At 54.8% G+C, this 57,671-nt stretch carries 52 protein-coding genes (2 of these 52 running past the window's edge); 18 read left to right on the top strand and 34 right to left on the bottom strand.

The features are described from left to right. The 4 genes from asmA to alkA form a co-directional block, all read right to left on the bottom strand. A protein-coding gene (asmA, locus tag FN082_RS17690; protein WP_142982011.1) for an outer membrane assembly protein AsmA crosses the window boundary here: on the bottom strand, positions 1-624 show its start. 1,224 nt of this gene lie to the left of the window's left edge; the window shows 624 of its 1,848 coding nt (coding positions 1-624); the start codon lies at positions 622-624; its stop codon lies beyond the left edge, outside the window. 27 nt (positions 625-651) lie between these two features. Then, a complete protein-coding gene (dcd, locus tag FN082_RS17685) occupies positions 652-1,233 on the bottom strand; it encodes a dCTP deaminase (RefSeq protein ID WP_048263999.1) in 582 nt (193 codons plus the stop codon). A gap of 91 nt (positions 1,234-1,324) precedes the next feature. After that, positions 1,325-1,966 (bottom strand): uridine kinase, encoded by a 642-nt coding sequence (gene udk, locus FN082_RS17680; protein ID WP_048264000.1) that lies wholly within the window; start codon positions 1,964-1,966, stop codon positions 1,325-1,327. Positions 1,967-2,080: 114 nt separating this feature from the next. Continuing rightward, a complete protein-coding gene (gene alkA / locus FN082_RS17675) occupies positions 2,081-2,929 on the bottom strand; it encodes a DNA-3-methyladenine glycosylase 2 (protein ID WP_142982036.1) in 849 nt (282 codons plus the stop codon). A 136-nt stretch (positions 2,930-3,065) separates the two neighbouring features. On the opposite strand from alkA, the gene yegD reads away from it, so the two are divergent. Beyond that, the gene (yegD, locus tag FN082_RS17670; protein WP_065809843.1) at positions 3,066-4,418 is read left to right on the top strand and encodes a molecular chaperone; all 1,353 of its coding nucleotides are present in this window, start codon (positions 3,066-3,068) and stop codon (positions 4,416-4,418) included. A 129-nt stretch (positions 4,419-4,547) separates the two neighbouring features. On the opposite strand, the gene FN082_RS17665 is transcribed toward yegD, so the two are convergent. After that, complete coding sequence (locus FN082_RS17665; protein ID WP_142462794.1) at positions 4,548-5,834, bottom strand: citrate synthase; 1,287 nt, start codon at positions 5,832-5,834, stop codon at positions 4,548-4,550. 863 nt (positions 5,835-6,697) lie between these two features. Here FN082_RS17665 and FN082_RS17660 point away from each other — a divergent pair. The 4 genes from FN082_RS17660 to FN082_RS17645 all read left to right on the top strand — a co-directional run bounded on the left by FN082_RS17660 (position 6,698) and on the right by FN082_RS17645 (position 10,507). Continuing rightward, entirely contained in the window at positions 6,698-8,578 is a 1,881-nt protein-coding gene (locus tag FN082_RS17660; protein WP_142982035.1) for a sensor histidine kinase, read from the top strand. After that, on the top strand, positions 8,575-9,273 hold the full coding sequence (locus FN082_RS17655; RefSeq protein WP_142982010.1) for a response regulator transcription factor: 699 nt from the start codon (positions 8,575-8,577) through the stop codon (positions 9,271-9,273). The genes FN082_RS17660 and FN082_RS17655 overlap by 4 nt, the downstream gene beginning before the upstream one ends. 368 nt (positions 9,274-9,641) lie before the next feature. Further along, positions 9,642-9,782 carry a small membrane protein gene (locus FN082_RS17650; RefSeq protein WP_142462796.1) on the top strand — a complete coding sequence of 47 codons (141 nt, stop codon included), beginning with the start codon at positions 9,642-9,644 and terminating at the stop codon, positions 9,780-9,782. A 107-nt stretch (positions 9,783-9,889) separates the two neighbouring features. Continuing rightward, complete coding sequence (locus tag FN082_RS17645; protein WP_139536513.1) at positions 9,890-10,507, top strand: helix-turn-helix domain-containing protein; 618 nt, start codon at positions 9,890-9,892, stop codon at positions 10,505-10,507. 305 nt (positions 10,508-10,812) lie between these two features. On the opposite strand, the gene FN082_RS17640 is transcribed toward FN082_RS17645, so the two are convergent. From FN082_RS17640 to FN082_RS17610, 7 genes are all read right to left on the bottom strand, one after another. Further along, positions 10,813-12,087, bottom strand: a complete 1,275-nt coding sequence (locus tag FN082_RS17640) for a dicarboxylate/amino acid:cation symporter (RefSeq protein ID WP_139536514.1) — start codon at positions 12,085-12,087, stop codon at positions 10,813-10,815. Positions 12,088-12,323: 236 nt separating this feature from the next. Then, positions 12,324-13,838 (bottom strand): ABC transporter substrate-binding protein, encoded by a 1,515-nt coding sequence (locus tag FN082_RS17635; protein ID WP_110275497.1) that lies wholly within the window; start codon positions 13,836-13,838, stop codon positions 12,324-12,326. Beyond that, the gene (locus FN082_RS17630; protein WP_142982009.1) at positions 13,819-14,853 is read right to left on the bottom strand and encodes an ABC transporter ATP-binding protein; all 1,035 of its coding nucleotides are present in this window, start codon (positions 14,851-14,853) and stop codon (positions 13,819-13,821) included. Before FN082_RS17630 ends, FN082_RS17635 begins: the two co-directional genes overlap by 20 nt. Next, a complete protein-coding gene (locus FN082_RS17625) occupies positions 14,853-15,833 on the bottom strand; it encodes an ABC transporter ATP-binding protein (RefSeq protein ID WP_142982008.1) in 981 nt (326 codons plus the stop codon). The genes FN082_RS17630 and FN082_RS17625 overlap by 1 nt, the downstream gene beginning before the upstream one ends. Further along, entirely contained in the window at positions 15,830-16,675 is an 846-nt protein-coding gene (locus FN082_RS17620; protein ID WP_110275500.1) for an ABC transporter permease, read from the bottom strand. The genes FN082_RS17625 and FN082_RS17620 overlap by 4 nt, the downstream gene beginning before the upstream one ends. Continuing rightward, complete coding sequence (locus FN082_RS17615; protein ID WP_139536516.1) at positions 16,672-17,610, bottom strand: ABC transporter permease; 939 nt, start codon at positions 17,608-17,610, stop codon at positions 16,672-16,674. Before FN082_RS17615 ends, FN082_RS17620 begins: the two co-directional genes overlap by 4 nt. Next, complete coding sequence (locus FN082_RS17610) at positions 17,610-18,509, bottom strand: proline iminopeptidase-family hydrolase (protein WP_142982007.1); 900 nt, start codon at positions 18,507-18,509, stop codon at positions 17,610-17,612. Before FN082_RS17610 ends, FN082_RS17615 begins: the two co-directional genes overlap by 1 nt. 200 nt (positions 18,510-18,709) lie before the next feature. Here FN082_RS17610 and FN082_RS17605 point away from each other — a divergent pair, with 200 nt between their 5' ends. Beyond that, on the top strand, positions 18,710-19,462 hold the full coding sequence (locus tag FN082_RS17605) for a helix-turn-helix transcriptional regulator (protein WP_139536518.1): 753 nt from the start codon (positions 18,710-18,712) through the stop codon (positions 19,460-19,462). An 84-nt stretch (positions 19,463-19,546) separates the two neighbouring features. Then, positions 19,547-20,449, top strand: coding sequence for a proline iminopeptidase-family hydrolase (locus FN082_RS17600; protein ID WP_139536519.1), 903 nt, complete (start codon positions 19,547-19,549; stop codon positions 20,447-20,449). 58 nt (positions 20,450-20,507) lie between these two features. Here FN082_RS17600 and FN082_RS17595 read toward each other — a convergent pair whose 3' ends face one another. From FN082_RS17595 to FN082_RS17555, 9 genes are all read right to left on the bottom strand, one after another. After that, positions 20,508-21,953, bottom strand: coding sequence for an N-acyl-D-amino-acid deacylase family protein (locus tag FN082_RS17595; protein WP_139536520.1), 1,446 nt, complete (start codon positions 21,951-21,953; stop codon positions 20,508-20,510). A gap of 14 nt (positions 21,954-21,967) precedes the next feature. Further along, positions 21,968-22,753 carry an SDR family oxidoreductase gene (locus FN082_RS17590; RefSeq protein WP_112213176.1) on the bottom strand — a complete coding sequence of 262 codons (786 nt, stop codon included), beginning with the start codon at positions 22,751-22,753 and terminating at the stop codon, positions 21,968-21,970. Further along, positions 22,753-23,691 carry a dihydrodipicolinate synthase family protein gene (locus tag FN082_RS17585; protein ID WP_139536521.1) on the bottom strand — a complete coding sequence of 313 codons (939 nt, stop codon included), beginning with the start codon at positions 23,689-23,691 and terminating at the stop codon, positions 22,753-22,755. Before FN082_RS17585 ends, FN082_RS17590 begins: the two co-directional genes overlap by 1 nt. 16 nt (positions 23,692-23,707) lie before the next feature. Further along, on the bottom strand, positions 23,708-24,385 hold the full coding sequence (locus FN082_RS17580; RefSeq protein ID WP_110275508.1) for a GntR family transcriptional regulator: 678 nt from the start codon (positions 24,383-24,385) through the stop codon (positions 23,708-23,710). Continuing rightward, complete coding sequence (locus FN082_RS17575) at positions 24,382-25,341, bottom strand: 5-oxoprolinase subunit C family protein (protein ID WP_112213175.1); 960 nt, start codon at positions 25,339-25,341, stop codon at positions 24,382-24,384. Before FN082_RS17575 ends, FN082_RS17580 begins: the two co-directional genes overlap by 4 nt. Beyond that, positions 25,341-26,057 (bottom strand): 5-oxoprolinase subunit PxpB, encoded by a 717-nt coding sequence (gene pxpB, locus FN082_RS17570; RefSeq protein WP_142462800.1) that lies wholly within the window; start codon positions 26,055-26,057, stop codon positions 25,341-25,343. The genes FN082_RS17575 and pxpB overlap by 1 nt, the downstream gene beginning before the upstream one ends. After that, a complete protein-coding gene (locus FN082_RS17565; protein WP_139536523.1) occupies positions 26,054-27,055 on the bottom strand; it encodes an ABC transporter ATP-binding protein in 1,002 nt (333 codons plus the stop codon). Before FN082_RS17565 ends, pxpB begins: the two co-directional genes overlap by 4 nt. Next, positions 27,036-28,745, bottom strand: coding sequence for an ABC transporter permease subunit (locus tag FN082_RS17560; protein ID WP_142512933.1), 1,710 nt, complete (start codon positions 28,743-28,745; stop codon positions 27,036-27,038). The genes FN082_RS17565 and FN082_RS17560 overlap by 20 nt, the downstream gene beginning before the upstream one ends. Before the next feature lie 85 nt (positions 28,746-28,830). Beyond that, the gene (locus FN082_RS17555; protein ID WP_112213171.1) at positions 28,831-29,880 is read right to left on the bottom strand and encodes an ABC transporter substrate-binding protein; all 1,050 of its coding nucleotides are present in this window, start codon (positions 29,878-29,880) and stop codon (positions 28,831-28,833) included. Between the two features lie 125 nt (positions 29,881-30,005). Here FN082_RS17555 and FN082_RS17550 point away from each other — a divergent pair, with 125 nt between their 5' ends. The 3 genes from FN082_RS17550 (at position 30,006) to FN082_RS17540 (ending at position 33,108) form a co-directional block, all read left to right on the top strand. Continuing rightward, entirely contained in the window at positions 30,006-30,782 is a 777-nt protein-coding gene (locus FN082_RS17550) for a LamB/YcsF family protein (RefSeq protein ID WP_142982006.1), read from the top strand. A gap of 131 nt (positions 30,783-30,913) precedes the next feature. After that, complete coding sequence (locus tag FN082_RS17545) at positions 30,914-31,837, top strand: dihydrodipicolinate synthase family protein (RefSeq protein ID WP_139536526.1); 924 nt, start codon at positions 30,914-30,916, stop codon at positions 31,835-31,837. A 62-nt stretch (positions 31,838-31,899) separates the two neighbouring features. Further along, positions 31,900-33,108, top strand: coding sequence for a pyridoxal phosphate-dependent aminotransferase (locus tag FN082_RS17540; RefSeq protein WP_110275516.1), 1,209 nt, complete (start codon positions 31,900-31,902; stop codon positions 33,106-33,108). Between the two features lie 4 nt (positions 33,109-33,112). Here the strand turns inward: FN082_RS17540 and FN082_RS17535 are convergent, their stop codons facing one another. The 9 genes from FN082_RS17535 to FN082_RS17495 all read right to left on the bottom strand — a co-directional run bounded on the left by FN082_RS17535 (position 33,113) and on the right by FN082_RS17495 (position 42,127). Continuing rightward, positions 33,113-33,532, bottom strand: coding sequence for a cupin domain-containing protein (locus tag FN082_RS17535; protein WP_110275517.1), 420 nt, complete (start codon positions 33,530-33,532; stop codon positions 33,113-33,115). Positions 33,533-33,632: 100 nt separating this feature from the next. Next, on the bottom strand, positions 33,633-34,484 hold the full coding sequence (locus tag FN082_RS17530) for a class II fructose-bisphosphate aldolase (RefSeq protein WP_208431170.1): 852 nt from the start codon (positions 34,482-34,484) through the stop codon (positions 33,633-33,635). Positions 34,485-34,590: 106 nt separating this feature from the next. Beyond that, positions 34,591-36,315 carry a phosphoenolpyruvate--protein phosphotransferase gene (gene ptsP / locus FN082_RS17525; RefSeq protein WP_139536528.1) on the bottom strand — a complete coding sequence of 575 codons (1,725 nt, stop codon included), beginning with the start codon at positions 36,313-36,315 and terminating at the stop codon, positions 34,591-34,593. A gap of 42 nt (positions 36,316-36,357) precedes the next feature. After that, complete coding sequence (locus tag FN082_RS17520; protein WP_139536529.1) at positions 36,358-37,431, bottom strand: PTS fructose transporter subunit IIC; 1,074 nt, start codon at positions 37,429-37,431, stop codon at positions 36,358-36,360. A 26-nt stretch (positions 37,432-37,457) separates the two neighbouring features. Further along, the gene (locus tag FN082_RS17515; protein WP_142982034.1) at positions 37,458-37,769 is read right to left on the bottom strand and encodes a PTS fructose transporter subunit IIB; all 312 of its coding nucleotides are present in this window, start codon (positions 37,767-37,769) and stop codon (positions 37,458-37,460) included. 13 nt (positions 37,770-37,782) lie between these two features. Further along, entirely contained in the window at positions 37,783-38,229 is a 447-nt protein-coding gene (locus FN082_RS17510; protein ID WP_110275522.1) for a PTS sugar transporter subunit IIA, read from the bottom strand. 50 nt (positions 38,230-38,279) lie between these two features. Then, on the bottom strand, positions 38,280-38,537 hold the full coding sequence (locus tag FN082_RS17505) for an HPr family phosphocarrier protein (protein WP_110275523.1): 258 nt from the start codon (positions 38,535-38,537) through the stop codon (positions 38,280-38,282). Then, the gene (locus FN082_RS17500; RefSeq protein ID WP_142982005.1) at positions 38,534-40,651 is read right to left on the bottom strand and encodes a BglG family transcription antiterminator; all 2,118 of its coding nucleotides are present in this window, start codon (positions 40,649-40,651) and stop codon (positions 38,534-38,536) included. Before FN082_RS17500 ends, FN082_RS17505 begins: the two co-directional genes overlap by 4 nt. A gap of 357 nt (positions 40,652-41,008) precedes the next feature. Further along, the gene (locus FN082_RS17495; protein ID WP_139536531.1) at positions 41,009-42,127 is read right to left on the bottom strand and encodes a succinylglutamate desuccinylase/aspartoacylase family protein; all 1,119 of its coding nucleotides are present in this window, start codon (positions 42,125-42,127) and stop codon (positions 41,009-41,011) included. A 14-nt stretch (positions 42,128-42,141) separates the two neighbouring features. On the opposite strand from FN082_RS17495, the gene FN082_RS17490 reads away from it, so the two are divergent. Next, positions 42,142-42,597 carry an Lrp/AsnC family transcriptional regulator gene (locus FN082_RS17490; protein ID WP_110275571.1) on the top strand — a complete coding sequence of 152 codons (456 nt, stop codon included), beginning with the start codon at positions 42,142-42,144 and terminating at the stop codon, positions 42,595-42,597. Here the strand turns inward: FN082_RS17490 and FN082_RS17485 are convergent, their stop codons facing one another. The 4 genes from FN082_RS17485 to FN082_RS17470 all read right to left on the bottom strand — a co-directional run bounded on the left by FN082_RS17485 (position 42,598) and on the right by FN082_RS17470 (position 45,640). Further along, the gene (locus FN082_RS17485; RefSeq protein ID WP_139536532.1) at positions 42,598-43,323 is read right to left on the bottom strand and encodes an ABC transporter permease; all 726 of its coding nucleotides are present in this window, start codon (positions 43,321-43,323) and stop codon (positions 42,598-42,600) included. Beyond that, a complete protein-coding gene (locus FN082_RS17480; RefSeq protein ID WP_139536533.1) occupies positions 43,320-44,012 on the bottom strand; it encodes an ABC transporter permease in 693 nt (230 codons plus the stop codon). The genes FN082_RS17485 and FN082_RS17480 overlap by 4 nt, the downstream gene beginning before the upstream one ends. A gap of 64 nt (positions 44,013-44,076) precedes the next feature. Beyond that, positions 44,077-44,850: an ABC transporter substrate-binding protein gene (locus FN082_RS17475; RefSeq protein WP_110275528.1), complete on the bottom strand. Its 774-nt coding sequence runs from the start codon at positions 44,848-44,850 to the stop codon at positions 44,077-44,079. Positions 44,851-44,878: 28 nt separating this feature from the next. After that, positions 44,879-45,640 carry a dimethylarginine dimethylaminohydrolase family protein gene (locus FN082_RS17470; protein ID WP_112213163.1) on the bottom strand — a complete coding sequence of 254 codons (762 nt, stop codon included), beginning with the start codon at positions 45,638-45,640 and terminating at the stop codon, positions 44,879-44,881. A 384-nt stretch (positions 45,641-46,024) separates the two neighbouring features. Here FN082_RS17470 and FN082_RS17465 point away from each other — a divergent pair, with 384 nt between their 5' ends. The 7 genes from FN082_RS17465 to FN082_RS17435 form a co-directional block, all read left to right on the top strand. Further along, entirely contained in the window at positions 46,025-47,284 is a 1,260-nt protein-coding gene (locus FN082_RS17465) for an MdtA/MuxA family multidrug efflux RND transporter periplasmic adaptor subunit (protein WP_142462807.1), read from the top strand. Next, positions 47,284-50,406: an MdtB/MuxB family multidrug efflux RND transporter permease subunit gene (locus FN082_RS17460; RefSeq protein WP_142982004.1), complete on the top strand. Its 3,123-nt coding sequence runs from the start codon at positions 47,284-47,286 to the stop codon at positions 50,404-50,406. The genes FN082_RS17465 and FN082_RS17460 overlap by 1 nt, the downstream gene beginning before the upstream one ends. Then, a complete protein-coding gene (gene mdtC, locus FN082_RS17455) occupies positions 50,407-53,484 on the top strand; it encodes a multidrug efflux RND transporter permease subunit MdtC (RefSeq protein WP_142462809.1) in 3,078 nt (1,025 codons plus the stop codon). Position 53,485: 1 nt separating this feature from the next. Beyond that, positions 53,486-54,901 carry an MFS transporter gene (mdtD, locus tag FN082_RS17450; protein WP_142982003.1) on the top strand — a complete coding sequence of 472 codons (1,416 nt, stop codon included), beginning with the start codon at positions 53,486-53,488 and terminating at the stop codon, positions 54,899-54,901. Next, on the top strand, positions 54,898-56,424 hold the full coding sequence (gene baeS / locus FN082_RS17445; RefSeq protein WP_142982002.1) for an envelope stress sensor histidine kinase BaeS: 1,527 nt from the start codon (positions 54,898-54,900) through the stop codon (positions 56,422-56,424). The genes mdtD and baeS overlap by 4 nt, the downstream gene beginning before the upstream one ends. Then, a complete protein-coding gene (gene baeR / locus FN082_RS17440; RefSeq protein WP_112213159.1) occupies positions 56,421-57,143 on the top strand; it encodes an envelope stress response regulator BaeR in 723 nt (240 codons plus the stop codon). The genes baeS and baeR overlap by 4 nt, the downstream gene beginning before the upstream one ends. A 417-nt stretch (positions 57,144-57,560) precedes the next feature. Further along, a protein-coding gene (locus tag FN082_RS17435) for a DUF3290 domain-containing protein (protein ID WP_139536539.1) crosses the window boundary here: on the top strand, positions 57,561-57,671 show its 5' portion. The gene runs 336 nt beyond the window's last position; 111 of the gene's 447 nt are visible here — the first part of the coding sequence; its start codon is at positions 57,561-57,563; its stop codon lies beyond the right edge, outside the window.

The following is a 57,671-nucleotide window of genomic DNA, read 5'->3' as shown; positions in this document are numbered from 1 at the left end:
TTGCACCTGCGCAGATAAAGAGAGCGCCAGATCCCGCTGATCGCGGTTTACCCGGCCTGAAAAATCAAGCGTGGCGTGATGATTTTCATCCTGTTCCATCTGCAGACGAATATCGCGTACCGTAACCTGTTCGCCATCTTCATGCTGGAAGAAGAGTACGCTATCAACAACCTGAAGCTGCCGAACGTCATATGACCAGCCGCGGTCCTCAGGCACCTGAGGCAGCGTGTTATCGTGCGGAACCACCGGCGCATTCTGGCTACGCACGGCTTCAGTTTTAGAGGTTAGCTGGATAACCGCACCTTTTAGCATCACCTGCTTGACCTGCAGCTGATGGGAAATCAGCGGCATCAGCGCGACGTCAAGGCGCATATTATCAGCGCGAATGACCGGTTCATCTGCGCCAGGCGCGGTCAAAGTCATACGGCCTGAGAGAATACTGAGCTGCGGCCAAACGTGCCAGCGCAGCGGGCCATCGAGTTCAAGCTGATAGCCGCTGCGCTCCGCCACCTCTTTGACCATATAGGCGCGAAAGTCGTTGGGATTGACCAGCAATACCAGCGCGGTAAGACCGGCGACAACTACCGCCAGTAAGATCATCAGCGTGGTCAGAATTCGTCTCATGGCATCCTCAGCAAACCGCTAAAATTATCAGTCCTTGTCGATTCGACTCGCTACCGCGCCCTGCTGGTCGCGATATTTTGCATCTTCGCGACGGTTATAAGGGCGCACCGCCGGGCCGGATAAGGGTTCAAAACTTAACGCGCCGATAAGCATCCCCGGACGCAGCGCCAGCGGCAGCTTACCTGAATTATAGAACTCCAACACGATACAGCCGGACCAGCCTGGATCGATGCGGTGCGCGGTAACGTGCACCATCAAACCCAGACGCGCCAGCGAAGAACGCCCGTCAAGCCAGCCGACCAGATCCGGCGGCAGGGTGACGGATTCAAACGTCACCGCCAGCGCCAGCTCGCCCGGATGCAGGAAAAACGCCTCGCCATCCGGCAGAACAATCTCTTCGCTCATCACGCGATCCAGCGCCGCGCTCACTTCCGCTTTAGGCCCGCTCAGGTCAATAAAGCCCGCAGTATGCCCGCGAAAAGTACGGAATTTATTCCCCAGACGTACATCGACCGTCGCGCCATTAATGCGCTCAATGGGCGGGCGCGGGTTAATGCCCAGCCGTCCCTCATCCAACCAGGCTTCTATATCTCGGTCGCACAAACGCATCAACGTTCTCCTTTAAGGCATTGCGCCCTTACGCCTTCCGGGGATAAGGGCAAATTGGCTTCTTCTTTGCACGTTACACAATTCGTTCGTGTTATTCAAAGAACTGACTGATTTTGGCCTTCAGAATATCGATGGCGATACGGTTCTTACCGCCGCGAGGCACAATAATATCGGCATACTGTTTGGAAGGGTCGATAAACTGCAGGAACATCGGACGCACCGTTTTCTGGTACTGCGCCATCACCGAGTCCATTGAACGCCCGCGCTCGTTGACATCGCGCTTAATGCGGCGCATCAGGCAGATATCCAGCGGAGTATCGACGAAAATAGAGAAACTGAGCTCGTTACGCAGGCGGGCGTCGGTCAGCAGCAGGATCCCTTCAAGGATGATGACTTTTTTCGGTTCAATATGAATGGTTTCCGGCATACGAGTATGTTCAACGTAGCTGTACACCGGTAGCTCAATCGGCTGGCCGCTTCTCAGCATCTGTAAATGCTGAAACAACAGGCTATGATCCATGGAACTCGGATGGTCGTAGTTGGTTTTTACACGCTCTTCCATCGACAGATGACTTTGATCCTTGTAATAGCTGTCTTCCGGAATAACGCCGATATGTTCATCGCCGACCTGTTCACGTAATTCACGATAAAGCGTACTGGCGATAAGGCTTTTGCCCGAAGCCGATGCGCCGGCGATGCCTATAATGACGCACTGATGAGACGTATCAGTCATAAATTTTTGCGACCTGATTAACCTGGGAATGTAGGAAGGGTGGCGGTTGACCGCCAAACGCCGCAATTATAGGGATTTCAGCGCGTCGATACTAGTGCTAAGCGCCCTGCGCGTCTATTCCTCATCCGGCGACCAGCCTTCCGTATACCATATATGCAGTAACGCGTACGATCGCCACGGCTGCCAGCGGCTGGCATAGCGCGCAATACGAGCAGGCGTCATTCCGGGAAAGCGCTGTTTAATCAGGTAGTCATCCGGCAGAAAGATGTCCTGCGCCTGCCAGCCGCGCAGCGCGAAATAGCTCGCCGTCCAGCGGCCAATGCCGGGCAGGGTCTGCAACTGCTTCATACCCGCTTCTATATTATCCGGCGCAACGAGGGGGAGCTCGTCGCTGATGGCCGCTTGCGCCAGATGAATCAGCGCCTGGGCGCGCCGCAGCGGCATGCCCAGAGCCTTAATCGCCAGCGGATCGGCCTGCGCCAGCCGTTGCGCACCTGGAAACAGGTAAAACCCCGGGGCGTCGACCAGCGGCTCTCCGAAGGCCGCCACCACTTTCCCGGTCAGCTTTGCCGCCATCGCTACGCTGACCAACTGCCCCAGCACCGCGCGCACCGCCTGCTCAAACGCGTCGAGGGAGCCCGGCAGCCGAAGCCCCGGCCTCGGCTGAGCGAGGTTTCCCAAGGTCAGGGCGACCTGCTGCGGGTCGCAGGATAAATCAAACAAGCGCGCAATTCTCACCAGGCACTCGTCCGCAACCGGCTGCAGCCCGGCGGAAAGCGTCACCCGCATGCCCTGCGCGGCATCGTCCGGCGTCACCGTAATCAGTCCTGAGTGGCCCTTTAGCGCAAAGCTGCGGCTATAGCTCCCGTCGGCAAAGGTCTCAATCCCCTGCACCGCACGCGCACCAAGAAAACTAAACATCCATTGCCAGTCGTAGGGGGGATGCCAGGGTAACAGCGTCATCATTTCTCCTTTTTCAGCGCTTCAATCATAGCGGCTCTGCGCCGGACGTGCCTTGCTTTTAAATTCCAGTTGTCGCAGTGCCGTCAATCCGCTAAAGTCGCCCCCCTTCTTCACCGGCATGGGGATTTTGCAGGCTATGTTTATTGGTTTTGACTACGGTACCGCTAACTGTTCGGTAGCGGTCATGCGTGAGAATACTCCGCAGTTGCTGACGCTGGAAAACGGCAGTTCGCTGCTGCCTTCAATGCTTTGCGCACCTACCCGCGAGGCGGTCAGCGAGTGGCTCTACCGCCATCATGATGTTCCTACCAACGGTGATGAAAACCAGGCGCTGCTGCGTCGCGCCATTAGCTTCAACCGCGAGGAAGATATCGACGTACTCAGCAACAGCGTGCAGTTTGGTCTTGCCTCGCTGCATCAGTACGTCGAAGATCCGGAAGAAGTGTACTTTGTGAAGTCGCCGAAATCGTTCCTCGGCGCCAGCGGGCTCAAGCCGCAGCAGGTTGCGCTGTTTGAAGATTTAGTTTGCGCCATGATGCTGCATATCAAATTACAGGCGCAAACGCAGCTGCCGGAAACTATCGACCAGGCGGTTATCGGGCGGCCGATTAACTTTCAGGGCCTCGGCGGCGATGAAGCCAACGCCCAGGCGCAGGGTATTCTGGAGCGAGCGGCAAAGCGCGCGGGCTTCCGTGACGTGGTATTTCAGTTTGAACCGGTCGCCGCCGGTCTGGATTTCGAAGCAACCCTGACTGAAGAAAAACGCGTTCTGGTCGTCGATATCGGCGGCGGTACTACCGACTGTTCGCTGCTGCTGATGGGCCCGCAGTGGCGAGAAAAAGCCGATCGTCAGCAGAGCCTGCTTGGCCATAGCGGCTGTCGCGTTGGTGGTAACGACCTGGATATCGCCCTGGCCTTTAAGTGCCTGATGCCGCTGCTGGGCATGGGCGGCGACACCGAGAAAGGTATCGCGCTGCCGATTCTACCGTGGTGGAATGCGGTAGCGATTAACGACGTTCCAGCGCAGACCGATTTTTACAGCACTGCCAACGGCCGCCTGCTGAACGATTTACTGCGCAGCGCTCGCGACAGCGAGAAAGTCGCCCTATTACTGAAGGTCTGGCGTCAGCGTCTGAGCTACCGCCTGGTGCGTAGTGCGGAGGAGAGCAAAATCGCCCTTTCCGCACAGCCGAGCGTGATGACCGGACTGCCGTTTATCAGCGACGAGCTGGCAACAGCTATCAGCCAGCAGGGACTCGAAGCCGCGCTGGATCAGCCGTTGGCCCGCATTATGGAGCAGGTGCAGTTGGCGCTGGATAACAGCAATGACAAACCTGATGTGATTTACCTGACCGGCGGTAGCGCTCGCTCTCCGCTGATAAAAAAAGCGCTGGCGGCTCACCTGCCGGGTATTCCCGTTGCCGGTGGCGATGATTTTGGCTCGGTAACGGCCGGATTAGCCCGCTGGGCGCAGGTGGTATTTCGTTAGCGATCCTTTGCGATCCCGGATTGCGGCGCACGCGCCTTATCCGGGCTACCGACCTGGGTTTCGTAGGCCGGGCAAGGCGTCAGCCGCCGCCCGGCAACAATACCAGCACAATAGCAAAATCGCGCTCTGCTATTTCCCTTCACGGCGCGAAACGTAATCCCGCATCCCTTCCCCGGTATAAATCTGCCGCGGGCGATAAATATTCAGCGGCGCTTCGTGCATTTCATTCCAGTGCGCCACCCAGCCGAGCGTTCTGCCCACAGCGGTAATCACCACAAACATCGACGCAGGTAGCCCCATCGCTTTGAGGATCACCGCCGTATAGAAGTCCACGCTTGGCGACAGGCCATTTTCGATAAAGTACGGGTCGGTCAGCGCCACCTCTTCAAGCGCCATCGCCACCTGCAGCGGCATATCAGACATCCCCAATTCCTTCAGTACCCGATGACAGGTCTCGCGCAAAATAGCGGCTCTTGGGTCAAGGTTACGGTAGCGGGAGTTACCGAAGCCGAGACGACGAAACGCCTGCGGATCGCGTTTTGCTTTACTCAAAAACGCAGGGATCTGATCAACAGTCTGAATCTCTTCCAGCATCCGCATACTGGCTTCGTTGGCTCCGCCGTGGGTCGGCCCCCACAAAGAAGCGAGCCCAGCGGCAATACAGGCAAAAAGATTCGCGCCGGAAGAGCCCGCAGCCCGAACGGTTGTGGTCGATGCGCACTGGCCGTGATCGGCGTGCAGCACCAGGATTTGGTTCATCGCCTGCTCTATCACCGGATTCAGTTGATACTGTTCCGCCGGGATGGCAAACAGCATATGCAAGAAATTACCCGCATAAGAGAGATCGTTCCGTGGATACTGCGCCGGTTGCTCAATAGAAAACTTGTAGCTCATCGCCGCAAGCGTCGGCATTTTCGACAGCAAGCGGGTAGCGGCCAGCGCGCGATGCTCCGGATTTTCGACGTCCAGCACATCGTGATAGAACGCCGCCAGAGTTCCTACCAGCGCGCACATTAAGGCCATCGGATGAGAGTCGCGACGAAAGCTACTGCACATACGGGCAATCTGCTCGTGCACCAGGCTGTGACGGGTAATATTGTTTTTAAAGATCTGATAGCTGGCTTCATCAGGCGCGTTACCTTGCAGCAGAATATAAGCCACTTCAAGGAAGTCACACTGGCGAGCCAGTTGATCGACCGGGTAACCGCGGTGCAGCAGAATACTTTTTTCGGTATCAATCCAGGAGATGGCCGACGTACAGCCTGCGGTATTAGTAAAACCGGGGTCAAAGCTGCATAGCCCTGCAGACGCCAGCGGACGGATATCCATGCCGACGTGGCCCAGCGTCCCCGAGACCGTACTCAAAGGAATTGACTGTTGTTCATCCAAAGCAAGCGTTAGCGATTTTGTCGTCATCCTGTAAGGTCCCCTTCCACAACGAGTGAATAATTAACCTGGTCATTTCTTCAGGCGGAATTGTCAACATAACCAGTGTGGCTCGTTGGTTCTTTGATGTGAATAGCCAAAACATTCATAAAACGGCGCTATTATTCATCGTTTGAATCAGACAACGGAGGGCCGCCGACCAAATAAAATCATGCTAAAAAAGCAGCGCCATCATTTTACCCCTGGCAAATAACGCAGAAATTAAAATTTTACTCTGATTTTTTAACGATAAAAAACATATTTAAAAAAAATAAAATCCTAATCATATAGCCAGAAGTGCCTCGACCTTAGCTGTTACGTTTTCTAACCTGACACACTTCTGGTGACGGCGTTTTTTTTATGCACCGCTGTTAAAGAGCAATAATTAAAAAATTAATCAAAGCTTAATATAACCACCTGGTTTTATGTGCAATAAACAAATAACCTATTGCGCATTTTGTATATTAAAAACGCGAACCACTGGTATAACATCATAAATTCCTATGACCAAACTGAGCTTCCAGGTTGTGTATTACTCACTATCCCCATACGTTAATCACCATTAAGGATTTACTCACAACAGGTCTGTCCAGTAACCCCGCACGCAGATAACGCTGGAATAATACCTTCGACACTAGCAGAATGCTGCGTCGTCCAACCCTACACGTTTATTTCCCGGATTCCGGGGGGTTGCCTGTGCCGGCAGGCCACCAGACTATATCTATCGTACTGATTTTATTAATCCATGCCGCAAGGGGACGTGATTGAATCGTTTGTGCGCTTTTTTTGATATTTTTTGCCGAAGCCGCAGACTGCATTTCTGGGCATGGTCCGGCATCCTGATTTTTCTACAGATGTGGACTCCAGCGCGAGCGGAAGTCCGCCAGTTAGGTATTGATATTCCCGTATACTGGTATGCGGACGCCAGCGACAAGATGACGCTAGACGAATTTCTTTCGTTACCGAAAGATACGCTAAAAACGGCGCCGCTTATCCCGTCATTTGGCTACTCGCCAAAGACCTTCTGGCTACGCGCTTCACTACCGGCAAATTACTTTTCCGGTGAGCAGCGCTGGTTACAGCTTGGCCCATCATTTGTTGACCATTTAACGGTTTTTTATCGCCCTTACGCCAGCCATAGTCCATGGATACAGAAAGAGTTTGGCGACCATGCTCCAGCCCGGGATAACGACCTCGACTATCGTGAAAGCGTGCTGATTTTACCGCCTCCGCCCACGGCGGCAGGCTACGAGATTGCATTCCGTATCCAGAGCAGCAGCACGCTGATCCTGCTGGCGACGCTCTCTTCACCGCAGGAATTCGTGCGTACAGCAACTCTCGATACCGCTTTCTGGAGCTTTTACTTCGGCCTCGCGGCGATCGCCAGCGGTATCGCCCTGTGGCTGGCCGTTGTACTGCGCCGACGTTTGCTGTGGGGGATCTGCCTCTTTTCTCTGAACTATCCGCTGGTCGCAGCGCTGCATGGCTACCCGGAATGGCTTTTTGGCGATGCCCTTCTGCCGATTCAGGATTACATGATCAGCTGCCTGTCGCTGGTGAGCTACGCCACCGCGCTGTGGCTACATAGCGAGGTTTTCGACCTTAAGAAAAATATGCCACGGCTGCATCAATTGCTGCTGTCGGCGATAGGTTTAAATATTGTTCTGCAAATCAGCATTCCACTAGGCTTTTACGGCCTGGCGATGCAGATTGAAGCAGGGATTTTCTTTATCGCCGCCCCCATTCTGCTGATCACCTCATGGACGCTGTGGCGACGCAAGGCGATTGATCTGAACACACTGCTACTGGGGTTGCTGCCGCCGGTATACGTCGTTTCCGCTGCGCTGGTGCTGCTCTCCATTCACGGCGTCATCCCCTTTCACAACATGATTTATTCCACCTGGCAGTACGCGCTGATTATTCATATTGTCACCGTACTGATTATCGCCGTACTGCGCGTGCGGGCGGAAAACCGTGCGCTGGTGCGCAAGCAACAGCTGGCGCGGGAGCTACAGATTGAGCGCGACGCCAGTTTTCACCAGCGCCAGTTTATGGGGATGGTGGCGCATGAGTTCAGAACGCCGCTGGCGGTTATTCAGGCCGCGCTGGAGAACCTGCGCCTGTGCACCTCATCCGCGAGCCAGGGCTCACGTCTCGATCGTATGCAGCGGGCAACTACCCGCCTTGTACAGCTAACCGATAATTGCCTGGCCGATGCCCGTCTCTCCTCCTACGACCTGCACGCAGATAAACAAAATGCCGAACTGCTGCCGGTTATCCATACGGCCGCCACGGTGGTGGATCTGTCGCTGAACCATTATTTAAATGTCACCCTGGAGGGGCAAAATGTTGGCCCTGAATCCTCTTCGCCGATGCTGTTCATTGATAGCGGGATGCTGTGTATTGCTATCGCTAACCTGCTTGATAACTCGGTCAAATATTCAGAATCGGGTGAGATAAGAATCGAGATTTTTCAGCAGGAAAAACATTTTGAAATCCGCATTGGCGATCGCGGTCCCGGCATTCCACCTGAACAGGTCGAACATATTTTCGAGCGCTATCGCCGCGGCGAAACGCATACGACAACACCGGCCGGGACCGGTCTTGGACTGTATGTCGCCCGACAAATCGTACAGGCCCACGGCGGGGACCTGTGGCTGGCAAAAAATACCGCTGCCGGATGCGAATTTGCGCTTACTCTCCCGCTGGATGGACAGCAGAAGGACAAATCATGACATTACGCGTGGCTATTATCGAAGATAGCGCTGATTTACTGGATGAACTATTGGCTTTTTTGCGCCATCGCGGCTTTGATGCCTGGGGCGTACGCAGTGCCGAAGCATTCTGGCGGCAGCTGCATCGCGACCCCGTCGATATCGTGCTCATCGATATCGGCCTGCCGGGGGAAGACGGATTTAGCGTACTGGACTATCTGCATGAAATTGGCCAGTTCGGGCTGGTGGTCATTACCGCCAGAGGGCATGAGCAGGACCGGCTACAGGCGTTAAACTCCGGTGCCGACCTCTATCTCATCAAGCCGGTAAACTTTTCCGATCTCGCGGAAAAGATTCATGCGCTAGGTTCCCGGCTCCGCCAGCAAAAACCGCCGGAACAGCCCACTCCGGTGGAATCAGCAGAACGGCCTGCCCCTTCTCCCTGGATACTGCAGGCCGAGCAGTTGGTTGCGCCATCGGGGCTGAACCTCCCCCTGACGCAGCAAGAGTATCGGCTGCTGGAAGTCTTAATGCGTAATCGCAATGAAGTGTGCAGCAAAGTTGACCTGCACACCTCTTTGTTCACCGATGAAGGGGAACCAGAGCTGCACCGAATTGACGTCGTGATTAGCCGCCTGCGGCACAAGGCCCGCCTTCACGGTATAACCCTGCCGATTCGCGCCATATTTGGTAAAGGGCTGGCGTTCCTTTCCTGACCTCTCCCGACCCGGCGGCCGCTGCGCCGCCGGTTAATGTTTATCCTTGCGCAGTACATCATTACCAATACGTTATACATTTTGCTTTTCTTGTTAACTTTTTTTCAGTTTTTGAGAGGAATGAGAGAAATGAGACTGACAGCACATTAAGAATTTTCCTACATTGACATGGTGTCGTGAGCGAACCACGTCAAAGCGTCATTAAGATAATGGACTGTCGATAAATTCAGCAACCTCTGAATTCCGGCCGTTTGCCGCACGCTTTTCGCCCACGATCGCCAGTACGATTTTGAAGATGAGTATAAAAATATTCTCGTGCGTACGATGTACTGTTTTAACACCTAAAATTAAGTTAAAGGATATCAATCATGGCCATGCAAACATGGTTAGCCTTATTGCTGTGCATATTTTGCCTTTGCGTTTCCGTCTATAGTCTTGTTTCTTATATCAGAGACAGGAGAAAACAGAAGTTTCCGTTTTCAACGAAGAACTCTTCGCGCAGAAGATAATTAAAGCCACAGCAATAATAAAAAATCTGCACAGCAACAATCACCGCATACGCCCGGAGGATTGATCACAACATGGCGTTATGTTGATTTATCAGGGAAATAACGCCATGAAAACAATAAACATCGCAATCAATACTAAAAATACGTTCCTCAGAGAATCATTGGTTTCAATGGTCAATGAACTTATCCGCAGCAATGCTAATCTGGACGTTAATTTTTCTTATAAGCATAATGATTTTTTAGATAAGGATATCATTATCGCTGAAGTTCTCCCCGGCGAGATCTACCTGTGCAATACCAGCATAAAAAATCGTAAAAAAAATAGTTCAGTGATTATATTGCACAGCTATGACAAACTCCCGGAAAAAGAGCTCATTGTTAACTGCCTGAAAGGCGTTATCTTCGTTTCAATCAAATCCGTTAATATTGATAAAATGTTTGAAATCATTGCCCATGAGCTGAGAAAGAGTGAGAATCGCCCTCTGGCGCAAACGCTGGACTCAGCGCTAACCTGCACCAACTGCCCGCATAAAATGCTTTCCCGATCGCAGGTCGCCGTCGCCACCGGCATTATTCATGGCTTTGACATTAGCAAGATATCTGCCCTCAACAAGGTGAGTATCAAAACCACCACATGGCACAAAAGTAAAATTATGGAAAAATTCAGCCTTAATAATAATTATGATTTTTTCCAGTTTATGAATTTGTTAAAAGAGCGCTGGTAAACCCTCGCTTATGCTGATCATTGATAACACTATGCACGGTAAAATTAGGAATTTGACGGCTTGTATAGGAAGAGATTCCGAAAAATATCAACAAGATGAAAAACATCTACTCAGGTGCGACAAGCAGCAGGTAACATTACTTGGTTCCTTGGTATGAAGATACCGTAGCGTATTTTTATACAATAAGAAAAACGTCTTTATCGAGGAATGAGTCACTTCGTCACATTGCCCCTTGCGTGCCTGTTAGGGGCCTCTTTTTCGCCGTGATGAGTAAACGCGCCCCCGTTAACAAGGGCGCGTGACGATCAGGCTTCGACCTGCTGAGGTTCAGCTTCAGCTTCCGGTACTTCTTCCTGCAATAAACCTTCATTTTTTGACAGCATTGCCGTCGCGATCCCGTTACCCAGTACGTTTATCGCCGAACGCCCCATATCCAGGAAGTGATCAATGCCCATCAGCAGCAAGATACCGGCAACAGGAATATTGAAGCTGGGGATTGTGGCGGCCAGCACCACCAGCGCCGAACGCGGCACCCCGGCAATCCCTTTCGATGCCAGCATCAGCGTCAGCATCATCACGGTAATCTCACTAAAGCTCAGCTGAATATTGTAGGCCTGAGCGATAAACATGGCGGCAAAAGAGCAGTACACCATCGAGCCAACCAGATTAAACGAGTAACCAATGGGCAGCACAAACGAAGCGATGTTACGCGAGCAGCCAAATTTCACCAGCCGCTCCAGGGTCTTCGGATAAGCGGCTTCCGAGCTGCTGGTGGTAAACGCCACCAGTACCGGGTCTTTCAGCATATTGAGCAGGCGAAAAACCTCTTTTTTCAACACCATATAGCCTACCGCCAACAGCACGACGCTGGTCAGCAGAATCGCCACATAGTAACCGCCGATAAAAGAGGCATAGTTAAGCAGGATCCCCAGCCCCTGAGAGGCGATAACCGATGAAATCGCCGCGAAAATCGCCAGCGGTGCCACATACATGACGTACCCGGTCACCTTCAGCATAATGTGGGAAACCACGTTGAGCGCAGCCACCAGCGGGGCATTAAACTTTTCGCCCAAAGACGCCCCGGCAATGCCAAAGAACATTGAGAACACCACGATTTGCAGAATCTCGTTGTTGGCCATCGCCTCGGTAATGCTGGTCGGAATAGTATGCGTCAGAAAGCCTTTTAAGCTCATTCCGCTTACCGCCAGCCCGGTATCCACGGACTCTTTAGGAATAGCGAGGTTCAAACCGGCGCCGGGATGTTCGAGAGTCACGATCACCAGCCCGACCAGAATGGAGAGAATTGACGAGGTGATAAACCACACCATCGCTTTACCGCCGACCCGCCCGATGGTTGCCGTTTCGCCAAGACGCATAATACCAACCGTCAGGGTACTGAAGACTAATGGCGCAATCACCATCTTAATCAGACGCAGGAAGACGTCGGTTAGCAGCGTAATGTTTTCAGACCATGCGGTAATGGTCGTTTGCGCGGCATATGCATGGATGGCCGCGCCGGAGAGGATCCCCAAGAGCATGAAAATGACGATGAACAGCGTGAGTTTGTTTGCACTTGCCACAAAAATTAACCCCTGATTTATTTAACGTGTTGTTTTCAATGCGTATGTATTTTTTTTATTGAAACGCACCAAACATTCACCACATAAATTGAATAAAAGCAGACGGGGTTACAACTCTTTTTTTAGTTTTTATAGTAAAAGTTGATGTGCTCGTTGACGTGCATCAAGCCGCAGCGGGTTGTCCGAAAAGATCAAAAAAAGCGCCGGTGGTCGAGGCCAGCCGGCGCAAAGAGGCATTAGTTTTTGACGGTATCCTCCAGGAAGAAGCGCCCCAGCGGATTCTGGTAAAAACCGTCGATATTCTTGCGGCTGACGTTGCGGTACGGGCTGTAATACAGATCAACCCAGTTCACGTCGGCTTTGGCCATTTTTTGCAGGTCAATATACATCTGCTCGCGCTTTTTACTGTCCATTTCTACGCGCGCAGCGGCCACCAGAGCTTTAACCTGCTCATTATGATAGCGGGTCATATAGTTCATATTGGCATCATGACCAAGCACAAAGGTGGTTTTCTGGTCAGGGTCAAGAATATCGTTCGTCCAGTACATTACCGAAATATCATAATCCCCGGCGACCAGCATATCCCAACTCTGGCTCGGATCGACTTTTTGTAAATTCACCGTCACCCCGGCTTTTGCCAGCTGCTGCTGGAGCAAAATCGCGATTTGCTCGTCCACTTCATCCCCGGCGTTAACCACGTAGTTCAGCTTCAGGTCGGCGGCCCCCGCCGCCTTCAGCATCTCTTTGGCCTTTTGCGGATCGTATGGCCTGCGAAGATTGTCCGCGTAATGGTAAAGCGCCCCGGCAGGAATGTAGGAGTTCGCCACCTGACCATAGCCAAAGGTCACGGTCTTCACGATAGCGTCTTTATCAATCGCAAAGTCCAGCGCCTGACGCACCTCCACCTTACCCAGCGCGCCGTGAGAATGGTTGATCAGCAGATGGTCTTCACGAGTGGAAGGATCCAGCTCAACCTTCAGATTGGCGTCTTTTTGTAACGAGGCAATGCGCGAGAAAGGCACGGTCAGCGCGGCGTCAAGCTCACCAGCCTGCACTTTCAGCATTCGGGTATTATCATCCGGAATGGTTAACCACTCCACGCCGTCCAGGCTGACGTTTTTCGCCTGCCAGAAGTTCGGGTTCTTAACCAGCACGATTTTTTCGCCGCGCAGCCACTCTTTAACACTGAACGCGCCGGAACCTATCGGTTTTTCGGCAAACGCCTCTTCACCTTCCGCCTTCATCGCCTGCTGTGAAACCACCGAGGCGTTCGGCAGCGCCAGCTGCGATAAGAATGGCGCGGAGGGCGATTTCAGCGTGACCACCAGGGTGCGCGGGTCCGTGGCCTCCGCTTTGGCGATAATGCTATAGGAATCACGCCATAGCGAACCTTCATCATCGCGGATACGCAACAGGCTAAACGCCGCATCGCTGGCGGTCAGCGCTGTACCATCAGAGAATTTGGTATCACGAATTTTAAAGGTATAGACCTTACCATCCGGGGAAATCGTCCAGCTTTCTGCCACGCCAGGCTCCAGCTTAGTCCCGGTTTTATCCACTCGTACCAGCGGATCGAAGACGTTGGAAAAAACCCAGTTGTCGGCATTTTGCGCCGATTTTATCGGGTCAAAAGTGGTGCTGTCCTCGCGACGACCAATGGTCAATACCCCTGCCGCCTGCGCTATTTCGCTCACCACGCTGAGCGCCAGAAAAACGCTCGCCGCCAGTAATTTAACTTGCCTGTGCTTCATCAAAAGATCCCCCTGTCAAAGGATAAACGGTCTCATCGCCCGCATGGTTCAATACGCAGGCATAAGCGCGGTCGGCAATCTGCCGGGTTGATGGTGGTTCGCCGGTGCGGCACTGCACCTGCGCATAAGGGCAGCGCGGATGGAATGCACAGCCTTGTGGAACAGCGACGGGGCTGGGCGGCTCGCCCCCCAGCAAATTCTTTGGCAGCGGTTTATCCGGGTCAATTTCCGGGATCGCAGATACCAGTGCGGCGGTATAAGGATGCAGGGGGCGGGTAAAGACCGCTTCCGCAGGCCCCTCCTCTACAATTCGCCCGAGATACATCACCGCGACGCGATCGCAGAGCCGACGCACAATCGCCAGATCGTGAGCAATAAACAGAATCGCCAGCCCCATTTTCTCCCGCAGATCCATCAATAAATTCACGATCTGCCCCTGAATAGAGACGTCCAGCGCCGCAACGCACTCATCCGCCACAATCAGCCGCGGTTCAATAGCCAGCGCTCTGGCAATACCGGCACGCTGGCACTGACCACCGCTAAGCTGAGAAGGTTTCGCGCTGGCCTGCTGCGCACGCAGGCCAACCTGGGTGAGCAGTTCCGCTACCCGCTGAGCAACTTGCGCGCGCGGCACCTTCTGATGAACGCGCAGTACCTCCGCAATACTTTCTCCCACGGTCTGGCGCGGGTTTAATGACCCAAAAGGATCCTGGAAAATCATCGCGCTTTGCTGGCGTAGACGGGCGATATCGCTGGTTAAGCCATGAGTAATACGCTGACCATCGAACCGGACCTCTCCGCCAGCAACCCGTTCGAGCTGCAGCAGCGCCCGTCCAAGGGTGCTTTTACCGCTACCGGACTCGCCGACCAGGCCCAGCGTCTCGCCGGGATAAATTTGCACCGTGACCTGGTTAACCGCATGCACCACTTTTTTCGCTTGCCAAAGCCCGCCGGACACCGGAAAGGTGACGGAAAGATTATCGGCCTCAAGCAGCGGCCAGTTAGGGTAAGCCATTATCCCTCCCACCGGGTAAGCGTCGGCAATATATGATGGCAGGCTACCGCATGGCTATGGCTAGCCTGCCCGTCGCGCAGCAACGGCTGGTGCAGGCAGGACGCATCGGCGCGTCGACAGCGCGGATGAAAACGGCAGCCCGATGGAAAGTGGTCGGCAACCGGCGGCTGGCCGTCGATGGTCGTCAACCTCCCCAGCCCGCCTTCACTGACCGGCTGGCAATCAATGAGTCCGCGAGTGTATGGGTGCAGTGGCCCGGCCAGTACTTCTCGCTTGTCGCCCACCTCACACAGTCGGCCGCCGTACATCACTGCAATTCGATCGCAGGTTTGCGCCACCACGCCGAGATCGTGAGTGATCATAATGACCGCCAGCCCCAGCTCAGCACGCAGGTCGCTCAGCAGGCGCAAAATCTGCATCTGTACGGTCACATCCAGCGCGGTTGTCGGTTCGTCGGCAATCAGCAGCGCAGGCTCCGGGGCGAGGGCAACGGCAATCATCGCCCGCTGGCGCATGCCGCCGGAAAATTCATGCGGATAGTTATTAAGCCGATTCTGTGGGTCCGGGATCCCCACCTGGCGCAGCAGCGCCAGCGCATCCTCTCGCGCCTGACGACGGTTAGCGCCAAAATGGAGGCGGCGGCTTTCCGCAATGTGTTCCCCGATGGTCATCACCGGATTTAAGTGGCTGGTGGGGTTCTGGAAAATCATGCCGATTTCCCGCCCGCGCACCGCCGACATTTGTCCTTCGCTCAGGGACAAGATATCGCGCCCTCCCAGCAGAACCTCGCCGCCAGTAATCCGCAGTCCGGCCCCCGGCAGCAGGCGCATCAGCGCCCGGCAGGTTACGGTTTTTCCCGACCCGCTCTCGCCGACCAGCCCAAGCATCTCACCGGCTTCGAGACTTAACGAGACGTTATCCACCAGCGCGATATCTTCACCACGCGTGACCGTCAGGTGATTCACCTTAAGCAAACTCATACGCGCTCCCCTAACTTATCCCCTAGCCCATCGGCCAGCAGGCTGAACCCCATGGCCAACAGCACGATGGCGATCCCCGGAAAGGTCGTTATCCACCACGCGGTGGTGATAAAGCTCTGCCCTTCGGCAACCATCACGCCCCATTCAGCGGTTGGCGGCTGCACGCCGAGCCCGAGATAGCTCACCGAGGCTCCGTTTAGCAGCACCAGAACGCAGTCGGACATCGAAAAAACGATCGCGCCGGTCAGCGCATTCGGCAACAGATGGCGAAACAAAATGCGCAGGTGCCCATAGCCCAGGCTGCGGGCCGCCAGAATAAAATCGCGCTGTTTCAGCGTGAGTACCTGAGCGCGCACCAGCCGGGCATAGGAGACCCAGCCCACCATTGCCATGGCAATATAAAAGCTGCTCAGCCCCGGCCCAAGGATGGCAATAATTGCCAACATCAATACCAGAAACGGAAAGGCCAGCACGATATCGATCACCCGCATCACCAGCGCATCCACGACGCCGCCGAGATAGCCGGAGAGCGCACCCAGCGTGGTGCCGAGCATAAAGGGGAACAGTACTCCCAGCAGGCAAATTTGCAGATCAACCCGCGCGCCCCATAGCACCCGGGAAAAGACATCGCGACCAAAGTTGTCGGTACCGAACGGGTGCGCGCCGCCCGGCGACAGCAGGCTGGAGGACACGTCCTGAGCAATCGGATCGAACGGCGCTATCCACGGCGCCAGGCAGGCCACCAACAGCCACAGTCCGACAATTGCCAGCCCGGCATATAGCGCCTGCTGACGCGGAATAACCCGCTGACGCAGACGGGAAAACGTCGCTGTCGCCTTCATAGTTTTATCCTCGGGTCGAGAGCCACGGTCAGAATATCCGCCAGCAGGCTGACCGCCACGGTGGCAAGGGCAAAGACCATGACCACGCCCTGAACCACCATGTAATCACGGCTAAAAATCGCCTTTACCAGAAGTTGCCCGAGACCAGGGATGGCAAATACGCTTTCGATAACTACCGTACTGCCGATTAACCAGCCAATATTCACCGCCAGCAGATTGATGGTCGGCACCAGCGAATTGGGCAGTACATGCCGCCAGAAGATGCGTCTTTCCCGCTGCCCGCGCGCCCGCGCCGCCACGACGTAGTCGCTATTCATCTCCATCAGCAGGCTGGCGCGCAGGTTACGAATCAATACCGCTGAAAGCGCCAGCGCCACGGTCAGGCACGGCAGAACCATATGGTGTAGCTGGTCTAAAAAATCGCTGCCGTAGCCGGAAACCGGGAACCAGCCAAGCACGATGCTGAACAGCAAAATCAGCATGATGCCGAGCCAGAATGCCGGAAACCCCAGCCCGGCGGTGGTAAAAAGGCGAATCAGCCGATCGGCGAGACATCCGCGCTGGCGTGCGGCGATCGCCGCCAGCGGCACCGTCAAAGCAATAGCCAGCAGAACGCTACCCAGTACCAACCACAGCGTCGGTTCAAGACGCGAACCAATCAGCTTCAGGGTATCCACTCGATACACAATCGACTTTCCCAGCTCCCCTTGCAGCAGGTTGCGCAGAAAATAGCCGTACTGCACCCATAGCGGCTCATCAAGACCAAACTGCGCGCGAATGCGGGCCAGCGCAGCCGGAGTGCTGCGAACCCCCAGCAGAATGCGCGCCGGATCGCCGGGGATCGCCCGCACCATCATGAACGTGATCAAGCTGATGCCGAGCAGAACCGGCAGCAGCTGCAGCGGGCGAAAAAGCAGGAAGCGGTAACGATGCATCAACGGCCTCCCGCATCACGCTGGCGCGCCAGAAAATCGAGCAGTACCGGGTAGTAAGCCTGCGGCTCTTCGTAAAACGGCATATGGCTGCTATTGGCAAAAATGGCTATTTCGGCGTTCGCCAGTCCCTGCTTCATCTTCAGGGCGCAGGCGGGGGTAAGTTCATCATGCTGCCCGCTGGTTATCAGGCACGGCAAGCGGATCGAACCCAGTTCAGCACTGCGGCTCCACGTTTTTAAATTACCGGTATAGAGAAATTCGTTCGGCCCCTGCATCGTGATATACGGCCCCATATTCCAGTCCTCAAGCGATCGCTTAACCGGTTCGGGCCACACATCAAGGCGGCAAACGTGGCGATAATTAAGCAGCGTAATCGCCGCCTGATAGGCCGGGTGCTCCAGCCAGCCCAGCGCCTCATAGCGCTGCATCATGGCGACGGTTTCGGGTCCCAGCGCACCGCGCAGGCGGTTCAGTTCCTGCACCAGATGCGGCATATCGGCGACGGTATTTTCGAGAATCAGCGAGCGAATTGCGCCAGGATGGTGCAATGCCACTTCAATCGCCAGCCATCCGCCCCACGAATGACCAAGCAGGTGCACTTTACCGAGCCCCAGCGCCTGGCGGACGGTTTCCACTTCACGTACGTAGCGCGCCATGGTCCACAGGCTGGCGTCATCCGGTCGGTCGGATTTCCCGGTTCCCAGTTGATCAAAGGCTATCACCCGGTAGCCGTGCTGCTTCAGGCAGGAGTGAGCCTCTCGCAAATAGTCGCAGGGCAGCCCCGGTCCGCCGTTGAGGCAGAGAACGGTCTCATCGCCGTCGCCAAATTGATAAGCCACGACGTTATAACCATCCACGGCAATGTTATGGCACTGATCGGGCGCTATTTCGCTCCACATGGTGTGTTCCTCGTCGTCGATGCTGCTGGTGTGGCGTTGCCTTAACGCTAACGGCAACGTCAGAAGCTGAACAGTTAGCAAAAATACTAGTTTTGCGCTGCGCCGGGACGGCATCGGAATTGCATACCTCAGAGCGAGCTATTGACGGGTTTGCACAAATCGTGCCCGTCGCAGGTCTCGTTTAACGTAAAGGGGGTTATATGCGACTGGAGTTTGAACACCCCGGCAGCACCCGGGCAGCCAGCCTGGATGACGCATTCATAGGGCTTTTCCAGCACACCCGAACGCTGGGATTTGACGCAGTCATTTACGACTACACGCCGGTCCCGCGTTCGCTGGAGGGAGAGCTGATTACGCCATCGCTGCTGAAAACGTGCAATGTGCCGGAGGATATGCGCCAGCTATGGTGCGAGCGAGGATATTACCAGGTTGATCCAGTACAGCACTGTGCGCTGGAGAGCTGCGCGCCCTTTGTCTGGTCCTATCAACGACCAGACAGTAGCATGCTGCGCGGCAGGCTGGACGATCATGCTACCGCCGTCACCGACTATATGCGTGAACACAATATGCCCTGTGGAGCAACGGTTCCCCTGCATCTCCCCAACGGCGGATTTGTGACCCTCACCGGCATCCATACCGGCCAGCGTCAGGAACGGGAAATCAGCGCGACCCTGGCGCAGCTGATGCTGATAGCCCACCAGTTCCAGGAGTCGGCCTTTCCGCTATTCGACAGCACCATGCTGACCTGCCGCCACGTGAAGCTAAGCAATCGTGAGCGCGAATGTCTGGCGTGGTCTGCTGAAGGGCTCACCGCCAAAGAGATCGCCCGCAAACTGCATCGCTCGGTAGCAACGGTGACGTTGCACCTAAATACCGCAGCCAGAAAACTCGGCGCCAGCAATCGCGTACAGGCGGTGGTTCGCGCCCTGCATTACCGTCTGCTCGACAGCTAAGAACTAGCATTTTTGCTAGTGTTCAGCGTTGGTTGCGACCCTTTACCCTGAAAGCCGGTCCACTTATCAGGGTAAAGATCATTCATGTACACCATTAGCGAAGGCTACGCCCCGTTTCGGGAATACCAAACCTGGTTTCGTATTTGCGGCGATACCCATAGTGGACTGACGCCGCTGGTTATTGCCCACGGCGGGCCGGGATGTACGCACGATTATGTCGATGCGTTCCGTGATATCGCCCTCGGCGGGCGAGCGGTGATCCACTACGATCAGCTTGGCAACGGCCGTTCAACTCATCTGCCGCAGCATCCTGCCGATTTCTGGCAACCAGCGCTGTTCCTCGACGAACTGGATAACCTGCTGCGATATCTCGATATTGCCGATAATTACGCCCTGCTCGGTCAATCGTGGGGCGGTATGCTAGGCGCGGAACACGCCGTGACGCAACCAACGGGCTTAAAAGCGCTGATTATCGCCAACTCTCCGGCCTCAATGGCGCTGTGGCTACAGGGCGCAGCAGAACTCCGGGCGCAGCTCCCTGCCGACGTCCAGCAGACGCTGCTCGAACATGAGGCTGCGGGTACCCTGGACAGTGCAGAATATAAGGCAGCAAGCGCAGTATTTTATCAACGCCACGTCTGTCGGCTTGATCCCTGGCCGCCGGAAGTACGGCGCACCTTTGATGCGATGGATGCCGACCCAACGGTGTATCACGCGATGAATGGCCCCACCGAATTCCACGTCATTGGCAGTATGAAAGAGTGGACAATTATCGACCGCCTCGCGCAGATTCAGATTCCGGTGCTGCTGATTTCCGGGCGCTACGATGAAGCCACACCGGAAGTGGTACAGCCCTTTATGGACCACATCCCCGGCGCGCAGTGGACCATTTTTGAATCCTCAAGCCATATGCCGCACGTGGAAGAGCGCGAGCTATGCATGAAGACGGTGAGCGATTTTTTAAGCCACGTGCTCTCCTCAACATAATTCCTGCCGTTCACCGAAGCCAGCCATCAACGCTGGCCGAGCGGTGAACGGTACTTTTTTAGCGTCGAATAACCCGCCCCGCCGTCTGATGGCGGATTTCACCGTCATCCCAGGCCAGCTGGCCATTGACCCACACCTTCTCAATACCCTCAGCCCGGGTACGTGGTTGCGCAAAAGTGGCGCTGTCCTGCACCGTCTGTGGGTTAAAAAGCACCATATCGGCATAATACCCGGCGGCAATCCGCCCGCGACGGTCAATACCCAGTTCAGCAGCGGGAAGGCCGCTCATCTTATTAATCGCCGTGTGCAGCGGGAACAGCCCCAGTTCGCGACTGTAATGACCCAGTACGCGGGGGAAAGTACTCCATAAGCGCGGGTGCGGATGCTCATCGTGCGGCATGCCGTCAGAACCAATCATCGTTGGCGGGAAAGCCAGAATACGCTGGACATCATCCTCATCCATCATGAAATAGATAGCTCCGGCGGGCATCAGCCGCTGCGCGGCCGCTTCATCGCTAATGCCCCATTCGACCGCAATCTCAGCCAGCAGCCGTCCGGCATGCTGGGGATACGGCGTCGACCAGCTCACCAGCACCCTGGCCGCTCTGGCGATAAAGTCCGGATTTAAGGTCGTGGATGAGGCGTTATAGGGGTAACAATCCAGCGATACCGGCTGGCGAGCGCGGGCGGCCTGAATACTGGCCAGCGTTTCCCGCGAACGACCATGGTTTTTCACCCCGGCTAATTTATGGTGAGAGATCAGTACCCTTACCCCCAACCGACGGCCAATCTCATAGGTTTCATCAAGCGAGTCCAGCACCGCTTCAGCCTCGTTACGCATATGGGTCGCGTAGAACGCTCCATAGCGCGCCAAGGGTTCAGCCACCGCGACAATCTCATCGATAGTGGCAGCCCGCGCCGGCGGATAAAAAGTCCCGGTCGAGAAACCAAACGCACCGGCGGCAAGAGATGCTTCAAGCAGTTCCCGCATCCGGCAACACTCCTCTTCGCTGGCGCGACGATCCAGAGAATCCCCCATCACGCTGGCGCGAAGCGTAGTATGCCCTACCATGCAGGCGGCGTTGACGGCAATACCGCTACTGACCAGCTCCGCCAGATAGTCGGCAAAATGGGGAAAGCGTAACCATTCGGGAGTCGCTATCAGATCCAGCGGTGCGGGAACGTTCGCCATTCGCGCCGGCGCCAGGCTCAGACCACAGTTGCCGGTCATCACCGTCGTCACGCCCTGGGACAATTTTGCGGTCATCATCCCCGGCATTAACAGCGCCCGGTCGTCATGGGTATGAACATCAATAAACCCCGGCGCCAGCGCCAGGCCGTGCGCCTCAACGATATGTCCCCCGGCCAGCGAACCCGGTGCGCCGATGGTCGTAATAAATTCGCCAGTAATCGCCACATCCGCGGGTATCGGCGGCTCACCGCCGCCATCAAACAGCAGCACGTTACGAATCACCAGGGTCGGACTACGTATAGCCTCATTCATCGGCATTTTCCACGTTAAAGAGAGGGGATCATGCCGCCATCAACCCGCAGCACGCTGCCGGTGATAAACGACGCCTGCTGGCTGGCGAGGAACGCCGCCGCCGCGCCATATTCATCCGGGCGACCGTAGCGCCCGACCGGGATGGTCTGCTGGCTGCTGCTGCGCACCGTCTCAACGCTGATCCCTTCACGCCCGGCGCGCGCGGCGTCAAGCTGACCAACGCGCTCGGTGGCAATGCGTCCCGGCACCAACACGTTCGCCGTAATTCCGCTGGCGGCAACCTCCGCAGCCAGCGTTTTCGACCATCCCACCAGCGCCATGCGCAGGGTATTTGATACCCCTAACCTGGCAATCGGCGCGACTACGCCGGAAGAGGTGCTGGTAATGATGCGCCCCCAGCCCTCCGCACGCATATCGGGAAGCACCTTATCGGTTAACTGAATGAGCGAGCTGACCATGGCGCTAAACTGCTGCTGCCAGACCTCCGCGTCAACGCCAGAAGCGGTGGAAGGCGCGGGACCGCCCGAGTTATTTACCAGAATGGTTATCGCACCGAAGCGTCGACGGATCTCGTCAAGGACCGTATCGAAGGTCTGAGGAGTTGTCAGATCCAGCCGCCAGGCCCGGGCTTCCCCTCCGGCCTGAGTAATCAGCGCCACCGTTTCCGCCAGCTTTTCTTCATTGCGTCCGGTTACCGCAACCTTTACGCCTTCAGCGGCCAGCGCCTGGGCCATCGCGCGCCCTAAACCGCTTCCCGCTCCGCAAACCAGCGCCGTTTTTCCGCTAATCATAAAATCCATCAGTTCAGCCCCTTGTCGGCAAGTTTGCGTTCCAGGCGAGCCATCAGCCCGCTCAGTTCCTGGAGATCGGTACGGTCAAGAGTCGGCCCCGGCTGGCGGACCGCTGCACTTTTTATCGCCCCGCGCCGATGTAGCGCCTCTTTGCGCAGCCCCAGCCCAATGCCGTACTGAAACTCATGGCGCAGCAGCGGCAGGTAGCAATCGAAAATATCCTCACCGCGTCCCGGATTACCCTCGGCATAGGCCTGGCACACCTGCACTAGCATTTCCGGCCAGGCAAAGCCGGTCATCGCCCCGTCGGCTCCGCGCGCCAGCTCCTGCGGCAAAAAGAGCCCGCCGTTACCCACCAGCACGCTGATGCGGCGCAGCCCCTGCGCCTCGCTCTGACTGCGCAGCTGACTAAGTTTGCGCATTCCCGGTAGATCCTCATGCTTAAGCATCACGATTTGCGGCAGCGCTTCGATCAGCCGCAACATCACCGGAACAGAGGTATGAACTTTGGTCGATTGCGGGAAGTCCTGCAGGCAAATGGGCACCTCGTTGCCCAGCAGCTTCGCAACGCTAAGAAAATAGTTTTCCACCTGCGGGTCGGTTGCCAGATTCGGACCCGGCGCCAGCATGACCCCGGCAGCGCCTTTATCCATCGCCGTTTTCGCCAGACGCTCCACATGACGGTGGGAAGCATGGCTGACGCCAACCACCACCGGCACTTGCCCGTTCACCCGCGCCAGCACCCGCTGCATAAAGCTCAACGCTTCTTCTTCGGTAAGCTTATGCGCCTCGCCCATCATGCCGAGAATAGTGATCCCACTGACGCCTTTTTCGAGATAGAAATCGGTCAGGCTATCCGCGCTGGCTAAATCCAGCTCGCCGCTGTCGGTAAACGGCGTCGCGGAAATAATGTAAACCCCATTGGCTTGTTCGTTCAGTTTGTTCATTACCCTTCTTCCCTACTCAGATTGCCGTAAATCGGGCGACGATACCGGCCCGCGCCTGGGTCAGATGAAAGACCATCGCCTCTCTGGCCCCCGGCGCATCACCGGCGAGAATGCGTTCCATTAGCGCGATATGCTCCTGGCAGCCGGGCTCGAAGCGGGCGACGGTGCCGTTCTGGTCAAAAGTGCGCGCTTTAATACGTAAATCAAAAATCATGCTTTCAAGCATGGCGTTGCCGCAGTGGGCGGCAATCGTCTGGTGGACCAGGTTATCGATACGATGATTCTCAGAAGCGGAAAAGTCCCGCGCCTGACGGTGGGCAGCCAACACGCTAATCACCGATTGCGCCTGCTCCGTCGGCATGCGGGACGCGGCGGCAAACGCCGCCTCCCCCTCAAGCAGAATCCGCAGTTGCAGAATCTCCAGATATTCGCGGAGTGTGGGCTCTTTCACGATGAGCTGCCCACGACCAACCCGCGTCGCGAAGCCGCCGCCAACCAGACGGCTGAAGGCTTCACGCAGCGGCGTGCGCGAGACCCCCAGCGCGGCCGCCAGCGCCCGTTCCTGCAATGGCATATTGGTGGGGATCCGTCCCTGCTGGATCATTTCCAGTAGCTGTCGATAGGTTGTTTCTGTCAGATCCTCGCTACCTGGATTGAGGAAAATATTGTCTACATCGGTCTGTGTTTCACTCATAGCCAGCTCACTTCCGTTGATTGAATATGCTGTAAACAGGCGGCGATGCCCTCTTGCAAACGCCGCCAGCGCGCAACGCCTTCCGATACGGTAATCGCACGAAACGCCACGCTCTGCCCCGGCCGCAGTTGCCCAACGCGCGGCAGATCTGCCCCAATTAAGGTGGCAATTTTTGGATACCCTCCCGTGGTCTGACGATCGTGCAACGCAATAATCGGCTGACCATTACCAGGAACCTGAATGCTCCCGGGCACCACCGCATCGGAAACCATATCGGCCCCGTACAAATGCGCCAGCGCCGGGCCCACCATCCGGTACCCCATCCGGTCCGCATGGGCGCTAACTCGATAGCGCCCATGCAAAAACGTGAGCAGCGAGGCTTCGGTAAAAGCCTCCTGCTGCGGCCCCATGACCACCGATAGCGGGCCGCTGCTGTACAACGATGTCAGATACGCGTGCAAACAGCGGCGACGTCCGACAACGGTTTTTTCCGCCAGAGGCAAGCGATCGCCTTTTGCCACCGCTCGCCCATTCAGACCACCAAGCGACGCCCGGGTCAGCGTAGCGCGGCTGCCCAAAATAGGCTCCACATCGATACCGCCAGCCAAAGCCAGATAGGCGCGCAGCCCGCGCTGTATGCGCCCAACGACCAGTTCGCTGCCCTCCGCCAGCCGATGACCAACCCAGGGCTCCAGCACCCGACCATCAGCCTGTGCATCGACTGCCCCGCCGAGGCACAGGATGCATTCGCCACCCATCACCCGGTATCGCCCACCAAGCGCGGTTAATTCCAGCGCCGCGCATTCCGGTCCGTTTCCAACGACGGCATTCGCTAATCGAAACGCAATCATGTCCATCGGCCCGGATGCCGGTACGCCCAAATGCGCAAAACCACGACGCCCCTCATCCTGCACGGTGGTCAATAATCCTGGAGAGATAACTTCCAGCCAGCGCATCACGCTACCTCCGGCTCAGGGTACCAATCCGCTGCTCGGCACTTGTCGCTCAGACGGGCGAACTCCGCCGGAGTAATGGGCATAAAGCCAACTTCATCCCCGGCCTGAAACAAAAATGGTCTTTGCCGCAGCGGATCAAATGAACGCCAGGGTGTCCGGCCAATAAGGTGCCAACCGCTGGGGCCTGCTACCGAGCTGATTGCCGTCTGCTGGCCGCCGATATTGATACTGGACGCCGGCGTCATCGCACGCGGCGATGAACGACGCGGGGTATGCAGCAATTCAGGCAGACCACCGAGATAGGCAAATCCCGGCATAAAGCCCACCATATAAACCCGATAACGCGCGCTGCTGTGTATATCAATCACCTGCTCCGGGCTGAGCCCATGTCCCTGCGCCAGCGCAGGCAAATCTTCGCCATACTCGCCGCCATAGCACACCGGCACGCGCCAGCGGCGACGCGCTAAATGTGTAGCAGGAAGCTGATTAAGCAGAAGCGTCACGCGTTCACAAAGCTCAATACAGGTCACCGTTAATGGGTCAAACACCACGGTCAGGGAGCGATAGGTGGGAATAATTTCGCTCACGCCGGTCGTACCGTTCAACGCTGCCGCCAGCGCCAGTACCCGGGCATTCAGTTGGTTGTCGATACGGTCGCCGAATTCAACTAATAGGGCCAGTTCGCCCACCGCGATAAAACGTGGATAACCGTTCACGCGGACTCCCTGAAGGTCATCGCCAGTTCCGGCTGAAAGCCAAAGCTGATGGTCTGGCCAGAATGGCGCTCCTCAGGCGGGAGATCGACCGGCGCGTAGGCCACCACCATCTGCCCCTGATACTCAATCAATAGCTTCCAGTGCAGACCGCAAAAGGTGGCCATCACAATGTTGCCCTGATAGCGTCGGGGCGCCCTCTCGCTGGCGCGGCCAACCAGCATATGCTCGGGCCGGATGCCCAGCGTCCCGTCGCGCTCGCCGGGAATGAAATTACACTCACCGAGAAAACCGGCGACAAAGCGGCTATCAGGCTGGCGATAAAGGGTCTGCGGAGAACCATCGCCAACAATCTCCCCTTTATCCATAATGATTATCCGATCGGAGAGATTCATCGCTTCTTCCTGATCGTGAGTGACAAAGACCACCGTCAGGCCCAGTTCCTGATGCAACTGCTTAATCTGAATCTGAATCGACTGACGTAAATTTTTATCCAGCGCGCCAAGCGGTTCATCCATGAGCAAAATATCCGGATTGAACACCAGCGCCCTGGCCAACGCGGCGCGCTGCTGCTGGCCACCGGAGAGCTCTCCGGGCAGGCGTTTACGAAACGTGTCAAGACTGACCAGCGCCAGTGCCTCACCAACCCGCCGTTCAATATCGACCTTCGCCAGGCGGCGCATACGTAATGGAAAGGCGACGTTCTCAAATACGGACATATGCGGAAAAAGCGCATAGTTCTGGAACACCATGCCGATGTTGCGGTCGGAAATTGGCTCGCGAGTCACATCCTTACCGGCAATCTGAACGCTGCCGCTATCAGGGCGTTCAAACCCGGCAATCACTTTCAGCAGCGTCGTTTTCCCGGAGCCGGAAGCACCCAGCAGCGTACAGAACTCGCCGCGCGCCACCTGAAGATCGATACGCGGCAGCGCGACCGTGGAACCGTAGGTTTTGCGAATGGCGTTAAGAGTGACATCTTTACCCTGCATTTGACGCATGTTTGCCTCCATTACGTTTTACCAGGCTCTGCAAAATCAGGATCCCCGCCGTCGCCGCGATCAGTACGCAGGAAGCCGAGATCACCGTCGGGTCAAAATCGAACGCCAGTCCTTCATACATCAGTTTCGGCAAGGTTCGATTACGGATAGTGGTGAGAAATAGCGACATCACAACGTCGTCAAATGAGGTTACGAAGGCAAACACTGCCCCGCCAATCATGCCGGGGAGCAGAAGCGGCAACATCACGCGGCGAAACATCTGCCAGGGTTTGGCCCCGAGGCTATAGGCCGCCAACTCAAGGCTGGGATCAAATCCTTTGAGCGCTGCACGTAACGTAATAAAGGTATAAGGGGTAGCCAGAACGGTATGGCCGAGGATCAGCGCCACCGAGTTGTTGATCAGTCCTAATGGTCCGCACAAATAATAAAGCGAGACGGCAGTAATAATGGCTGGCACCGACATGGGAACGATAAACAACGTTTCCAACCAGCTTTTGCGCGGCGAACGGAGCTTATGGATCCCCATCGCGGCGGTCGCCCCCAGCACCATCGATAAAATGGTGACAATCAGCCCAATCCGCACGCTCTCGCCCAGCGCCAGCATCCATTTACGGTCGGTAAAAAAGTTCACGTACCAGCGTACGCCGTATTCAGCAGGGGGAAACGTAGGGAAGCTGGCGGTACCGAAACTCATTGGAATAACGACAACAATCGGCAGGATAAGAAATAGCGCCACCAGCACGCCTGCGCCTGCGCTAATACGCCCACCGCCGCTGCGCTGCGTCACGACAACTGACTGGCTCCCTTTACCGCTGGAACCCCCCATCAGCTTATCGAGACCAAACAGGCGATTAAACAGCCATAGCGCGACCAGCGTGGTGATCAGCAATACGCAGGCCAGCGCGGCGGCGATCCCCCAGTTCAGCTCGTCGGTAATATTATGCGAAATAAGCTCCGCAACCATGCGCTGTGCCGGTCCGCCCATCAGCGACGGCGTGATGTAGTAACCGACGGCGTTCATAAATACGATGACCGCACCCGCGACAACGCCAGGACGCGTCAGCGGCAGGATGATGCGGGTAAATACGCTTAGCGAATCCGCGCCTAAACTTTGCGCCGCCTGCAGCAATGAGCTGTCCAGCGAACGGAATGAGGCGTAAAGCGGCAGCACCACGAAGGGCATCAGAACATGAACCATACCAATCAGCACGCCGGTAAAGTTATAGAGAAATGCCACCGGCTGTGAAGTAATTTGCAGGGTCATCAACAGATTATTCAGCGGGCCGTTTTGCTGCAACAATGCTATCCACGCCGAGGTGCGCACCAGAGCGCTGGACCAGAACGGAAGCAGAACGGCGAAGAACAGCAGCTTCGCCATCGCCGGACGCACCGAGGCCATCAGCCAGGCCAGCGGGTAGCTCATCACAATGCAGCCGATCGTCACCGCCATGGCGATCACAAAGGTATTTTCCAGCACGATGCGATAAATGGGCGTATCCCACAGGTGGAGATAGTTTTCGAGACTAAAGTGCCCCTGTGCCAGGAAACCTTGTTTAAGCAGTCCGGCAATCGGCCAGACAAAAAACAGGAGTAAAAAAAGCAGCAACGGTAGCGTCGCCACGAGGGCCAGCCCGGGCCATCGGATCCGCCGGGATGGGGTAAGGTTGTCGGTCAATATCGTTGCCACCATAACACACTCCGTTCTGGACGAGGCACCGTCAGAGGTACCCCGTCCGCCCAGTGACTCACTGAATCAACTTATGTTTCGCGCGCCGTTATTGCGCACGCACCTGGTTGTAGCGCTCAATGATGGCGGGGCCATTTTTGTCCCACCATCCGGCATCCATAAACAGAGTGTGCTGCAATCGTTCCGGGGTGGACGGCAAACGTTCCTGACGCGCTTTGTCGATGTATTGCATCGCCTCGCTGGTGGTCGGGCCATAGGCGATGTACTTACTGAACTCAGCCTGATGCTGCGGCGAAATAATATAGTTGAGTAGCTTCAGCGCCGCGTCGCGGTTGTGGGCCCCTTTGACCAGTGCAAAGTAGCCAACCTGCGCGACAGAATCATCCCATGACATTTTGATCGGCACGCCAGAGTCAATACCCGACTGGAAGCGGCCGTTCCAGCCTAAAGCCATCACCACTTCACCGCTGGAGAGCGCCTGCACCGGTTCCGCGCCGCTCTTCCACCATTTCGCCACATAGGGTTTGATTTTCTTAATCTGGTTCATCGCCCGATCGACCCCCTCCGGGGTGCTGAGCGTTTTATAGACATCTTCCGGCTTGACGCCATCGGCAATGAGCGCGGCTTCGATAACCGTAGCCGGTTCATCCTGCAAGGTGCGTTTACCGGGGAATTTCTTCACATCCCAAAAATCAGCGAAGGTTTTCGGCTGCGGTTTCCCCTCCGGGAAGACCTTGCTTGAGAAGCCTATCAGGGTGGAGAAAATCTCAGACGGGACGCCGTAATCATTACGCGCGCCGGGGATAACATGCTGCTGATTGACCATTTCTGGGGTGATCTTTTCAAATACCCCGAGCTTAATGCCGCGAGCCAGGCGCGAGCTATTCTCCGTCACCACATCCCATGACACAGTATCGGTATCCTGCATGGCTTTTAGTTTACTGACCTGCGGGTCGGTATCTTCCACGACATCAATACCGGTTTCTTTATTGAAGGGCTTCAGCCAGGCTTCACGAATCGCATCCTGATAGGCTCCGCCCCAGCTAGCAAAATAGAGCTCATCCGCGCTGGCGGACAGGCTATAGCTCATGGTCAACAGGCCCAATGTCAGACAGCCTGCTTTGATCGATGGTTTCATCTGCTCACTCTCTCCTGGTTAAACATTCGCTCATCGGCACATTCGCCAGCGACGTCATTTTGGCTTTTACCCTTTGGCATTCTCATTGCATGCATTTGGTATACCAACTGTCTCGAGGAGTAATCATGCAAGAAGTGGACCTGAATTCAGATCTGGGTGAAAGTTTTGGTCAATTCAGCGTTGGCGACGATGAAGCCATGCTGGATCTGGTGACCTCAGCCAACGTCGCCTGTGGTTTTCACGCCGGCGATGCGCTGGTGATGCACCGCACTATCACCCATGCCAGAGCGCGCGGGCTGGACGTCGGGGCCCATCCGGGGTTTCTTGATCTTTGGGGTTTTGGCAGGCGCACGATTACCGGTGATAGCCCAGCGGACGTTGGTAAAATGGTGGTGTACCAACTGGGCGCCATGCAGGCCATGGCGCGGGTCTGCGGTCATATGATGACCCACGTCAAGCTACACGGCGCAATGGCTACCCAGGCCTTCACCGACGATGCCTTATCGGAAGCCATCGTCAGCGCTATTCTCGCCGTGGACCGCCAGCTGGTGCTGGTCACTACGCCGCACAATGCGACAGAACGCGCGGCGCGCAAGGCCGGGCTGCGCGTCGCCTGTGAAGTGTTCGCCGACCGCAGCTACGGTGAAAACGGATTGACTCTGCCGCGACATTTGCCGGACGCCATTATCCGCGACCCCGAACGCGCCGCCAGTCGTGCGCTACAAATGATTGAAGAACAAGCGATTCGTACCATTAGCGGGGTCAAAATCCCAATGCCCGTTCATACCCTATGCGTCCATGGCGATAACCCGCAGGGCGTGGCCATCGCCCGCACGCTGCGCGAACGTCTGACCGCCGCTGGCGTCGTCATTCGCCCGCTCAGCCAGCTGAGTCATCTATAAGCCGTTGCAACATAAATGCACAAATGATGCGCACTTATCGTGCGCATTTGCACCATCGACAGGCAGCCGCCGGTCACCAACCACCAGACCATCGTCATGCCGTCGTGGCATGACCAGTTAAGGAGAGAGAGATGAAAGACAGGATTGAATGCCGTGAAAGACTACGCGGGATCTTCAATATTACCGTGACCCCTTTTACCGAACAGGGAGAGATTGATTTCGCCGGTCTGGCCGCCAATATCGAGCGCGTCATTGACCTCGGCTATGACGGCGTCCTGATAGGCGGAACCTACGGCGAATTCCCGGCGCTGAGCCCTGAGGAGCGAGCAACCATTTTCCGTCACGTGATGCAGGTTGTCGGCGATCGCGTTCCGGTGATGCTGTGCAGCGCAGGCTCCGATGCCCGGGTAGTCCGTGAATTAACCACGCTGGCAGGCGATCTCGGCGGCCTGCCGATGGTTACGCCGCCTTTTGTTTCCGAAGTCACCGATACGCAAATCGTGAATTTTTTCCAACAAATGGCGCCGTTATCTAAAACCGGGATTCTGGTATACAACGCGCCGGGTATCGGCATTACCCTCCCTCCTGCGCTTCTGGAGCAGTTGGCAGATATTCCGCAGGTTGTAGGCATCAAACAAGGCGACCTGAGTCCAACCGTTATTGACCAAATCGCCAACCGGTTGTCCGGGCGTCTGCGCCTGTTCTGCGCTTCAGACCTGGCATTTTTAGGCCCAATGATGTGCGGTTTCGATGGGATAAGCACGACCAACAGCGGTGCGCTGCCTGAGCTGGTATTAGCCAGTTTCCGTGCGCTGGAGCGAGGCGATGCCATCGCCGCCAGAGAGCTGCACCGCCTATGGTACGGCTTCCGTGCTCTTGCGCGTCGCCATGGCCAGCCGCAGCTGGTGAAGGCAGCAATGAATCTGCGCGGCTTCAACGGCGGACATGTACGTTCACCGCTAGTCGATGTTACCCCGGAGGTGATTGCCGAAACCCAGGCGGAGCTTCAGCGACTCGCCGCCGATGCCCGCAGCGGCGTCTCGCTACCGGCCTGAATCCCCTGAAACAAACGAATACGCCGCGCGATGAAATGCGGCGTCTAACCAAAGAGAGCACTATGTCAGCACAATTTCTCGCGCCGCGTATGCGGCGAGTTCGCCCTTCGCCGACGGCGGCCATCGCCGACCGGGTCCGTACCCTGCAGCAGCAGAAAATCGACATTATTAGTCTTGGCCTCGGTGAACTGGACTTTGCTACGCCTGCGGCGATTGGCCAGGCGGGTATCGACGCTATCCGTCAAGGTGAAACAAAGTACACCGCGGTCGGCGGCACCGCCGCCCTTAAAGCCGCCATTATTGATAAATTCACCCGTGACAATGACCTGCGCTTCACCTCTCAGGAGATTATTGCCGGCACAGGTGCTAAGCAGCTGATTTTTAATGCGCTACAGGCCACGCTGAGCAGCGGTCTGGAAGCTATTATTCCCGCACCTTACTGGGTTTCCTATCCCGATATGGTAGCGCTGGCGGATGGCGAGCCCGTCATCGTTGCAACCCAGGAACAAAATGGCTGGAAGCTGACGCCGCAGTCTCTGGCCGCAGCCATTACTCCGCGTACCCGCTGGCTTATCCTCAACTCCCCATCCAATCCAACGGGTGCGCTGTATAGCCGCGAGGAGCTGCAAGCGCTGGCGAAAATACTGCAGGCCGCACCGCAGGTACTGATTCTGGCGGACGATATTTATGAGGCGCTGCGCTACGACGGCGCACCTTTCTGCACGCTGGCTCAGGTTGCGCCAGCGCTGCGTGAGCGTATCTTGACGGTGAATGGTCTCTCCAAAGGGTTTTCCATGACCGGCTGGCGCCTGGGCTATGCCGCCGGGCCTGCCTGGTTAATTTCTGCAATGACGATTCTTCAATCGCAAAGCACCTCCAATCCTTGTTCGCTCGCGCAAGCTGCGGGCGTTGCCGCGCTGACCCAACCCGCCGATTTTCTGCCGCAGTGGCAGGCCATCCTCGTCAGGCGCCGCGATCGAGTGATGGCGATGATAGACCAGGTCGATGGGCTAAGCGCCAGCGCGCCGCAGGCCGCATTTTATATCTTCGCAAATTGTTCCGGCCTTATCGGTAAATCAACCCCCGCAGGCGTTCAGCTCAATGATGACGTTGCGGTTGCCGATTACCTGTTAACCGAAGCTCATGTTGCCACTCTACCCGGGACGGCATTTGGCGCACCAGGGTATCTGCGTCTGGCTTACGCGCTGGATGATGCCCTGCTGGACTCAGCCTGTCAGAGCATCGCTCGCGCTTGCGGAGAACTCCGTTGATGTCTTAGCTAACAGGTGATGCCAGCGCAGAGATTATTTGCTCGCGCATAGCGCGGCTTAACAGCATAAACTCGCTGTTCTCCACGCTGGTGTTACGATTTTCGATCAACGCCAGCTTGACGCCTGGCCAGGTAATCGTATTGTGCCAGGCACCTTTCGGGATGCAGTACACCTTATAAGGTTCCATTGAAATATATTGAAAATGAAATTTTGCGCTATCATTTTCATCAATAACCAGCAGAGTACATTTCCCATCTAACAAAATGAAAACCTCGTCAGTTAATAAATGGCGTTCTAGCGTATCGATATACTGGATATCATTTTCGGGTTTCCAGTTTTTTATTCCGACAAACCAGTCAGCGCTTTCAACCATGCACTGCAGGCCAGCTCCATCATACTGTCCAATTTTTACCGAATATTGCATTATTTTTCCTCCCGGCCGCGCGCGGGCGTACGAATCCCCTGGCGCCTGCGCGCAAGCTAAGTCATTTGCTATAAAACCCGGTGTTAAAGGTTGTGATAATTTATCTAAAGTGACTCGCTTTACCGCTGGAGCCAGAAATACGAATATAGTTTTGTAGCGTTTCTTTAGCCTGATTTTCCATATTGATCATCATAGACATGAAATCAATATCCGGCGTCTCTTGCAGCATTGTTCTCAAGCCCTCTTTGCAGCTGACGAACGTGTCGGTACAAACGTTAATTTTATTAATGCCGCAAATAACGGCCTGGCGGATATTTTCTTCCCCGGAATCAGACCCTCCATGAAGCACCAGCGGTTTCTGAGTAGCTTGTTTAATTTGGCTGATACGATCAAAATCGATTTTAGGTGCACGATTGGCCGGGTATTTACCATGCGCAGTCCCCACGGCTATCGCCAGCGCATCAACTCCGGTAGCCTCAAAGAAATGGACAGCATCTTCAACGCGAGTATAGAGGTCAAATTTTTCATCATCCGCATTGGCGGCCTGACCAATAAAACCGATCTCTCCTTCAACCGTCACATTTTGCGAGTGGCATAAAGTTACGACATCTTTGGTGCGCCGAATATTCTCTTCCATCGGATATTCGGAGGCATCAATCATAATGGATGAAAACTGATGGCGAAAAGCGTGGGTAATACGCTCATAATCTTTACCGTGATCAAGATTCAGCGCTACCGGTACGGTTGCACGCGCTGCCAGAGTCCGTACAATCTTAGAGATAATTTCACCATCACCGTGCTTACTCATTTGCCCCTGACCTATATTAATAATGATCGGTGCATTCTCCTCTTGTGCTGCCCGAATCGCCCCACGGACTAACTCAAGATTAATAACGCTGGCGGAAATAACGCCATAATAATGGCGATTAGCATCATCTAAAATAGTTTTCATTGTGACATACATATTTTATACCTCTGCATAGAAAGTGATTTTACACAACAATCATCCCTTCCAGATCTAACTATCTGAAATAACAGATGAACTCTTTAACTAACGACTAAAATTCTAGTACGTCTATTTCTTTAGCCATTCCGGAGAGCAATGACTCTATTTTTTCCATTTCATATGTTGACAAGAGTGATTTCAGCCATGATTCACATTTCACCGTTGCCATTTTCGCTACCGTATATTTCACTTGCGGAACGCTTAATGGCGTGACGCTGAGTTCATCAACACCGGCAGCAATCAGGAAAGGTAACATATTTTTATTTGAAGCTATTTCGCCACACACGTGAACAGGAATCAGGTGTTTTTTTGCAGCATCAATAACTTGCTTAATCGCACGCAACACCGCAGGATGATGCGGCTGATATAAGTGCTGGACTTTGCTGTTATTTCGATCGCTGGCGGTGATGTATTGCGTAAGATCGTTACTACCGATACTGAAAAAATCGCAGCGGCTGGCAAAAACATCAGCAAGCATGGCAGCAGCAGGTGTCTCAATCATTATGCCGACAGGTATATTTTCGTCATATGCAATTTGCTGCATACTTAATGACTGCTTAATATCAGCTATCAGCGCCTTTGTTTCCCAAAGCTCTTCCAGCGTGGCAATCATCGGAATTAATATTTTAATCCGGCCAAACGCCGAGGCACGAATAATAGCTCGCAGCTGTTGTTTGAAAATATCTTTATTATCCAGACAGTAGCGAACAGCTCGATAGCCAAGAAATGGATTCTCCTCCGCAGGAATACCAATGTAATCCGCCTGCTTGTCCCCGCCGATATCCAGGGTACGAATGACAATCTCCTTTTGTGCCATAAGCAGGGCCAGCGATTGATAAAAATGAAACTGTTCATCCTCATCCGGAAACCGATCTCGATTCATATACAAAAATTCGGTCCTGACCAGTCCAATACCATCGGCATACTGTTCGAGAGCTCTCTGAGCTTCGCTAAGGGCCGTAATATTGGCGCACACTGCAATCTTCTCTGGCGTATGGGCAGCATCGATAACAAAACGCCTTAGTGTCTCTTTGCGCTGCGCTAATTGTGTAATGAGCTGTTGATACCGAGCGATACACTGCTCATCAGGATCAACATAGATAACCCCACTGTCGCCATCAACGATTGCTGGCTGACCGTCTACCAGGCTGTCGAGATCCATCGTGACACCAACAATGGCAGGGATCCCCAGCTCTTTTGCCAGAATCACCGAGTGAGAAGTCACCCCTCCGCGGCAAGTGATAAATCCCTGCAGCTGCTCAGGGTTATAGACAATGGTATCCGCTGGCGTCAGTTCATCCGCAACAATAATCATTTTTTGCGGACAATCGGAAAGCTCAACAATAATTTTATTCGCCAGACAGTCCAGCAGCATTTTTTCTATTGCGCGAATATCCTCAACTCGCTGATTCAAATAGATCGACTTAGACTTTAATAAGCACCCAACCAACCTCTCTGTTTCATTGATAACCGCCAGCTCAGCGCACAAATCAGAGAAAATGTTCTCCCGGATATTTGCAATATAATCTTCATCCTGCAACATTAACAGATAAGCTTTATAAACCTTAGCCATATCATCAGTGTATTGCTGTCGTGCTTGCTGATGAAATTTAGCCATACTTTCAATGCAATTCTGTAATGCAGTTAAAAAGCGGTCCCACTCACAGGAGGGTTCCCTGGCATCAGAATATTCAGCATACCTGTGATTATTACGTACCACCTGAATCTGACAAAAAGCGATTCCTGGCGACGCTGCAATGCCATTCAAAATATACATACCGGACCTCAACTATTAGAATAATCTTGAGTAAGCGATGTACTATTTAATGCTAATCTCAAAATCGTCAACTTCTGGCTCCTCTTCATCGCCATCTTGCTGATCGGATGCTTTTAATACTGGTTTGAGGATGGTTAATACTGCGGCAGTAATCAGGCTGCCGATAATTAACGCAGCGACAAATCCCCATGGGTTCCCCATGATGGGAATAACAAAGATCCCGCCGTGAGGAACTGTGCTGGTAACGTTCCACAGCATCGTTAGCGAGGCAGCTGTGGCGGAACCGGCCATACAGGCAGGAATGACCCGCAGCGGATCGGCAGCAGCAAACGGCAGGACGCCTTCAGTGATAAAGCATAATCCGAGAGGAAACGCGGCTTTCGCTGCTTCAATTTCTCCCTGAGAATAGCGTTTACGCCGAGAAATAAACACGGAAATCGCAACACCGATGGGAGGAACCATACCCGCGACAATTTTCGCCGCTTCCGGGCCATAAATCCCCTGAGCCAGCATGGCATTTGAGAAAAGAGATGCGGATTTATTTACCGGCCCTCCAAGATCAAACCCCATCATCGCACCAATTATCCCCCCGAGTACCATCCTCGATCCGCCCATAAGTCCCCCCATCCAGTCAATGACTGCCGCCTGAGCGATGGCAACCGGACGTCCCAGAAATAGATAAAACGCCAGGCCAATAATCAGGGTTGAAAGCAAGGGGATAAAGAGTACCGGCATCAGCCCCTGCATACTGGAGGGAAGCTTTAAGTAGCGACGAATCGCCAGTATGACGTAACCCACCAGGAACCCGGCCAACATGCCTCCCAGGAACCCGGCTTTAATTTCAATGGCCACAAACCCCAGAATCAGCCCAGGGGTAATACCCGGGCGATCGGCAATGGAATAGGCAATGCCGGCAGTAAGAACCGGGACAACGAGCCCCATTGCAACCACGCCAAGCTGGTTGATAAACCAGGGCAACGTTTGCGTCGCATTGGCAACAAATGCACCGCCAAATATTTTTGCAATCGCCATACAAAGCCCTGCTGCGACAACCACAGGAATCATGTAGGAAACGCCGGTCAACATATGCTTCTTGAAACCGATACTGTAAGACATACTATCGCCCTCATATTTAGGGTTAATTATTTTTGCATTTTTTCTTGTATTTTTTGAATCAAAGACTTAGGTGATTTGACTACGGTAGAAATAGGAACTTCGACCACATGCTTATCCTTAAAACGCTCTAACCCGCCAATGCCAATATCGGTTGCAAAAATAACAATGTCCGCATTAGCGATATCCTCAGGACTAAGTTTATCATCGACACCAATAGACCCCTGAGTTTCTACTTTAATGTTATGCCCCAGACTCAAGGCAGCCTGGATTAGTTTTTCTTTAGCGATATAAGTGTGGGCAATGCCCGCAGTACAGGCGGTAATTCCAACAATATTCATCATACACTCCAGATTATTCAAAGGCAGACACCAGTTCGTCCGTCGACGCTGCTGAGAGTAATTTCTCGCAAGTTTCCTCCTTTCCTAACATGCGAGCTACTTGTGACATCATTTTAACGAAATAATCATTTTTATCTTTTTTATTTACGGCAAAAAGAATTATAACTTTTACTCTATTACCGTCCAGGGACTCCCATTCAATTGGTTTTTTTAATAAACCAATAGCGATACAGGTATTGTTAACAAAATCTGATTTACCATGAGGTATAGCAATAAAGCCACCAATTCCCGTTTTACCTTCACCTTCACGTTGGTAAACATCCTGAATAAAAGCGTGTGGATCGTTAACTGCACCATCCTTATACAGCAGGTCAATTAATGATTCGAGCGCTTGCCGTTTATCGGTCGCTGGCATATTAATTTGCAGGGCGTTTTTATTGATAACATCTGAAAGCATCATAAAAATTATTGTCCTTATTACATCCTGATGTCTGACATAGTATAACCGCATTAATTTAATGTATAAAAAAAGGCAGTGAGTTCATCGATCGCCTGTTCTTCATCCTCTCCCTCTACCTTGATAATAATTTTGTCGTTTTTACACGCTCCCATACTCAGTACGGAGGTAAAACTTTTGGCGTTAAAAATCTCACCATCTTTTTCAAAGGTAATTTTACTCAGATAAGAAATAGATTTATCAACAAAGTCCGCTGCGGGTCTGGCATGCAACCCTTCATCACTTTCAATAATAAATTCGCACATTTTCATATTACATCCTCATACTTGTTCTCATCGATTAAAAACCGATATAGTTCTTGCTCAGAAGTACAGTTACGCAGTGATTTCATTAGGCCATCATTTTCCACCATCGCAGCTAGCATGGTGTAAAAACCGGCAATACTTCCATCAATTTTGCCATCAGACGATCTTTTAAAACCAACCATAAAGACTACATCCACCCCCTGCTCTCCTCCCCAGTCGACGGGTTCGCGTAGTAACGTTAATGAGATAAAATTCACCTTCACCAGACCCGGATCGCCGTGAGTCAGAACAACGCCAGGAGCAATTTCTGTTGGGGAAACTTTTTCTCTCTCTAACACAGAGGATAAATAAAGTTCATCACAACAGCCTGTAGCCGCCGCTTGCTGGCAAACATATTCCAGCACCGCATTGTTATGTTTAATTCCTGAAACGACGAATAGCATCTCAGGCAAGATATACTGATGATAACTTTTTACTTTACCGTCCGTTTTTTTCTGTAGCGTTTGCAGCATCTTGCTTTTTTGCATCTTCTTAACGGTTTCTTTAATCAGAGAAAGATCATAAGGTAACAATACATCATTGACGTGGATAACAACCTCTTTACTACGCTGTAGGGGCACTGTACTCACAACCAGATCGCAGTAATTATTATCCAGCTGGTCTAGCTCTCTTAACGAAAAAATACCAACAATTTCAACCTGAGTTATTGCCCGCTGTATTTTTTGCGCGACAAATTGAGAGATGCCAATACCATAATTACAGACAATGGCGATTCTAATTTTCTTAAACGCTAAACTTTGTGCATTTTTAATACATAAGGTAATCAGGCTAATTTCTTGTTCATTCAATGTTAGATGATAACGTTGCTCATATAGCAAACTGCAAAGCTCAACTTCAAGATATAAATCAAGGTAAGAAAATTTGACCTGCCTAATCAATGACTGAGAAGCACCGGCTTCAGCCCGATTTATACCAAGGATATTACGATAGACCATCGGTCTAATGAGTAAAATCAAGCGCCATAATAATTGTTTATCTCTCAGCAACCCGCGACTGACCACATGACTTAACGATAAAATAAACTCCTGAATAGTTTCCTCAAGATGCCGTGGTGAAGCACAAACCTGAACTCTGACGCTCTCATCATTAACGTCATTTAACTCGCTGGCGAGTAAAACAAGTGTCGTATATCGTACATCATCAGCTGAAAATACAATCCTGGTTGCAGTATGTAACTGCTGGCAAAGGTAATGCGCCATTTCTTGCTCAGGACCTACATCCCAGGCTTCCGATGCAGCAGCAGTCAGGTAATCTTTAGCCATCTTCTGGCGATGCATAACAAGCACGAAGGAAAATATTAACCATACGCAGGAGTCATAGGTATAAGAGACATTATATTGTTGCTCCAATTCTTCAATCGCTCGCATAATCGGTTCAAAATATTGCATTTCTCTGGAAAACATCATTTTGAGCGTAAGATAATCGGCGCCATCAAAATATTTTTTACTGAGAGCATGTGTAGATGAATAAAGACGCTCTGCGAATGCTTTTTTCTGGCAACGCTTTAGTTCAATAAATAAATACCAAAATAACTTACGCCTAACTACCTCAGTGCAGGATAATTTATAGGTTGCGTTAGATTTGCAAAGTTCAATGCCAAAAGGCAGGAGCCAGGACTCAACTTCGAGCAGATATTTTTTTATCGCGCCTTTATCTAAATAAACACAATCTGCCAACTCCTGGGCGGACACCACCGGCCGTACCAGCAAAACCATTAGCATGCGGCACATACGGTTTTTTATACGTTCATCAATTTTATTCTCAACAAAGGTCGTGGCTATTTTTTCGTAAGCCGTTTTTTCCATTTCGAGGAAAAATCCTTTATTAGTTTTAGCCAGCAGCCGACCGACATTATGATTAACAACTTCATTTCTGATAACATCCAGATCGCTTCTTACCGTTTTTTCTGAATAAGACACCTCATCAGCAATATCCTTTACTGTGACATAATCTCTGATCACCCAAAGCATCTCAAAAATTTTACGTTGTCTAACAGTAAATAACATCACGGCAATTACCCCATCAGAAATAATTATTGCAACAATATTATGCCCCAGCACCAACCTGTATCATTCTTACTATCATCGATACTAGCAGCGACATTTTTTTAAGCAAAGTCAATTAATGACACAATCCAATGGTCATTATTCCTTTTTTTCCATATTCGGTGGATCAAGATCACATTTATCAAAGAGAGGACTTAAAGACTATTACTGCGAAATAAATCACAATTTATTCAATGAGAATGAAGTTTTTAGCGTGAGACATCACACTTTATTGCCAGTTTCTTTTTGATTGAGGGTAAAAATTCATCAGGAATCAATAAAACAGATGCTGATAGAGTATCAGGGAAGAATACGCTAACGGCGGTTAACTTCAGGTCATCGATAACCGCCAGGGATAGATAACGTTATCGCTTACATCGCCAGCCCGCCTCCGCCGCTGAACGGCTGCTCACCGGCGATTTTCATCACTTCCGCCCCGAAGGTCACAAACGGCGCACGACGGCTGGCATAGATCAGACCGCCCGCTTTAGGCCGTACCGCTTTGACCATATCAGTCAGCGGATCGATGATTTCCGCCACGACGTCATCGCGACTCACCCACTCGCCGGGCTGTTTTAGCTGGACCAGAATGCCGGTCGCCGGGGCGGTAATAATCTCTCCGGCCTCAAAAGGCAGCATCACCGTTTTCTGCTGCGGCACCTCGGGCCTGGCGCCTGCCAGCACGCCGCGGTATTGCAAATAGCGATAAATACGTTCGGCGTCGTCGCAGGCGGTGGCATGATTCACATCCTGCTGGCCGCGCAGCTCTACGGTCACCGCCATGCAGCCGGGCTGCTGCTTGCGCCATAACGGATTAAGCGCTGCCAGACGCTGCCACGGCAGGCCGCAGGCCTCATCAAACGAGTTGCCTCCGCTCTCCTGCGACAACAGCACGGCGCCAATGCCGAGAAAAGCCGCCAGAACGCTGGCTTCGTTTCGCCAGGCCGGATCGGCATAGAGATGCAAAATGGCCTGGTCGTCGCAGTGCAGATCCAGCACCAGGTCAGCATCACAGGCGAGACTCAGTAAATGATGACGCAGTGCCTGAACCTCGCTACCAGCAGGAAGCGTCGCCAGCGCATACTGCATCGCCACGCGCACCTGTTTTAGATATTCAGAGCGCGAAACAGGGGGCTCGGTGTCTAAGTGCTGGTGCGCCAGAGCAGCGAGGTCGGGAAAATCGCGGTTAAAGTTGCGCCCACTCGCCAGATCAAAACGACCAATACCGCTGTTCAGCAGTACCTGCGCCAGCCCCGGCGGGTTCGCCACCGGCACGAGAATGATTTCGCCGCGCAGCTCGCCGCGCCGTTCCGCCTGGCTGAGTAATCTTTTAAGATAATGCGCAACCAGCATGCCCGGAATTTCATCAGCGTGCAGTCCCGCCTGCAGATAGACTTTCTCTCCTGTACCGGGTTCGCCGAAATGAAAATGGCTTAATTGCCGCTGCCCACTGAGGGCATGTTCAGGTAATGTATAGTGTTTAATTTTCATTGGACGTCCTGGTTGTGGAAAAGAAAACCCGGCTTGACCGTATCGATCACAAGATCCTTGAAATCCTGCGCCGGGATGGCCGCATCTCTTATCAGAAGCTCTCGGAGCAGGTAAACCTCACCGCGCGCCCCTGCCTGGAACGCGTGCGCGGCCTTGAGCGCGATGGGATCATTCGCGGCTACAGCGCCATCATTGAATTGCCTGAGCCGGAGCACGCTTTTGTGGTACAAGCGCAAATCGCGCTGGCTGACCACGGACGCTCGCAGCCGGTGTTTGAACAGGAGATGCGCCAGACGCCCGAAGTGCTGGACTGCTGGCTGGTCAGCGGCAGCTTTGACTTCCTGGTACGGATTGGCTGTCGCAGCATGGCACACTACTGCCAGCTGGCGGATAGCTGGCTGACCAGTAAAAAGTTTCATGTTGATAAAATCGTTACCCTGACCGAACTCCAGTCCATTAAGCGCTCCTGATTAGCCGCGACGGATAAACGCCAGCCAGCGCCGTTCAGCGCGTGAAAAGGTGAATATCAGCATAAAAGTGCACAGCAGATACAGCGCGGCGGCCATCAGAAACGGAATAAACGGCGAATAGGTCATGGCGTAGAACGCGCGCGCCACGCCGGTGATATCCAGCAATGTCACGGTGCTGGCCAACGATGTGGCATGCAGTAAAAAGACCATTTCATTATTTAGCGCCGGGATCCCGCGTCGCAGGGTGGCAGGCAGAACGAGGCGGCGAACAATTTGCCATTTCCTCATACCGTAGGCCTCGCCGGCGACCCATTCCTGGCGCGGGAAAGTTAGCATCATTCCCGCCAGCAGCTCAGCGACGTAGGCTGAGGTATTCAGTACCAGCGCTAACGTGGCGCAGAAGGTGGCATCGCGGAACAGCAGCCAGAACGGCTGGTCGTTCATCCAGCCCGTCTGCACTATATCGAACTGCGACAGGCCGTAGTAGATCAGCATCAATTGCAGATAAAGCGGCGTACTGCGGAAAAAGTAAGTAAAACCGCGAACGGGCAACGCCAGCGCCCGTGGACCGTAAACCTGCCCCACCGCCATCAGTATCGCCAGCACCATGCCTGGAATAATTGACAGCAAAAACAGCTCCGCCGTCACCGCCAGCCCGCTTGCGGCACCGTTACCATCGCTCCATAAATAGCTGGGAATCGCATCGATAAAGGTTTGCAGATTCATAGTGCCGCCCCCGCCGTTGAAGAGCGCAGCGCGTAGCGTTTAGCCAGACGACTGAACAGCCAGCTGGAAAGCGCGGTGATCACCATATAAATCAGCGAAACCAGGAAATAGAACAGAAACGGTTTTTGCGTGGCGCGACCGGCCTGTTCAGCCAGCCATACCATATCCTCCAGACCGAGGATCGACACCAGCGCCGACGCTTTCATCAGCCCCAGCCAGTTATTGTTGATACCCGGAATCGCGAAGCTCAGCATCTGCGGTAGCATCACCCGACGAAATACCGTCCACGGGCGCATACCATAGGCCTGCGCCGCTTCGGTTTGCCCGCTATCCACGGTAAGGAACGCGCCGCGAAAGGTCTCGGTGTAATAAGCGCCGAAGACAAAACCAATGGCCAGCACGCCGGAAATAAAGGTGTTGAAGCGCACTGGCCCCAGCCCCACTAAACTCAGCAGTAGATTGACCAGCATCTCGCCACCGAAGAACAGCAGCAGCATAATGACCAGTTCCGGAATACCGCGCACCAGCGTGGTGTAACCGGTGGAAAACAGGCGCAGCCACGGCGGGCCAAAGAGTTTCACCAGCGAGTTAATCAGCCCCAGCAGCAGAGCCACCAGTAATGAAGAGAGCATCACGCACAGCGAAAGCGCCGCGCCGCGTAACAACAGGGGTAAATAGTCTGCGACCATATTCAGCCTTCCGCGGATGTCGTAAAGCGGCGCAAGCCATTGCCTGCGCCCTCGCCTTCACGACTTATTTGCCATAAATATCAAAGCTAAAGTACTTTTTCTGGATAGCATCGTAGGTACCATCAGCGCGGATGGCCTTGATAGCGCCATTTAGCGCGTCACGCAGCGCCGGATTATCTTTATTCACCGCAATCCCAACATCGGAAGAGATGCCGCCGTCCTGAATAACCGGGCCGGCAAAAGCAAATTTTTGCCCGCGCGGGGTATCAATAAAGCCGGTCGCCGCCTGGATATTGTCCTGCAAAGCGGCGTCGATACGCCCGGAAAGCAGGTCGAGATAGACGTTATCCTGGTTTGCATAACCAACGATTTTCACGCCATGATTGGCCCAGTTGGCCTTAGCAAAAGCTTCATGAGTGGAGCCTGTCTGTACGCCGACGGTCTTGCCTTTCAGGCTGGCAACTTCCGGCAGCAGCGGGCTACCTTTACGCGCAACCAGCTGCGCCGCGCTGCGATAGTAGCGATCGGTGAAATCCACTTCCTTTTTGCGCTCATCGGTAATATTGAGCGAGGCGATAATGGCATCGAATTTATGCGCATTCAGCGCAGCGATCATGCTTTCGAACGGCTGCTTAACAAAAACGCATTTGGCTTTTAGCTGCGTACAGAGCGCATTAGCGATATCGATATCAAAACCGGTAATTTCACCGCTGGGGGCCAGGACGTCAAAAGGCGGATAGCCGCCATCGACGCCAAAGCTGATGGTGTCAAACTGCTGGGCGGCCAGCGGCGCGCTGAGCGCCATACAGGCCAGTAATGCGGCAAGGCGTGTTTTCATTTCGGTTTCCCCGGTGTCGGCGCGGTGATTAAAAACGCAGTGAGAGGCAGGTCAGCCCGCCATCCATTTTCTTAAATTCGCTGGTGTCGAGTTGCACAATGGGCATTCCCAGCTTGCTGATTTCGCCCAGGGTATGGGGGTAACCCTGCGGCGTAATTAAGGTATCGTTGATCCACAGCGTATTACCGGCGTAGGACTCTTCTTCCGGGATAACGATGCTGTTAAAGCCGCTAAACGCCGGATGGTTAACGTAGCCTTCCGTCAGCAGCAGCGTGTTACGACCAACATAGTTGACTATCGATTTCAGATGCAGCCCGGCGCTGACTTCAATCGCCGTGACCTGATAGCCGTGTGGCTCAACGGCGGCGGCAAACTCGCGAATGCCTTGCTCATCGGTACGCGCCGTCAGGCCGATAAAAAACTGTTTGTCGACCAGCAGCACATCGCCGCCGTCCATATGCCCCCGCTCGCTCATCTGCACCAGCGGCCGAAAGCCCGCCAGCACCGGCGCGATGGTGTCAACTTCACCCTGGCGGCTCGGTGCGCCAGGATGGGTAATCACCGCCAGTTCCGGCATCACCACCGCGGTATCTTCAACAAAGTGCGCATCCGGATAATCTGCCGCAGCAGGGAGTACGGTGACCTTCAGGCCAAGTTGCAACAGGGTTTCTACATAGGCGAGAAACTGGCGAGTGGTATTGGCAATATCCGGCGCGCCCAGTTGGGCAGTAGTTTGTCCTGCACCGCAGGTAGCGGCCGGAAGACGAGCGATAGCTTGGGTAAAATGCATAAAGAACCTTCTGGTATGGGTCGCTTTGATTAAGACAAAACACTGAGTGGATTTGATTATTAAACAGATACGACCGCCAATCAGGCTGAATCATCACTCCGGGCGGTGTATTCACGCTGTATATCAGTTCAGGTGCGACGTATTCCGCTGTCGACATCAAGAAAGCGCGGCGACAGAGCGATAAACGTTCGCATTCACATGCTCGACAGGTAACAATCGATAAGCATAAATTACGCGTAACTATTCACCGTAACTGGCTCAACAAAAAGCGTTTTATCCAGACATATCTCAACAGTCTTTTCATAATTCCTCCATTTTTAAGCAGCGTTCACTGACTAAACTAGTATCATTCCGTGAAACGTTTCAGGATGAGATAGCAAATTAATGAAAGGTAGCAATAAAAGCCGTTGGGTAGCCGTTCTGGTCATCGCGATCGTCGCGGGCGCCGCGTACTGGTTTTGGCAGGGTCGCGAAGCGGCAAACACACCGTCAGCAACGGCGGCAGGCCCGGGCCAACAGGGGCCGGGACCAGGCGGTGGACGCCACGGTCGTTTTGGCGCAGCCCTCGCGCCGGTGCAGGCAGCAACGGCCACCAGCGAATCGGTCCCACGCTATCTCTCCGGCCTCGGTACGGTAACGGCCGCCAACACCGTTACCGTCCGCAGCCGCGTCGACGGTCAGCTTTTGGCTATCCACTTCACCGAAGGCCAGCAGGTAAAGGCGGGCGACCTGCTCGCCGAAATCGACCCCAGCCAGTTTAAAGTTGCTCTTGCCCAGGCTCAGGGCCAGCTGGCAAAAGATCAGGCCACCCTGGCCAACGCTCGTCGCGATCTGGCGCGCTATCAGCAGTTGGTCAAAACTAATCTGGTATCACGCCAGGAACTGGATACTCAGCAATCGCTGGTCAGTGAAACCCAGGGCACCATCAAAGCCGATGAGGCCGCCGTCGCCAGCGCCCAGCTGCAGCTGAACTGGAGCCGGATCACCGCGCCGATTGATGGCCGGGTCGGCTTAAAGCAGGTGGATATCGGCAACCAGATCTCCAGCGGCGATACCACCGGGATTGTGGTGCTAACGCAAACTCACCCTATCGACCTGGTCTTTACTCTTCCTGAAAACCAAATCGCCACAGTGGTTCAGGCGCAAAAGGCGGGCAAAAACCTGGTCGTCGAAGCCTGGGACCGTACCAACAAACAGAAAATCAGCGAAGGTTCCCTGCTGAGCCTCGATAACCAGATTGACGCCACCACCGGCACCATCAAGCTTAAAGCACGCTTTAATAATCAGGACGACGCCCTGTTCCCGAATCAGTTCGTCAACGCCCGGATGCTGGTGGATACCGAGCAAAACGCGGTGGTTATTCCGACCGCAGCCCTGCAAATGGGCAATGAAGGCCATTTCGTCTGGGTGCTGAACGACGAAAACAAAGTCAGCAAACATACGGTGACGCCAGGGATTCAGGACAGCCTGAAAGTGGTGATTAACGCCGGACTTTCCGCAGGCGATCGCGTGGTGACCGACGGCATCGACCGCCTGACGGAAGGCGCAAAGGTTGAAGTTGTAGAAGCTCACGACGCCACCACCGCAGCTGAACCGGCGAAAGCCACCAGCCGTGAATACGGTAAAAAAGGAGCGCGCTCCTGATGCAAGTGTTACCGCCGAGCAGTACGGGTGGCCCTTCCCGTCTGTTTATCATGCGCCCGGTAGCGACGACGCTGTTAATGGTGGCCATTATGCTGGCCGGGATTATCGGCTATCGGTTCCTGCCCGTTTCGGCGCTGCCGGAAGTGGATTACCCGACAATTCAGGTGGTGACGCTCTATCCCGGCGCCAGCCCGGACGTCGTGACCTCGTCGATTACCGCCCCGCTGGAGCGCCAGTTTGGCCAGATGTCCGGCCTCAAGCAAATGTCGTCCCAGAGTTCGGGCGGCGCATCGGTGGTCACGCTCCAGTTCCAGCTTACGCTGCCGCTGGACGTTGCCGAGCAGGAAGTACAGGCGGCCATCAACGCCGCCACTAACCTGCTGCCGTCAGATCTGCCCAACCCGCCGGTCTACAGCAAAGTTAACCCCGCCGACCCGCCGATTATGACCCTCGCGGTCACCTCTTCCGCGATTCCGATGACTCAGGTCGAAGATATGGTGGAAACCCGCGTGGCGCAGAAAATCTCCCAGGTTTCCGGCGTTGGTCTGGTGACCCTGGCGGGCGGTCAGCGCCCGGCAGTGCGCGTGAAGCTGAACGCTCAGGCCATTGCCGCCCTCGGACTCACCAGCGAAACCATTCGCACCGCGATTACCAGCGCCAACGTTAACTCGGCGAAGGGTAGCCTGGACGGCCCGTCGCGGGCGGTTACGCTTTCCGCCAACGATCAGATGCAATCAGCAGAGGATTACCGCCGCCTGATTATCGCCTGGCAGAACGGCGCGCCGATTCGCCTCGGCGACGTCGCGACAGTTGAACAGGGCGCGGAAAACAGCTGGCTCGGGGCATGGGCCAACAATCAGCGGGCAATCGTAATGAACGTTCAGCGCCAGCCGGGGGCCAACATCATTTCCACCGCTGACAGCATCCGCGAGATGCTGCCACAGCTGACCGAAAGCCTGCCAAAATCGGTCAAAGTGCAAGTGCTTTCTGACCGCACCACCAATATTCGCGCCTCGGTCAGCGACACCCAGTTCGAACTGATGCTGGCCATCGCCCTGGTGGTGATGATTATTTACGTGTTTCTGCGCAACGTCCCGGCGACCATTATTCCCGGCATCGCCGTGCCGTTGTCGCTGGTCGGCACCTTCGCGGTAATGGTGTTCCTCGACTTCTCGATTAACAACCTGACGCTGATGGCCCTGACCATCGCCACCGGGTTTGTGGTCGATGACGCCATCGTAGTTATCGAAAACATCTCGCGCTATATCGAGAAAGGCGAAAAACCGCTGACCGCCGCCCTGAAAGGCGCAGGTGAGATCGGCTTTACCATTATCTCCCTGACCTTCTCGCTGATCGCGGTGCTGATCCCGCTGCTGTTTATGGGCGATATCGTGGGCCGCCTGTTCCGCGAGTTCGCCGTCACCCTGGCGGTGGCGATCCTTATCTCGGCAGTAGTGTCGCTGACCCTGACGCCGATGATGTGCGCCCGCATGTTAAACCACGAGTCGCTGCGCAAGCAGAACCGCTTCTCCCGCGCCAGCGAACGCTTCTTTGAGCGGGTGATCGCCGTCTATGGCCGCTGGCTGAGCCGGGTGCTAAATCATCCGTGGCTCACGCTGAGCGTGGCCCTCAGCACGCTGGTGCTGTCAATTATGCTATGGGTGTTTATTCCAAAAGGCTTCTTCCCGATTCAGGACAACGGCATTATCCAGGGCACGCTACAGGCCCCACAATCGGTGTCGTTCGCCAGCATGGCCGAGCGCCAGCAGCAGGTTTCCGCCGTCATTCTTAAAGATCCGGCGGTGGAAAGCCTGACGTCCTACGTCGGGGTTGACGGCACCAACCCGGCGCTGAACAGCGCCCGCCTGCAAATCAACCTTAAGCCGCTGGACGAGCGTGACGATCGCGTACAAACGGTCATCGCCCGCCTGCAAAACGCGGTGGACGGCATTCCCGGTATCGAACTTTATCTTCAGCCAACCCAGGACCTGACGATTGACACTACCGTCAGCCGCACCCAGTACCAGTTCACGCTTCAGGCCAACTCGCTTGATGCGCTAAGCAACTGGGTACCGCAGCTGTTGACCCGCCTGCAGGCATTGCCGCAGCTCTCCGACGTCAGTAGCGACTGGCAGGATAAAGGCCTGGCGGCGTATATCAACGTTGACCGCGACAGCGCCAGCCGTCTCGGCATCAGCATGTCCGATATCGATAACGCGCTGTACAACGCTTTCGGTCAGCGCCTGATTTCCACTATTTATACCCAGGCAAACCAGTACCGCGTGGTGCTGGAGCATGATACCCAGGCGACGCCGGGCCTGGCGGCGCTGGATAACATCCGCCTGACCAGCAGCGACGGCGGGATCGTGCCGCTTACCGCAATCGCCAAAGTGGAGCAGCGCTTTACCCCACTGTCGATTAACCATCTCGATCAGTTCCCGGTCACGACTATCTCATTTAACGTACCGAACAACTATTCGCTGGGCGACGCGGTAGACGCTATCCTTGACGCCGAGCAGGCGCTGGAGTTCCCGAGCGATATCCGCACCCAGTTCCAGGGCAGTTCTCTGGCCTTCCAGTCGGCGCTCGGCAGCACCGTCTGGCTGGTGGTTGCTGCAGTGGTGGCGATGTATATCGTGCTCGGCGTGCTGTATGAAAGCTTTATTCACCCGATCACCATTCTGTCCACCCTGCCAACGGCAGGCGTCGGCGCGCTGCTGGCGCTGTGGCTGGCCGGTAGCGAGCTGGACGTTATCGCCATTATCGGCATCATCCTGCTTATCGGTATCGTGAAGAAAAACGCCATCATGATGATCGACTTCGCGCTGGCCGCCGAACGCGAACAGGGCATGCCACCACGCGAGGCGATTTATCAGGCCTGTCTGCTGCGTTTTCGTCCGATCCTGATGACCACCCTTGCCGCCCTGCTCGGCGCGCTGCCGCTAATGCTTAGTACCGGCGTCGGCGCGGAGTTGCGTCGTCCGCTGGGGATCGGCATGGTCGGCGGTCTGATGCTCAGCCAGGTGCTGACGCTGTTCACCACTCCGGTTATCTATCTGCTGTTCGACCGCCTGTCGCTGTATATGAAAAGCCGATTCCCCCGGCGTGAGGAGGAGGCGTAAGTGAAGTTTTTCGCGCTCTTCATTTACCGTCCGGTGGCGACGATTCTGATTTCGCTCGCCATCACCCTGTGCGGCATCCTCGGCTTCCGCCTGCTGCCGGTTGCGCCGCTGCCGCAGGTGGATTTTCCTGTCATTATGATCAGCGCCTCGCTGCCCGGTGCTTCGCCAGAAACCATGGCCTCTTCGGTGGCGACGCCGCTGGAGCGCTCTTTGGGGCGGATTGCCGGGGTGAACGAGATGACCTCCTCCAGTTCGCTTGGCAGTACGCGAATCATTATGGAGTTCAACTTCGATCGCGATATCAACGGTGCCGCGCGCGACGTGCAGGCGGCGATTAACGCTGCGCAAAGCCTGCTGCCGAGCGGTATGCCGAGCCGCCCGACCTATCGCAAAGCTAACCCATCCGACGCGCCGATCATGATCCTTACCCTCACCTCGGATACTTACTCCCAGGGTGAGCTGTACGATTTCGCCTCTACCCAGTTGGCGCAGACTATTGCCCAGATTGACGGCGTGGGCGACGTTGACGTCGGCGGCAGTTCCCTGCCCGCCGTGCGCGTTGACCTCAACCCGCAGGCGCTGTTTAACCAGGGTGTGTCGCTGGACGCGGTACGTACCGCTATCAGCAACGCTAACGTGCGTAAACCGCAGGGAGCGCTGGAAGACGCCTCCCATCGCTGGCAGGTGGAAACCAACGACGAGCTGAAAACCGCCGCCGAATATCAGCCGGTTATCGTGCACTACAATAACGGCGCGGCGGTACGCCTCGGCGACGTCGCCAACGTCACCGACTCGGTACAGGATGTGCGCAACGCCGGGATGACCAACGCTAAACCGGCAATTCTGCTGATGATCCGCAAGCTGCCGGAAGCCAACATTATTGAGACGGTGGACAGCATTCGCGCCCGCCTGCCGGATCTGCAGCGCACGATCCCGGCATCTATCGACCTGCAAATCGCCCAGGACCGGTCGCCCACCATCCGCGCCTCGCTGGAAGAAGTCGAGCAAACGCTGGTGATTTCGGTTGGTCTGGTGATCCTCGTGGTGTTCCTGTTCCTGCGCTCGGGACGCGCAACGCTGATCCCGGCGGTGGCGGTTCCGGTCTCGCTGATTGGCACCTTTGCGGCAATGTATTTGTGCGGCTTCAGCCTTAACAACCTGTCGCTAATGGCGCTGACCATCGCCACCGGCTTTGTGGTCGATGACGCCATCGTGGTGCTGGAGAATATCTCCCGCCATCTTGAAGCGGGTATGAAGCCGCTTCAGGCCGCGCTACAGGGAAGCCGGGAGGTGGGTTTCACCGTGCTGTCGATGAGCGTATCGTTAGTCGCCGTCTTCCTGCCGCTGCTGCTAATGGGCGGCCTGCCGGGAAGATTGCTACGTGAATTTGCCGTTACCCTGTCGGTGGCGATCGGCATTTCGCTGGCGGTGTCGCTGACCCTGACGCCGATGATGTGCGGCTGGCTGCTGAAAAGCGGCAAGCCCAACGAGCCGACGCGCAAACGCGGTTTTGGCCGCCTGCTGGTGGCGATTCAGGGCGGGTACGGCAAGTCGCTGAAATGGGTGCTGAAGCACAGCCGCTTAACCGGCCTGGTGCTGCTCGGCACCATCGCGCTGAGCGTCTGGCTCTATATCTCTATTCCCAAAACCTTCTTCCCGGAGCAGGACACCGGGGTACTGATGGGCGGCATTCAGGCCGACCAGAGCATTTCATTCCAGGCGATGCGCGGCAAGCTGCAGGACTTTATGAAGATCATCCGTGAAGATCCGGCGGTGGATAACGTCACTGGCTTTACCGGCGGCTCGCGGGTGAACAGCGGAATGATGTTTATCACCCTGAAGTCCCGCGATGAACGCCACGAAACGGCACAGCAAATTATTGACCGGCTGCGTAAAAAACTGGCGAAAGAGCCGGGGGCCAACCTGTTTCTGATGGCGGTACAGGATATTCGCGTCGGCGGACGTCAGTCCAACGCCAGCTACCAGTACACCCTGCTGTCGGACGATCTTGCTGCGCTGCGCGAGTGGGAGCCTAAGATCCGTAAAGCGCTGGCGGCGCTGCCGGAACTGGCGGATGTTAACTCGGACCAGCAGGATAACGGCGCGGAGATGGGCCTGGTTTACGATCGCGACACCATGTCGCGGCTCGGTATCAGCGTGCAGGATGCCAACAACCTGCTGAACAATGCCTTTGGTCAACGGCAGATCTCAACCATTTACCAGCCGCTGAACCAGTATAAAGTGGTGATGCAGGTCGATCCGGTTTATACCCAGGACGTCAGCGCGCTGGATAAGATGTTTGTGATCAACAGCGAAGATAAACCCATTCCGCTCTCTTATTTCGCCAAATGGCAACCGGCCAACGCCCCGCTGTCGGTGAACCATCAAGGGCTGTCGGCAGCCTCGACCATCTCTTTCAACCTGCCGACCGGTAAGTCGCTGTCAGAAGCCAGCGATGCCATTAACCGGGCTATGACCCAGCTTGGCGTGCCGTCCAGCGTACGCGGGTCGTTCGCCGGGACCGCGCAGGTGTTCCAGGAAACGATGAATTCCCAGGTGATTTTGATTCTGGCGGCAATTGCCACGGTCTATATCGTGCTGGGGATCCTCTATGAGAGCTACGTTCATCCGCTGACTATTCTCTCGACCATTCCTTCCGCTGGCGTCGGTGCGCTGCTGGCGCTGGAGCTTTTCGATGCCCCGTTCAGCCTAATCGCGCTTATCGGGATTATGCTATTAATTGGCATCGTGAAGAAAAACGCCATCATGATGGTCGACTTTGCCCTTGAGGCGCAGCGCAACGGCAACCTGCCGCCGGAAGAAGCCATCTTCCAGGCCTGCCTGTTGCGCTTTCGCCCGATAATGATGACCACCCTGGCGGCGCTGTTCGGCGCGCTGCCGCTGGTTATCTCCGGCGGCGATGGCTCCGAACTGCGCCAGCCGCTGGGGATTACCATCGTCGGCGGTCTGGTGATGAGTCAACTGTTGACCCTGTACACCACGCCGGTGGTCTATCTGTTCTTCGACCGTCTGCGGTTGCGTTTTTCGCGAAAACTCCATCAACCGGTAAGCGAATAACATGACAGATCTCCCCGCCAGCGTACGCTGGCAGCTATGGATAGTGGCCTTCGGCTTCTTTATGCAGGCGCTGGATACCACTATCGTCAACACCGCCCTCCCCTCGATGGCGAAAAGCCTCGGGGAGAGTCCGCTGCATATGCATATGGTGATTGTCTCCTATGTGCTAACGGTGGCGGTGATGCTGCCCGCCAGCGGCTGGCTGGCAGATCGAGTCGGGGTACGTAATATCTTCTTTAGCGCCATCGTGCTGTTTACCGCCGGTTCCCTGTTCTGCGCCCAGGCCGCGACGCTCGATCAGCTGATACTCGCCCGCGTATTGCAGGGTGTCGGCGGCGCGATGATGGTTCCCGTTGGTCGACTGACGGTGATGAAAATCGTCCCCCGCAGCCAGTATATGGCGGCGATGACCTTCGTCACCCTCCCCGGCCAGGTCGGCCCGCTGCTCGGTCCGGCGCTCGGCGGAATGCTGGTGGAATACGCTTCCTGGCACTGGATCTTCCTGATCAACATTCCGGTCGGCATTGTCGGCGCCATCGCCACGCTATGCCTGATGCCTAACTACACCCTGCAAACCCGGCGCTTTGATATTTTCGGCTTTATTCTGCTGGCGGCGGGAATGGCCACGTTGACCCTGGCGCTTGATGGTAAAAAAGGGCTTGGTATCTTTCCGCTGTGGCTGGCGACGCTGGTCGCGGTCGGCGTTGCGTCCATTCTGTTCTATCTATGGCACGCGCGCGGTAATCGCAACGCGCTGTTTAGCCTGAAACTGTTCAGCAATCGCACCTTCTCGCTCGGACTTGGCGGCAGCTTCGCCGGGCGCATCGGCAGCGGCATGCTGCCGTTTATGACGCCGGTATTTTTGCAGATTGGCCTCGGTTTTACACCGTTCCACGCCGGTCTGATGATGATCCCGATGGTGCTCGGCAGCATGGGCATGAAGCGTATCGTGGTACAGGTGGTCAACCGCTTCGGCTATCGCCGGGTGCTGGTGGTCTCAACCATCGGCCTGGCGCTGGTCAGCCTGCTGTTTATGGCGGTGGCTCTGGCAGGCTGGTACTGGCTGTTGCCGGTGGTACTGTTTCTGCAGGGGATGATCAACTCCAGCCGCTTTTCGTCAATGAATACGCTGACCCTGAAAGACCTGCCCGATGACCTGGCCAGCAGCGGCAACAGCATGCTATCGATGGTCATGCAGCTATCGATGAGTATCGGCGTCACCATCGCCGGCATGCTGCTGGGTCTCTACGGTCAGCAGCATATCAGCGCCGACGCGGCGACCACTCATCAGGTCTTTCTCTATACCTACTTAAGCATGGCGGTGGTTATCGCGCTGCCCGCGCTGATTTTTTCCCGCGTACCGGACGACACCACCACCAACACCGTGATCGGTCGTCGCAAAAGGAGTGAATCTTGAAGTTCTGGCGTCCCGGCATTACCGGCAAGCTATTTATCGCGATTCTCGCCACCTGCATCGTGCTGTTAATCAGCATGCACTGGGCGGTGCGCATCAGCTTTGAGCGCGGGTTTATCGACTATATCAAGCGCGGAAACGAGCAGCGGCTGACCATGCTCGGGGACGCCCTGAGCGAACAGTATGCCCAGCATGGCAGTTGGAAATTCCTGCGTAACAACGACCGGTTCATTTTCCAGTTGCTGAAAACCTTTGAGCGCGACAACGATGACCATTCGCCGCAGGGCCGAGGCATGGATTCTGGGCCAATGGATGCGCCTGGACCCGGCCCGGTTCCAGAGGATATGCCACTGGACGCCGCGCCAGACCGGCCGCTTGAAGGTCCCCGTGGCGATCGCGGTCCCGGCCCCGATATTCCGCCGCACGGCTGGCGCACCATGTTCTGGGTGGTCGATCAAAAAGGGCGCGTTCTGGTTGGTCCGCGCGAACGCGTGCCGAAAGACGGTACCCGCCGCAGCATTATGGTTAACGGCGTGGAGGTCGGCGCGGTGATTGCGTCGCCGGTTGAACGTCTGACGCGCAACACCGATATCAACTTTGACCGCCAACAAAAACGCACCAGTTGGCTGATTGTCGCTCTCGCTACGCTGCTGGCGGCGCTCGCCACCTTCCCGCTGGCGCGTGGCCTGCTTGCGCCGGTCAAACGACTGGTTGAGGGCACGCATCGCCTGGCTGCCGGAGATTTCTCAACCCGCGTCACCGCCACCAGCAGCGATGAACTGGGGCGTCTGGCACGGGACTTTAACCAGCTAGCCAGCACCCTTGAGCGCAACCAGCAGATGCGCCGGGACCTGATGGCCGATATTTCCCACGAGCTGCGCACGCCGCTGGCGGTGCTACGTGGCGAGCTGGAAGCCATTCAGGACGGCATCAGGAAATTCACCCCGGACTCCATCACTTCCCTACAGGCCGAGGTCGCGACCCTGACCAAACTGGTCGATGATTTGCACCAGCTATCGATGTCCGATGAAGGCGCGCTGTCCTACCAGAAAACCTCGGTGGATATCATCAATCTGCTGGAAGTCGCCGCTGGCGCGTTTCGCGAACGCTTCGCCAGCCGCGGACTGGCGATTAGCGTTTCGTTGCCGGAAAGCGCGACGATTTTTGGCGACCGGGATCGCCTGATGCAACTTTTCAATAACCTGCTGGAAAACAGCCTGCGCTACACCGATAGCGGCGGCAGCCTGCAGATCAGCGCCAGCCAGAGCGGCCATATGCTGGTTCTCGACTTTGCCGATAGCGCCCCCGGCGTCACCGACGAACAGCTGGAGCGGCTGGTTGAGCGCTTTTACCGTACCGAAGGATCGCGTAATCGTGCCAGCGGCGGCTCTGGTTTAGGACTGGCGATTTGCCTTAACATTGTGGCGGCCCACGGTGGCACTTTACGTGCCGGTCATTCGCCTTTGGGCGGGGTTAGCATTAAAGTAGAGTTACCTCTGGAACGTAATTTATCGAGAGACGTATGACTGAATTACCTGTTGATGAAAACACACCACGTATTCTTATCGTGGAAGATGAACCCAAGCTGGGTCAGTTGCTGATCGATTATCTTCAGGCGGCAGGCTATGCGCCGACGCTGATTAATCACGGCGATCAGGTTTTACCGTACGTTCGCCAGACGCCGCCGCATCTGATCCTGTTAGATCTGATGCTGCCCGGCACCGACGGACTCACCTTATGCCGCGAAATCCGCCGCTTCTCCGAAGTTCCGGTGGTGATGGTGACGGCGAAAATCGAAGAAATTGACCGCCTGCTGGGGTTAGAAATCGGCGCTGATGACTATATCTGTAAGCCCTACAGCCCGCGCGAAGTGGTGGCTCGCGTGAAGACCATTCTTCGCCGCTGCAAGCCGCAGCGCGATCTGCAGGCGCTGGATGCGCAAAGCCCGCTGATCGTTGACGAAGGCCGCTTCCAGGCCTCCTGGCGCGATAAACTGCTGGATCTCACGCCCGCAGAGTTCCGCCTGCTGAAAACCCTCTCCCAGGAGCCGGGTAAGGTCTTTTCACGCGAACAGCTGCTGAATCATCTGTACGATGATTACCGTGTGGTTACCGACCGAACCATTGATAGCCATATCAAGAATCTACGGCGCAAGCTGGAGTCGCTGGACGCCGAGCAGTCGTTTATCCGCGCCGTTTACGGCGTAGGCTATCGTTGGGAAGCCGACGCCTGCCGGCTGGCCTGACCGTAGCGCCAACTAATAAGGGAGGCCTAAGATTGTGCCTCCCCATCAGTGCCCGGATAATAACCCGGTCGCATTTTCAAAACGATTCCAGTTGGCCGCTTTACAACATCAAAAGAACACAAATAAGTACGATCCAACGACATATTTTACGAAAATGCCCCCATACTCGCTAAGCACCATATTCATGATGAAAGTTTAGTTAGCATTGTACATTCCACATCTTTAACGCATTGATCTGGCTATTTATTTTAACTTCACATCTTGTTCAGACCTTGATTTATCGAATATATGTGATAGATTTATCTCAATCTATCTTTAAAGCTAAAGGGCGAAGATCAACTGCAGGTGTGTTATTATTATAAAAGCGTCAGGATTGCAGTAACCAACGGACTTAAGTAGATAATAACGGTAATGAACATGAGATTTTATGGTATAGATTATTTGCAAACGCAGTCTGCTTTGAATGATTATCTAAAATATATCATTATCTTTAGCACGCTATTTATATTACTTGCGGTTTTCAGCATG

This window comes from Klebsiella spallanzanii (assembly GCF_902158555.1).
Taxonomy (GTDB): domain Bacteria; phylum Pseudomonadota; class Gammaproteobacteria; order Enterobacterales; family Enterobacteriaceae; genus Klebsiella; species Klebsiella spallanzanii.
Note: the sequence above shows the minus strand (reverse complement) of the source record. Positions and strands in the feature narration are given on the sequence as shown.

What these genes read in the sequence shown, in the direction of transcription:
- dcd (WP_048263999.1), bottom strand. Translation starts at nt 1,233, where the DNA reads ATGCGTTTGTGCGACCGAGATATAGAAGCCTGGTTGGATGAGGGACGG.
- udk (WP_048264000.1), bottom strand. Translation starts at nt 1,966, where the DNA reads ATGACTGATACGTCTCATCAGTGCGTCATTATAGGCATCGCCGGCGCA.
- alkA (WP_142982036.1), bottom strand. Translation starts at nt 2,929, where the DNA reads ATGACGCTGTTACCCTGGCATCCCCCCTACGACTGGCAATGGATGTTT.
- yegD (WP_065809843.1), top strand. Translation starts at nt 3,066, where the DNA reads ATGTTTATTGGTTTTGACTACGGTACCGCTAACTGTTCGGTAGCGGTC.
- FN082_RS17665 (WP_142462794.1), bottom strand. Translation starts at nt 5,834, where the DNA reads ATGACGACAAAATCGCTAACGCTTGCTTTGGATGAACAACAGTCAATT.
- FN082_RS17660 (WP_142982035.1), top strand. Translation starts at nt 6,698, where the DNA reads ATGTGGACTCCAGCGCGAGCGGAAGTCCGCCAGTTAGGTATTGATATT.
- FN082_RS17655 (WP_142982010.1), top strand. Translation starts at nt 8,575, where the DNA reads ATGACATTACGCGTGGCTATTATCGAAGATAGCGCTGATTTACTGGAT.
- FN082_RS17650 (WP_142462796.1), top strand. Translation starts at nt 9,642, where the DNA reads ATGGCCATGCAAACATGGTTAGCCTTATTGCTGTGCATATTTTGCCTT.
- FN082_RS17645 (WP_139536513.1), top strand. Translation starts at nt 9,890, where the DNA reads ATGAAAACAATAAACATCGCAATCAATACTAAAAATACGTTCCTCAGA.
- FN082_RS17635 (WP_110275497.1), bottom strand. Translation starts at nt 13,838, where the DNA reads ATGAAGCACAGGCAAGTTAAATTACTGGCGGCGAGCGTTTTTCTGGCG.
- FN082_RS17630 (WP_142982009.1), bottom strand. Translation starts at nt 14,853, where the DNA reads ATGGCTTACCCTAACTGGCCGCTGCTTGAGGCCGATAATCTTTCCGTC.
- FN082_RS17625 (WP_142982008.1), bottom strand. Translation starts at nt 15,833, where the DNA reads ATGAGTTTGCTTAAGGTGAATCACCTGACGGTCACGCGTGGTGAAGAT.
- FN082_RS17620 (WP_110275500.1), bottom strand. Translation starts at nt 16,675, where the DNA reads ATGAAGGCGACAGCGACGTTTTCCCGTCTGCGTCAGCGGGTTATTCCG.
- FN082_RS17615 (WP_139536516.1), bottom strand. Translation starts at nt 17,610, where the DNA reads ATGCATCGTTACCGCTTCCTGCTTTTTCGCCCGCTGCAGCTGCTGCCG.
- FN082_RS17610 (WP_142982007.1), bottom strand. Translation starts at nt 18,509, where the DNA reads ATGTGGAGCGAAATAGCGCCCGATCAGTGCCATAACATTGCCGTGGAT.
- FN082_RS17605 (WP_139536518.1), top strand. Translation starts at nt 18,710, where the DNA reads ATGCGACTGGAGTTTGAACACCCCGGCAGCACCCGGGCAGCCAGCCTG.
- FN082_RS17600 (WP_139536519.1), top strand. Translation starts at nt 19,547, where the DNA reads ATGTACACCATTAGCGAAGGCTACGCCCCGTTTCGGGAATACCAAACC.
- FN082_RS17595 (WP_139536520.1), bottom strand. Translation starts at nt 21,953, where the DNA reads ATGAATGAGGCTATACGTAGTCCGACCCTGGTGATTCGTAACGTGCTG.
- FN082_RS17590 (WP_112213176.1), bottom strand. Translation starts at nt 22,753, where the DNA reads ATGGATTTTATGATTAGCGGAAAAACGGCGCTGGTTTGCGGAGCGGGA.
- FN082_RS17585 (WP_139536521.1), bottom strand. Translation starts at nt 23,691, where the DNA reads ATGAACAAACTGAACGAACAAGCCAATGGGGTTTACATTATTTCCGCG.
- FN082_RS17580 (WP_110275508.1), bottom strand. Translation starts at nt 24,385, where the DNA reads ATGAGTGAAACACAGACCGATGTAGACAATATTTTCCTCAATCCAGGT.
- FN082_RS17575 (WP_112213175.1), bottom strand. Translation starts at nt 25,341, where the DNA reads ATGCGCTGGCTGGAAGTTATCTCTCCAGGATTATTGACCACCGTGCAG.
- FN082_RS17565 (WP_139536523.1), bottom strand. Translation starts at nt 27,055, where the DNA reads ATGCGTCAAATGCAGGGTAAAGATGTCACTCTTAACGCCATTCGCAAA.
- FN082_RS17560 (WP_142512933.1), bottom strand. Translation starts at nt 28,745, where the DNA reads ATGGTGGCAACGATATTGACCGACAACCTTACCCCATCCCGGCGGATC.
- FN082_RS17555 (WP_112213171.1), bottom strand. Translation starts at nt 29,880, where the DNA reads ATGAAACCATCGATCAAAGCAGGCTGTCTGACATTGGGCCTGTTGACC.
- FN082_RS17550 (WP_142982006.1), top strand. Translation starts at nt 30,006, where the DNA reads ATGCAAGAAGTGGACCTGAATTCAGATCTGGGTGAAAGTTTTGGTCAA.
- FN082_RS17545 (WP_139536526.1), top strand. Translation starts at nt 30,914, where the DNA reads ATGAAAGACAGGATTGAATGCCGTGAAAGACTACGCGGGATCTTCAAT.
- FN082_RS17540 (WP_110275516.1), top strand. Translation starts at nt 31,900, where the DNA reads ATGTCAGCACAATTTCTCGCGCCGCGTATGCGGCGAGTTCGCCCTTCG.
- FN082_RS17535 (WP_110275517.1), bottom strand. Translation starts at nt 33,532, where the DNA reads ATGCAATATTCGGTAAAAATTGGACAGTATGATGGAGCTGGCCTGCAG.
- FN082_RS17530 (WP_208431170.1), bottom strand. Translation starts at nt 34,484, where the DNA reads ATGAAAACTATTTTAGATGATGCTAATCGCCATTATTATGGCGTTATT.
- ptsP (WP_139536528.1), bottom strand. Translation starts at nt 36,315, where the DNA reads ATGTATATTTTGAATGGCATTGCAGCGTCGCCAGGAATCGCTTTTTGT.
- FN082_RS17520 (WP_139536529.1), bottom strand. Translation starts at nt 37,431, where the DNA reads ATGTCTTACAGTATCGGTTTCAAGAAGCATATGTTGACCGGCGTTTCC.
- FN082_RS17515 (WP_142982034.1), bottom strand. Translation starts at nt 37,769, where the DNA reads ATGAATATTGTTGGAATTACCGCCTGTACTGCGGGCATTGCCCACACT.
- FN082_RS17510 (WP_110275522.1), bottom strand. Translation starts at nt 38,229, where the DNA reads ATGATGCTTTCAGATGTTATCAATAAAAACGCCCTGCAAATTAATATG.
- FN082_RS17505 (WP_110275523.1), bottom strand. Translation starts at nt 38,537, where the DNA reads ATGAAAATGTGCGAATTTATTATTGAAAGTGATGAAGGGTTGCATGCC.
- FN082_RS17495 (WP_139536531.1), bottom strand. Translation starts at nt 42,127, where the DNA reads ATGAAAATTAAACACTATACATTACCTGAACATGCCCTCAGTGGGCAG.
- FN082_RS17485 (WP_139536532.1), bottom strand. Translation starts at nt 43,323, where the DNA reads ATGAATCTGCAAACCTTTATCGATGCGATTCCCAGCTATTTATGGAGC.
- FN082_RS17480 (WP_139536533.1), bottom strand. Translation starts at nt 44,012, where the DNA reads ATGGTCGCAGACTATTTACCCCTGTTGTTACGCGGCGCGGCGCTTTCG.
- FN082_RS17475 (WP_110275528.1), bottom strand. Translation starts at nt 44,850, where the DNA reads ATGAAAACACGCCTTGCCGCATTACTGGCCTGTATGGCGCTCAGCGCG.
- FN082_RS17470 (WP_112213163.1), bottom strand. Translation starts at nt 45,640, where the DNA reads ATGCATTTTACCCAAGCTATCGCTCGTCTTCCGGCCGCTACCTGCGGT.
- FN082_RS17465 (WP_142462807.1), top strand. Translation starts at nt 46,025, where the DNA reads ATGAAAGGTAGCAATAAAAGCCGTTGGGTAGCCGTTCTGGTCATCGCG.
- FN082_RS17460 (WP_142982004.1), top strand. Translation starts at nt 47,284, where the DNA reads ATGCAAGTGTTACCGCCGAGCAGTACGGGTGGCCCTTCCCGTCTGTTT.
- mdtD (WP_142982003.1), top strand. Translation starts at nt 53,486, where the DNA reads ATGACAGATCTCCCCGCCAGCGTACGCTGGCAGCTATGGATAGTGGCC.
- baeR (WP_112213159.1), top strand. Translation starts at nt 56,421, where the DNA reads ATGACTGAATTACCTGTTGATGAAAACACACCACGTATTCTTATCGTG.